Raw genomic sequence first — 57671 nt, 5'->3', positions numbered from 1 at the left:
GATGAAGGCAGAAGGTTGGAAGATTGAACCTTGTAGGGAAGCTTCTACTTCTGTCGCGTTTGATGATAACCCCGTGATTGAGACACCTGTATAAGGTGCTTGTTTCGGATAAAATCCTCCGTCAATGAAGTCATCTCCGTTTATTTTGAGCTTCGTAATATTCGTTACCGGTGTGTAATAAGCGTAGGAAGGGCTTGAGGCAACACTGCCACTAGTACCATATTTAATGGTAATTCTATTAAGTCCTTGCGTCAATTGAACGTTCTGAAAAGACGCTTGATTACTGTTGGAAGTGCTCTTCACAGCTTTGTTAGTTGAGTTTGTGTTCGTTTGAGATGTGTTAAGATTATAAATTTCATAGAAAATGTTCGATATTTGGTCATCTGGAATACCATTGATGAGGAAATCAACGTTAATTGGATTCAATGTAAATCGATCTATCAAACCATCATTGGTGCTCGTCAGTTCAACACCAGGACCTGGTGTGTATAGATTTGTAACGTTAATTGTCCCAGCCGCACTTGCGGTCATAGCAGGCAGCATACTTAGTACCATCGCTAAAATGATGGTTAAGCTCGCCCATTTCTTTTTAAAATTTCTCAAGTGATAGCTCCTCCTTATGTTATCTAAATATGGTTAGTATTCAATAAGTAATACTTAATCTCTATGTAATACTAGCTTTCGACAATCCCTCCTATATTCTTCCATCATTCTACATGATTAGACGCAGCTGAACGCCAAAAGTTGTTGTACATTACTTATCGGTAGATCACCTTGAAATGTTTAGAGAAAGAACACTTTTTCCTTATAAATACAAAAAATCCAGCCTCAAGGGCTGGATTTCATATTTCCTTAGAAATTGCTTTAAAGTTATTTCCCTACGCGATCACTCTGTACCTGCTTACCTACTAGTCTTTGTAGGAAGTTGATTACAGGCTTGCGGCTTTTACTAATAATACCGATAGCCTCTGCCCCAACAAGCATAATGAGGAACAACGCTACTATAATCATAATGAGTCCCCAAGTAGAATCTTGGGATATAAATACTGAGCAGACTACCGCGCTACCACCGAAAATAGCAGCAATTCCATAGATAATCAGGACGCTTGTACGATGGCTGAAGCCCATTTGCAATAAACAGTGATGCAAGTGGCTTTTGTCCGGTGCCGAGATTGGCAGTTTATTCACATAACGGCGAAGCATGGCGAAGAACGTATCAGATAAGGGCACGCCTAGAATCATAATCGGAATTAAAAGTGAAACAACAGCAGCTTGCTTAAAGCCGAGAATCGAAAGTGTCGCAAGGGCGAAGCCCAGGAACAAGGCGCCGGAATCGCCCATGAAGATTTTGGCCGGATGGAAGTTAAAGAACATAAAGCCTGAAATACTTCCTAGCAAAATCACGCAAAGCAATATAACAGTGACATTGTTCATCATTAAAGCAAGAATGAGAATCGTTGTTGTTGCAATACCTGACACACCTGCTGACAAGCCATCCAGACCGTCAATCAAGTTAATTGCATTGGATACACCAACAATCCATACAATCGTAATTGGGATACTCAACCAACCAATCGGCAAGTTCGTTTCACCAAACGGAATATTGACCAAGTCTATTTTGAGTCCAAAGGAAACAACGATACAGGCAGCGATAAGCTGTCCTAAAAGTTTCCATTTGGGAGATAATTGAAAGCGATCATCCAGAGCACCTGTGACAACAATCACAAAGCCTCCGAGCAGAAGTCCAAAAGCAGCATTTGAGTTCACGGCATCAAGTGCTGGAGAGACGACGAAATAAGCTCCGACGAACGCGAGGAAAATCGCTAATCCTCCTAAACGCGGCATAATTCGCGTATGTACCTTCCGATGGTTCGGGGCATCAACAGCTCCTACCCAGAAGGCAAATTTTTTGACCAGGGGTGTCAGCAACAACGCCATAACGCACGCAGCAATAAACCCTATCGCATATAATCCATACATGTCTTCTTCACAGCTCCTCTTGTCATGGGTGGCGAGGCACCCGCCGAAATGAATTATACTCCCATTCCGTCACAAATACTACTGCTAAATTCATCTGAAATGACCGTTTTCAGCCAATTTTCAAAGATATTTTCATGATTTTGTGACGTTCTCTTTGTCGCGCATCACTTTCACTGCGAATTTCGGTAGAAGAAGCATTCTCTTATAGCGCCACGGCTCCTGAAGAAGCCGATAAAACCATTCCAGACGTAATTTTTGAAAAAATAGTGGTGCTCTTTTTAGCTTGCCCGAAAGCACATCGAAACTTCCGCCGACTCCCATCATCACCGGCACACCTAGTTGTTCTTTGTATTTCCCGATCCAAGGCTCTTGGTTCGCTGCCGCTCTACCGACTAGAAGCAGATCTGGTTCAGTATCTTTGATCGCTTGAATCACTTGAGCGTCCTCGGCATCTCCGAAATAGCCATCCCTCACCCCGACAAGGTTTACCTTCGGGTAAGTCGTGCGAATTTTATCAGCCGCGGCTTGAATAACTTCATTAGAAGCACCTAGAAGATAAACCTTCCATTCCTTCTGCTCCCCGACCTTCATAAGTTCATGGATTAAATCGTAGCCAGGCACCCTTTCTGCAACAGGTTGACCGACGTGATTAGCTGCCCACACAACTCCCGTTCCATCTGGAACGATCAACTCTGCGTGCTGCATCATTTTCAGATATGAAGGGTCATCCTGTGCTGCCATAACCATTATGGGATTAGCCGTAATAACCTGATGCGGCTGCTTTAACTCAATGACCTTTGTTAAGTAGTCGACGGTTTGTTTCATGCTCATTTTGGAGATTGGCACACCGTAAATTCGCACTTTCGGTATGGCTTGCAATGACGCCAGTGCTGCTGGCTGATTGGTTACAGAAGTCGAGCTCATCATATCTCTTCCTTATTATTGACGTTGTAAGTTGCTATTTGGTTGCCATTTGGTGGAATGTGGTTGAAAATCTATCTACTATTTCCTTTTGTAAAAGGAAATGATTCGCTGCGCGGGCAGCTGCGCTTGCGCCTTCAGCTGCTCAATCGCGGCGCGGCTCGACGCCGCCCACTGCTCGCGAGCATCGAGGAGGCCAAGCGCCTCCTCCGCAAATGCCGAAGCATCGAAGCGAGCTGTCGATGCGGCCGCTTGCATACCAAGCCTATGGAGGAACTGGTCGATCTTCGGATCGTACGAGATCCCTACCATAGGCACGTACTGCGAGGCTGCATAAATCAAAGAATGCAGCCTCATCCCGATCAGCAGGTCGCACGACGCGACCTGCGCGAGCATATCCTGCGGATGCGTGATGCCACGCACCATCTCCGCCCTGTTCTTGTGATCGCCCAAGCGATCGATCACGAACTGCGAAGCCACCTCATCCGAGGGGAGGTGGAAGGGCAAGAACCGCAGCTGCACATCCGTGCGTGCTGCGAGCAGCTCTTGCAGAGACCGCGCGAGAGCTTCCAGCTCGGAGCGGTCCTCGTTCCAGAAGCGGACGGACACGCCGATCGTCCGCACCGCACTAGCGCTGCCATCCAGCACGGCAGCAACCCCAGCACGGAGGGGCAAGCCCATCACCGGGTCAGGCACGACCGTGATGCGCTCCCGCGGGAGGCGCATCTTGCCCAACAAGTCCGCGGACTCCGTATCGCGGACCGACACGAACGCGCAGCGCTTGAATACGCTGCGGATCCAGCCATAGAACATCGGCCGGCTCACAGGCCCGATGCCTTGCGAATAAATAAACGTTGGCTTCCCGAGCCATTGGGCAATTTTCAACACAGCCAAGTAATACGGGATCGTCTTCGAGCTAGTAGCATCTTGCAGTAAGCTGCCGCCGCCGCTGATCAGACCATCGGATTCGCGCAAAGCTCGCAATAGTGAACCTGGCTTCATTCTATGATAAGATTTCACCCCGTACATCTCGGTCGTTTTCGCTGGATTAGCTGAAAGCACGATAGGTTCAATCTGAATGCCCTGCGCCTGACCTTGCTCCTGCAAAGCAAACAAAATCGACTGCAGCACAGCCTCATCCCCGCTATTATCGAAACCGTAGTAGCCGGATAACGCTATTTTGACAATTGGGGCTGTACCCATCGTTTCCAACTCCTTGTGAGGATTTCCCAAGCTGCAATGAGAACTAACCCGATGATTGCGCCTAGCACCAGTCCGTAGAAAATACGGATTAAGGAAATGTGCAGCGGTGTGTGTAGATGAGCGAACGTATCCACTAAAGACAGCTGACCCACGACACCAATGAACAGCAAGTACACCGCATGGCGATATCGAACAGACAAGTACGCACCCAGTACGAAGATCGGATGAGCGACTAGGAATTCTTTCGTCCGCGGGCGTACGCCCAACGTATTTTCCAAGAAAGAACGGAATAACTTCTCTATGGAAGAAGCTTGTCCTTCATTCCCTGTACGTGACAAGTAATAGAAGACTGCCGCAAGTCCTACGCCTGCGATCACGATCCACAACACACTTATATAGGAAGAAAGCAATTGGCGAATATTCGCGATCTTTTCCTTATACGTATTATTCTCACTAAAGAATAAGAGATACACACCAACTATGGCAATTGGAAGCAAATGCAGCATCCCAACACCTCTAAACTGCTGCAGGACCAAGGAGTACGTGACATGATTCAATAGTGCTACGACATAAACAATACCTAAACATGACACGAGCGACGTTCGTAGCAACTGCCACAGCCCATAAGCCAGTCCTGATTTCCACTTCGCTGCAACACCGGATCGCACAGATCGAATGGCCAGCATGACCGCAACGCTAGGTGCACTAATGGCTGTCGCCAACGCTAGCCCTTGCGCGTACAAATTCGCCGAAAGCGTATGTAAAGCCACTAAACCAAGCAATCCAAGTACGAAGAATACAATCGTTAATTCAGGCAAGAAGAAGGAAATCATCCATACAATCAAGCTTAATCCACCTAACAGCAAGAAGAAGCGAGCAATCTTCTGCCAACCTGTTGTCTGTACTTCGAATGCCTCAGCTTGTCCTAACGTAAAGCCTACGTCTTGGATACGAGGAATCGCACCGTCTTTACCCTGCAAGGATGCATAATAGGACGAAAGCGGATCAACAAGTTTGCCTTTATCTAAGCTTTTCACTGGTTTGGCATTTAGAAACACCATGCGGATATTGCGATCCTTCACAGCCAATACAAGCCGATCTGATACACCTTGTACACGATCAGCAAGCTCAGCTTTCTTCAGCGGCTCTGTCAGTTTCTCGCCATCTTTCTCTGTAAAAGAGTGCAATCGCACAACATTGTAATTCGTTTGTTTCGCTAACGTACTGAATCCTTTTTGCGGCTCCTTCAATAACTCAATCGCTGCGAGTCCGATGCCGTTTTTATTAAGAAGATCAGCCATTTTATTCAAATTAACTTCTGTATCTTCTTCGGTATACCCAGGGACTTCATTCCCGTCCACGATGATACGTTTGACGCCAAGATCATGGAACTGCTTAAGCAATGCATCCATCTCATTCGTATGGAACGGTCTGCGATTCGCTAACCGCGCGACGATTTGGAAGCCTTGCTCCTTCAACATTTGCAGCGTGATCGGGTCTGGATCCATCGCCTTAATAGAAGCATCATCCATGCTCATCTCAATGATGAGACCATTCCGGTTTTTGAAGCTCCAAGGCTTCACGCCTACTTTCAGATCCGCAAATGTTTTCTGGATAAGCGGCTCTATCTTCTGTTGTGTTTGGTTATCTGCGAACAGAACATAGGTATAGTTCTCACTAGGATTACCAAGTGTTTGGGTCAGCATAGCTGCGTCGCGGGAGTTATACATCTCAATGCGACGGCTCTCCTTGAACTCACCTAATGTACTTTCGTAAACAGCCATAGAGCTTATGCCCGCGGCTTTCATATTCTTCAACTCTGTGGCCACAAAGTTCTGTGGATTGGTCTGCACATCGGCAATATCCAATAAATCACGATAGTCGAATACGAATTCAACTTGATTCGCTGACGTTTCAGTTTGGTGACGTGTATAAGTGAGCGGCAAGGAGCACAGCATCCCCAAAATCACAATCCACCACAGTATGTTTCTTAACGGGTTGTTCCAGGTTTGATACACATTCACCAGTTTGTCCACTCCTTAGAGCATTTTACTTTCTGATCCCATATACATTCGAAAACCTCTCCGCCCCCAAACACGGGGAATATGCCCAATACATGGTAGATTTCATATCCAGCCATGAATTAGACGAGCTATCCCTCGCTTAGGTTCTGAAGAGGTTTTGTACACCTATTGCACTATCCGTCTACACGACTAAGTACGTATTGAATGATACCATCTAGCTGCTGAGCAGCCTTAGGTCCTGTTGCTCCTTGGACTGCAAAATAAAATTTAATTTTTGGCTCTGTGCCGGATGGACGTAAGCAGAACCAAGAACCGTCCTCTAGTTTGAACTTTAGAACGTTCTCCCGAGGTAAGCCATTAATCCCTTGTGCGTAGTCCTCTACCGAAATTACACGTGTACCGCTAATCTCGGTTGGTGGATTCGTTCTCCAAGCTTCCACCATGCGGCCAATTTGTTCCACGCCGTCTTTCCCTTTAAGGGTTCTTGATTCCAGTTTTTCCAAAAAGTAACCAAAGGATTCGTACAGCTCTTGCAGCACCTCATACAGGGTCTTGCCTTGCTTCTTATAGTAAGCCGCAGCTTCCGCGATTAACATGGCTGCGATAACCGCATCCTTATCTCTCGCATAATCGCCAGCCAAGTAACCATAGCTCTCTTCGTAGCCAAACAGATAGGTGTGTTCACCTGTTTTCTCGAATTGCGACATTTTTTCACCGATATACTTAAAGCCCGTTAAGGTATTCAGTGTTGGAATGCCATAGTGGTTAGCAATAACTGCGCCCATCTCACTCGTTACGATCGTTTTGATTACAACGCCGTTCGCAGGGAGTGTTCCACGCTCTTTCATACTCGACAATAAATAGTTCACAATAATCGCACCGGATTGATTACCCGATAGCACGACATATTCACCATTCGGATTTTTCACAACGGCACCCATGCGGTCAGCATCCGGATCGGTTCCGATGATAATATCGGCATTCCATTCTTTCGCTTGTGCAATTGCTAGCGTGAATGCTTCGCGCTCTTCCGGGTTGGGCGATTTGACGGTAGAGAATTGTGCATCCGGCAGTTCTTGCTCAGCAACAACACGCACTTGTTCGAAGCCAACGGCCTTCAGAACCTCGCGTACCGGTATATTACCTGCGCCATGCAGCGGCGTGAAAATCACACGGAAATCATCGCTTATTTCCTTAATGACGTCTGGATTTTGACTAACGGCCGTAACCGCCTGTATGTAAGCCTGATCGACGTCTTCACCTAACCAAGCGAGAAGTCCTTGCGCTTCTGCTTCTTGCTGAGACAGTTTTTTTACTTTATCAAAAGTATTGATACTCTGTACGTGTTCAATAACTTGTTCGGCAAACTCAGGCACTAACTGTCCGCCGTCTGCCCCGTACACTTTATATCCATTATATTCTGGTGGGTTATGGCTCGCAGTGACAACAACACCTGCTGTCGCACCTAGGTACCTGACGGCAAAAGAAAGCTGTGGTGTCGCATGCAGCGTCTTGAACAGATACGCTTTAATTCCATTACCCGCAAATACTAGCGCGGATTCCAATGCGAACTCAGGTGACATATGGCGGGAATCATACGCTAGAACGATAGCCGGATTAGCCACGCCTGTTCCATTGACATATTGTGCTAAGCCTTGGCTAGCGCGACCCACGGTGTATACATTGATACGATTCGTACCTGCACCAATGACCCCACGGAGACCGCCTGTCCCAAATTCAAGATCTTTATAAAAGCGATCCTCGATTTCTCTCTCATCTTCCCGAATAGCTTGAAGTTCTTGCTTCGTTTGCTCATCGACAGCTGGATCTTGGAGCCATAATTGATACTCATTCTGCACACGCGTCATCGTCGTAGGTTCATCTCCTTTATATGTATGGGCTATTTATTAGCAAGGGCGAACATAAGCTCACCTTCGACTACCACTTTGTCGCCAACTTTAGCCACAGCTTGACCTTTAACAATGGTGCCCTTTACCCGTGTGATGGTCATTTCTAAGGTAAGTGTATCTCCTGGTACAACTTGCTGACGCCAGCGAATGCCATCTGCACCTGCGAATAGGCCTATTTTGCCTTTATACTCAGGCATGGACAATACAGCTACAGCACCAACTTGTGCTAAAGCTTCAACTATCAGCACCCCCGGCATAACCGGATAGCCAGGAAAATGCCCTGCGAAGAAAGGTTCATTGATTGTAACATTTTTAATTCCTACAGCTCTAACCCCTTCTTCTACCTCCAAAATACGGTCAACCAGAAGGAAAGGCGGGCGGTGAGGAATGATCTCTTGAATTTGATTAATATCTAACATCGTGCGTTCGTGCTCCTTTCGAATACTTGTATAAAATACAAGGGAATTACTTACAATAGGAAGGTCCCTTCATATCCTGCAGAAGTGAAGGTTCATATAAGGGGAGCTTATGTAACGGTCTGTAAGACAGACCCTTACATAGGCTCTTTTTCATGGTGTGCCAGTAGCCGTTATTTCGCTCGAGCCCCACGATTTAATAAAAGAAACTGGAAAATATAAATGAATGATGTTAAGAAAGAGACCCCGATTACGTACCACAAATAGGTGATGGCAAAAGTGAATTCAAACACAATAAAGAGGATGGCGAAATAGTAGAGCACCGTCGTTAGCTTCCCCATAACGTTCGCTGGAACCGTCAGTTTGCCTCTGAAATGAAAGAAGGCGGAGCCCATAATCATGCCTGCGTCACGGATGAACATGGCCACTGCTGCCTGCCAAGGAATCATCTCAGATATGAGGAGAGAGAGGATGACCGCAATCATCATGCACTTATCTGCAAGCGGGTCTAGCATGACACCCATCGGAGTGATCAGCTTGCGCGTTCTAGCGATATAGCCATCTAGAATATCCGTCAATCCAGCTACAAGTAGTATAATGAAGGAGGTTCGGATGTGGTCATTGAAAAAAAGCACGAGATACACGGGGATTAGTACAAACCTGCTGATCGTGAGCATGTTCGGTATATTCAAAGTAATCCTCCTGCGCCTAAGTATCCGATCCGAAATTTCAATATTTGGTAGATAAATTCTTTATTCATTATACCGCTGCTCGCATAAAAATAAAACTCCCAAGCGGGAGTTCGAATTAATTCGCAAAAACGAGATCGTATAAATGCCGCCATGTGCTGATATGTAAAATTTCTGATGAAGGTTGATTGCCGAACTTCGTGTAGCCCACCCATAAACCAATATAGATCGCTGCAACGGCCAGCACTGGTATTCGTACAATTTTGAAAATAAGCCAAAGAATCTTCTGCCATCTCGGCCTTGGCTTCTTCTTGACTGGAGCAGGCTTATCTGCCACCATTGCCTATCCCTACCTTTCTACGAATATAAGAACGTATAAGTTTCACCTTATACGATGCTTATATTTCTCCATAAAACGCTCCCGTCCTTAAAGGACGGAGTATCCGTTTATTTTGGATCAAGCACGTAAATTGTTAGCCATGTTCATCATCTGATCAGAGGATGTGATGGCCCGGGAATTCAGCTGCAATGCACGTTGTACAATAACCAGGTCCGTCATTTCATCCGAGAGTGTAACATTGGATTGTTCCAGAAAACCCTGCATTAAGCTAACGCGAGTGGCCTCTGTTGCAGCCACGCCGTTCACATCTTGCAGGATATTCGCTTTCTCACCTTCAGTAATCCCCGTTGGAAGTGTGTATAAATTATCCCCCACATCTTGAAGAAGCTGCGGTCGCACGACACGAACCAGCTTGATTTGACCTAATGTTACGGGTGCAGCAGCTGGATCCTGTTCATTGTACCCTTTGATCGTACCATCTTTCTCAACGGCTGGTCGAATGCCTGACGGTACGTTAATCGGGCTTCCATCGATGTCTGCGACATAATGGCCCTCTTTCGTCGTAAGAACCGTTCCGCCCTGCCCATCCGGCGTTAAGCTGAATGCCCCGTTACGTGTCCAAGCGGGTTGAAACACTTGATTACCGTTCTCGTCCACCTTACTCACAGCAACTTCAAACAAGCCGTCACCTTGAATGGCGAAGTCCGTTGTATTACCTGTCGGCTGAATCGGGCCTTGTGCCAAATTCGTCTGAATTTGCACAAGCCTCGATCCCCAGCCTTGATTAAAACCGAGCGGCGAGAAGCGCCCTTGCTGACGGAACCCTTCAGGCTGTGCTTGCACATTCGTCAACACATCCTCGAAAGAGGCCTCTTTCTTCTTAAAACCGTTTGTATTCACATTTGCTATATTATTGGAGAGAATATCCAGCTTTTGCTGTAAGCTGTGCATGGATACCGATGAGTTGATCATGGAATTGTTCATGGCTGGCTCCTTCGCAAGCTAGATTTAGACGCGTCCTACTTCATTGGCTGCTTTGTCCATACTTTTATCATACGATTGGATCACTTTCTGATTCGCCTCATAGGCGCGCAGTGCCGACATCATATCTACCATGGACTGCGCGGAATCCACGTTCGAGCGCTCGATAAAGCCTTGGCGCACTTCGACTTGGTCGCCTGGTGCTACTTGCGTGATCGTCGCTTCATCTCCGGGATTAATACGCAATAGCCCATTACCCTCGCGAAGCAATAGATTCGGGTTCTCTGCACGTGAAAGCATCAACCCGATCGGTGCGCCTGCCGCACCCAGAATCGGGCGTCCGTCACTGTCCATAAACTCGCCTTTAGCCGTTACTTTGAAATTGGCGATCGGTTGCCCGGCTCCATCCAACAAGACCAAGGGTTGTCCATCTCGGCCCAATACTTGTTCGCCATTGGCATTAACAAGCTGACCTGCTGCATCGACAGTGAACTTCCCGTTTAAGGAGTAACGCTGCTCGCCATTCGGATTCAAAACGGTAAATAGCGCCTGCGGTTGGAACGTTCGTTCTCCTTCTCCATTTACATATTTACCTGTTGCATCAAATGCAATCCCCGGTAGTTGAATGTTGGAGACCAATGCAAAATCGAAAGGATTCTGCGTTTCTTGCAAATCACCTTGGGTGTGAACGGAGATACTCTCCTCCGAGAACACACCTAAGCTCATCCGCCCAAGCGGTGCTGGAGAGGCACCTTGTCCACCGCGAATCGTAGAAATCAGCATTTCTGGGAACGAACGCGACAAGGCATTACCCTGTTTAAAACCCGGAGAATTCAAGTTAGCAATATTATTTGTTATGGTATCGTGTCTGCGTTGCTCAGAAATCATCCCTGCCGCCGCGGTATACAGTCCTCTTAACATCTAGTCACCTCTTAGATCGGATATCTAATTAAAATTTACGTTTAGTTACTTTATCTAAATTATCCAACATAATCCCCGTGCCCTTAACAACACAAGACATTGGATCTTCAGCAATCAATACTGGCACCTTCAACTCATCGGCAAGCAATTGATCAAGCCCATGCAACAATGCACCGCCGCCTGTCAGAATAACGCCACGGTCAATAATGTCCGCAGATAACTCAGGTGGTGTCCGCTCGAGTACGCTCTTCGCCGCTGTGACGATGGAATAAACTGGATCCCATAGTGCTTCCTGCACTTCACTAGAGTGAATAGTAATCGTCAATGGAAGTCCAGAAACCATATCTCTTCCGCGAATATCCATTTCTTGATCACGCCCATGTGGATATACCGTTCCAATTTTCAACTTAATGTCTTCGCTTGTCCGTTCACCGATCAACAGCTTGTACTTATTTTTGATATACTTCATGATCGCTGTATCGAACTTGTCGCCAGCGATCTTGATGGAAGAGGAGGTGACGATGTCGCCCATGGATAACACGGCAACATCCGTCGTCCCTCCGCCAATATCAACAACCATGTTACCGCTAGGCTGGAAGATGTCCATACCAGCGCCAATTGCCGCCGCCTTCGGTTCTTCTTCCATGAATACCTCTCGGGCACCGCTGCGCTCAGCTGCTTCGCGAATGGCTTTCTGCTCAACTGAGGTAATGTTGGTAGGGGCGCAGATCAGTATTCTCGGATGAGAATACCAATTCTTGCCCCCAATTTTGGCAATGAAATGCTTCAACATCATTTCGGTAATATCAAAATCCGCGATAACACCGTCCTTAAGTGGACGAATCGCAATAATGTTACCAGGTGTTCTACCTACCATGCGGAAGGCTTCTTCCCCAACAGCCAACACGCGTTTCGTATCGCTTTCAATAGCAACTACGGAAGGCTCATCAAGCACAACCCCGCGACCTTTAACATGAATAAGCACATTTGCCGTGCCCAGATCTATTCCAATATCCTTGCTGAACATTTCTAATTAATCCTCCCTAAACCTACCGTCCATCCCGTGAAGAATCGGCGCTCTGATATACAGTTCTAATTATAAGCTAAATTCGCTATAAATGCATGTTTTCCTCTTTTTCCGTGAAATTTCGACACGCCCAGTTTAAGGAAACATAGGAAACATCTCGGGATGAAGGGTATCTTAGGACTTAACCGTAACCAGAACTTCGGAAAGCTTAGGATTACGGGTCTTACGATACTTAATTTTCGTCGCTTCTCCTCCCCTAAGGTGCCGAATTGACTTGTGATACTCCAAAATGTGCTTCACCTGATTGGCCAGGTCTGGGTTGATTTCCGGTAGTCTTTCCGTCAAATCCTTATGCACTGTGCTTTTAGAAACGCCGAATTCCTTAGCAATGGTGCGAACCGTATTCTTGGTCTCGACGATACAGGTACCAATCTTAATGGTTCGCTCTTTGATGTAATCGTGCACTCCCCTCGCCTCCCTACTCGAGATAGTTTGGTAAAGTATATGAGGGGCATGACTAGATATTCTACGTAACCAAGCCTGACAAGCTCATTTCCCATATTTATTTTCAAAATAATCATAAGAAATCAGCTTTAAGCGCCTAAACGGGTCAAATGTTCAAGAAAAATGTGAAAAAGCAGCAGGATATCCCCGCTGCCGTTCACTATATGTAGGCTGTAGCCTCTTGTATGGAAATGCTGCTTATTGCTTCACGTTCAAGAGGTTTTCTGGGTTAACGGCTGCATTGTCGCTAACTTGACGTATTTCAAAGTGTAAATGCACGCCATCTTCCTTCTCGAAATCGTTGGTGCCTGCTTTGGCGATGATATCGCCCTTCTTCACTTCGGCACCTTTCGTTACCTTCACATCAGATAAACTTTGGTAAATACTGATCAAACCGTTGCTGTGTGTAATCTCAACAAGCTTACCAACAACAGGGCTTTGTTCAACCGCTGTAACTTTACCACCGAGTGCCGCTAGAACATCAAATGCTGCGCCATCTTTGGCCTTCAAGTCGATTGCCGTGTGCGGTGTCAATTGATCGAGGTATTCGATCATGGCCGCTGCCTTCACATCATTGGATGCGTTCGTGTCATAGTAAGGAATTGCCACTTCAACAGCAGCTCTGTCTTTCACAGGCCATTGCATCGCTTCCGTGGTTCCGTTAACCGCGAGAGCCCCATCTGTTGGTGCTTTCGGATTATCGGTTTGTTCGCTGCTGCTAACCTTAAGACCTGGTTCTTCTAGGCTGACTGTATTCGTTCCTGCTCCCTGGTACACCCACATTAAGGTTAAGATAATTGCTGCTGCTGCCACATACGTCGCTGGGAATACCCATTTCTTAGCAAGCAACCTCTTCCATGCAGATGTTGGACCTTGTGCTCCTTGAACAGTTTTAGGAGCTTCTTCTTTCTGAAAACCTTTGTTATTATCACTCATGGTTATCACCTCATCAACCATTCTTGACACATTCCAAGGTTTTATACTTACAGAAAGATATTTTTATAGACATGGAACGAGTTTCACAATTTAGTGAGAAAAGAGGCTGCATTTTCAATAGAGATGCCTGTGTAATAATAGGTTACGATCTCCTCCGCGGTTTTCCCTTCCTTCGCCATCCCGTTGGCTCCCCATTGACTGAGACCTACACCGTGGCCGTATCCAAACGTGGTGATCGTGATTTGAGCTCCCGTCCATTTCCAAGCAAATTGAGAGGATGCTAGGCCTAGCTTCTCTCTTACTTCGCGTCCTGTGAACACCTTGCCGCCTATGGTCATACTTTTTATACGATGTCCGGTAGACCAAGAGAGTACTTTCATACCTTTGACACTTGTATCTGTCGTCGCAATACTCGCCACACCTAACTTCTGAAGCATCGTCTTATAGGGGATCGTGACACTCTCTTGATAGCGGGAGGATAGCTTAATATCCCATGGACTAGGCACGCTGCGTAAATAAGGGCTCGCGAACGGCCAATATTCTTCGGAATTCTCGGTATACCCATTGCTTGTTGAGAAAAAAGTCGCGTTGATCGGTACATGTCCATAAGTAAGTATCTTATCTTTAGTCTCATTGACGGCTCTATCAATCTTAGCCATATTCGTTTCGTACTTAGTCTTGTCCCACTTTGTTCGAAGCTCTTGATCCGTTAGATAGGCTTGATGGGCCGTCGTATCTGTCACAAGTGCATCATTCACTGGCATATTGCTATAGTCCTTCTCTATGACCCTACGCACAACATAGGTTCTCGCCGCCATCGCTTGCGCTTTGAGTGCCTCTAGCTCGAAATCTACGGGCATTTCGGCAGCCAGCACACCTCTTACATACTGTTCTAGTGGAACGGTTTGCACGGTTGCCTGTTTCGTCAAATACACGGGAATCATTAGCCCTTGTTGGGTGCTAGTCTCTTGCAAGACTGAGCTTTCAATGGGGATCGGGTACACCTCGTCGGTCGGAATCTTCTTGACTAGCAAACCAGGTACGATGATAGTGACACACAACATGGAAGATAAGCAAACAGTCATCCACAGGATGACTTCTTTTCTACGCACGCGTTTCTTTTTGAACATATGTCTGAGCAGCCTCCATAAGCGCGTTTACTAGCAGCAATTTTGGTATGTCTTAGCTTATGAGAGGGGTTGCTAGAATAGAACACGAAAGAGGCGGAGTGTATTTGATAGGTAGCTGAGCACCAATGGAAAAACCTTCATCTATTTTCGCCGGAAATGCCCGAAATTGCTGAATAGATGGAAAACTTACAGGTAAAATCGCCGTAATCGGCCATATCAGCGAATCTCATGTCATAGAAGCAAGAAGAGCGGATAAGAGTAACGTAGAATCTAGCTGCATTGTGGGTATAGAGTGAGCGCAATGGCCGGTGTAGATAAAGTGCAGCGAGAGGAGTAGATAGGGCTGTGGGTAGACGTTGTATATAGTGTGAAAGTAGATGTGTAGGTAGTCATAGAGGTAGATTCAAAAAAAGAACCATCAGGTCCGTTCCCTGATGATTCCTCTTGTCTTACGCTAGCGTTGGCTGGATATTGAAAAACCCAAGCTCCGCCACTTCTTGCTCAATCTCTTGTGGGACTGAGCGATAAATATCGGCACCTAGTTCACGCAGAACGTCTGTAATATCAACATAGCCACGATCAATGTGGTGAATACCTGTAATCTCCGTCTCACCCTCAGCCGCTAACGCCGCAAGAATGAGCGCTGCACCCGCACGCAGGTCTGTTGCACAAACCTTGGCACCACGCAACTTGGAGTTACCGCTTATGATCGCTGTGCGACCATCCACTTTAATGTTTGCATTCATATTCGCGAACTCTTCCACATGCATGAAACGGTTCTCGAACACCGTCTCCGTGACAAGGCTCGTTCCGTCCGCAACCATCAACAGTGCCATCATTTGCGACTGCATGTCGGTTGGGAAGCCAGGGTACGGCAACGTTTTCACGTCTACCGCGCGCAGCGGACCTGTAGCTCGAACGCGAATACCGTTCTCATCTTCTTCAATCGTTACACCCATTTCCTGCATTTTGGAAATGACAGGACGAAGGTGGTCTCCAATCGCGCCCTCCATATACAAATCACTGCCAGTAATGGCTGCAGCGATCATGTATGTACCGGCTTCTACGCGATCTGGGATCACCGTATGTACGCAACCACGAAGCTTCTCTACGCCCTCAATACGAATAACACCTGTACCCGCACCGCGGATCACAGCGCCCATCGCATTCAGATAATTGGCCAAATCGACAATTTCCGGTTCTTTGGCCGCATTTTCAATGGTTGTCGTGCCTTCCGCAAGTGTTGCAGCCATCATAATGTTCTCGGTTGCACCTACGCTGGCCACATCCAGATAAATCTTGGCACCCTTCAGGCGCCCTTTCACTTTGGCTTCGATGTAGCCTTGACCCAGTTCAATATCGGCACCCATCGCTTCAAAGCCTTTGAGATGCTGATCAATCGGTCTAGTGCCAATCGCACAACCGCCTGGAAGCGAAATTCTCGCTTGACCCAACCTAGCTAACAAAGGACCCATCACGAGGAAAGAGGCTCTCATTTTACGGACTAGATCATAGGAAGCTTCACAGGTATTAATCTGCCCAGCTCTTACTCGAATCACCTGACGGTTGTATTCGACTTCAATTCCTAAGCTTTGTAACACTTTATTAATGACTAGTACATCGTCTAGGGGAGGCGCATCATGGATGACGCTTTCACCTTCCGACCCCAGAATGGAAGCAGCAATAATCGGCAGTACCGCATTCTTTGCTCCGTTGATTTTTACATTGCCAGCTAGCTTTCGGCCACCGCGGACGATAATTTTGCTCATCATGGTCCCTCCGCGCACTTATTTTAAAAGACAGGTTTTGCACATTTCCTAAGTTTATCATTGGAAGCCACATAGATACAACTGTGTTCTTTTGGCAGTCAGAGATGCCCTACATAGAGTTCGAAGCGTAATGTGATTTTCATTCCGTTCTATTATCCATTGTTGACAACAAACTTCTGCATTATTCGGAAAATCGCACTAAAACATCTTACTGAAGCTCATGGAGAGACCTAAATACTGTATGAAAAAGCCGGCAACCAGCTGCCCGAGTCCGATTGAAAGTAAAATTTGCAGCATAATTGCTTGTGCACCTTTGGGGCTACGAAGCAACACATCAAAGCGGAACGCTTGCAGCGACCACCACGCTAACCCAATGCACAGAATATAGACAGCAATACTAGCCATATTCATCCACGACGCATATTGCGCCACTTCACTCCATTTGTCCGTCTCGCCCATAGGTCACTCCTTTTCGATTTTACCGATTTACGACTCTCGCCAGCAAAGTCACAAATTCCGCCCGGGTTGCCTGATCTTCTGGATGGAAGGTGCCATCAGGAAATCCGCTGATCCAACCATCCGCCGCCATCTGTTTAAGAATACCTATACCCCAGTACGAATCACTTACATCGCTAAAAGGTGTATTCCCTCTCAGCTTCCCTGTCATATTCATACTGCGCGCAAGCATTTGCGTCATTTCCATACGGGTCAGCTTACCGTCAGGTTTAAATGTTCCATCCGGGTAACCATCTACGATGGAGGCTTGAACCGTTTTGGCTATATCAGCGTAAGCCCAGTGTGAAACAGCCAAATCGCTGAATCGTAAATCCTTACGTTTCGATAAACGCAAAGCACGTGAAATCACCGTAGCCGCTTCAGCCCTTGTAATGGACTGATTCGGAGCAAAACGATAATTTCCGTAGCCACTAATCATACCTTGCTCGGTAAGCTGGGTAATGGCATCTTGTGCCCAATGACCAGCAATATCAACATACCCGCTGACCAGCCCATAACTATTCAACTGCAAGCGATACATCTGACTCATAAACCACTGATTCGCCTGGAGTTTAATATAATACGTGCCTTCGGGCAACGGCTTCTCGAAATTAAGCTGACTCGAACCACTTTCACTGTGGTAGGTGCCTTGCTCCTGCAATGAATTATTATACAAAGTAGCGTACAACGTACGTGAGGTAGGAATATTCGTTAATCTGATTTGAGCCAAACTATTGGAAGTCAATCGGAATTCGAACCAATCAACGTCTTCATTTTTATTAAAAACACCTTCATACCCTGCATTCATCGCAGCAAATGTAGCTTGATACGATTTGTCATTCGGTTCGTTCCCGTCTATCAATTTAGGCATGTACTCAATCTCTAACGTGTATTCACCCGTAATCGGTCCAGCATAATCCTTCACATTACTAACCCGAATATAATATTGCCCAGGAAGCACTTCCATCAGTGAGCTCACTTCGATCCCGCCATCGCCAGCTTGATCGATCGTTGTCGACTTCTCCCCTTCTTTCTGGAAAAGAAGCATCGGATCGATTCGTCCCGTATCCGTAGATAACCTGAGGCGTATCGTGCCCGAGTGTTCAAGCGTCAGTGAGAACCAATCGATATCGCCTTTTTCATGAAACGTACCTTGGATGCTCTGACTGCGTGCTGGCAATGTAAAAGCTTTATACTGCTTATCATTATCCTCAAAAGGATCCGTATAAATAACAAAATCCGTTCGCAACGTGTAATTAAGCAAGGTCTTACGTGCCTGATCAACATTCTCCAACTGCACATAGGTAATGCCTTTGGTCACAGGTACAGTGAACGACTGGTTTCCTTGAGTGGGATCAGTCGTCGCGACAAAGCTCTGTCCCGAATCGAACTTCACACGAATACCTGTGCCGTCTTCAGGTTGTACCGTTAGCTGTATATAGCCATCATAAGCAGCATCAATCGCGTACCAGTCCTGATCCTGCCCAGAGCTGAGGTTCGCTTTGACGAACGTATGATTAGGCAGCGAAGCAGCCTGACTCACAAGATCATTCGGCTCGAAGCGATCTTGCTTATAAGGCTCCGTCAGCGCCTTTTCGATATTCAATAAGCCGTAACCCGTCTTAACGTCCCACCCTTTGGACAGTAAGTCGGTGGCCGTTTGCTCGAGCTGTGAGCGCACTTGATACGCCGACATGGCGGGATATTTCCCCCAAACCAGCGCAGCTGCCGCCGCCACTTGAGGCGCTGCCATCGAGCTTCCATCCTGATACTGATAGCCACCGCCAAGAGCCGTCGTGTATACGTCCCAAGGCGCCATAATATCGAGCTCTGGGCCGTAATTCGATCTTGGATCGGCCTGTTTATTGACACTCACACCACCAACAGAAAGCACAGTTGGATACGCCGCGGGGTATTTCACACTCGTACTCTCATTACCAACAGCGGCGACGAGTAAGACATTACGATCCTCTGCGTATTGCACAATTCCTGCCAGATAATCTGAGTATTTATTCAATCCCAAGGAAAGTACAACGATTTTGGCCCCGTGATCCACCGCGTATTTAATGCCTTCACCCAGCTTGGCTTCGCCGCCAGTTCCATCTGCTTCAAGCGCCTTAATTGGCATAATTCTAGCATTAGGGGCAATTCCCGCGATGCCTTTATCGTTATTAATCGCTGCGGCAATCAAGCCGGCTACATTCGTTCCATGTCCATTATCATCAAAAGGCTTCTTAGAAGCCTGCAGCAAGTTCACGCCATCTACTAAATTTCCAGTCAAATCTGGATGTCCGAGATCAACACCTGTATCAACAACGGCGACAACAATAGGCGTACGGGCATCTCCTGCCGCAGCCCATGCTTGATCAACGCGAATCATATCTAGATAAGTTTGCTTCACTCTCATGGGATCGGAAGACACCGCATAAGCCGCATCTACGTTAGGCACGAAACCTGTTAGTCCTAGGACTAGCATTGTCATCAGTATCATGGGGCCTACGTATCGAAAATAAGTCATCACATCAGGTCCTTTATCCCAAATTAATTCTCTTTGTCATTTACTTTAAAATGCGTGTTCAAAAAATCCAGTTTTCAGCACCGAGAAGATTGAAAGAAGATAGGAAATGAGGAGCGGAGCGTAGTGGAAGCTACGTGAGCACCGGAATTTCCGGCTAAATTCGATATTCGATGTCGAATACGCTTCATGGACTACTTCGTGATCAAAAGTGGAGTTTTGAACAACTCCTATATATCTATACCATATTAAACATCTTCTCGATACCTATAACGGTTCATCTTCGCAAAAAGTTCAGATCTTGCGAAAAATTTTTCTAAGTATTTTCTGGAAGTTGTCCAGGCACATTGGGAGGGCATGGAAAAGTGGGGGCTATCAGGGGCTAAGGACCTATATGTTTTTATTTCCGGGGAAATGAGGTTAATTAAAAAGCTAACGCCTTTCGGCTCAACAAGTTCAAATCTTGGAGCAAGCTGAATGCTCGGTATGGACACACGGGGTGAGGAGATGGGATCACTACGCTGGGCGCTCGAACGGTGGTGGCGTTGGTGTTGGTGGTGGTGGTCGTGGTCTTGGTGGTGGTGGTGTTTGTAAGGTTTGGAGAAGCCTCGTGCACCACGCATTTATAATAACAGGAAAATGTACAGCTATTTCCGGGAAATTTCATCAAAAACTCGATTTAACTGTAAAACATGTAGGTAAAACTGTCTCTTTTGTTCAGATTGAGTAAATTGGCCAAAATTAACAGCAGGTTTTCCATTTAATCTACGTGTGATCGGTAAACGCCACTATTTAACTGGATAAAATCCAACTCTTCGCCCTTAAGCACAGTAGATTTATGAAACTTCCATCCAACTCGCTCATTATTCTTAACGAGCAATCCATACGCCTACTTATATTTCTATAACTACTCCCACTCCACCCACCACAACTCTACTCACAGGTCAAAAAAAGCCCTCCCTACATGTACGTAGGAAGAGCTTCTAAGGGTACAGATTATCGGATAATAAAATCCATTGTCAAAGTAAAGACGCTCTCGATGCCTTTCAGCACCAAGTGCGGAACCACACCAAGCGCTACACTTATTAGCGCACATAACCAAACGGTTATGCCTAATGGCGCAGACACTTTGATTGCAGCTGGCTCGTAATCGCTGCGCATGAACATTTGACGCACGATGCTGAAGTAGTAGTAGAACGAAACAACGCTCGTTGCAATCATTAAAGCACCAAGCCAGTATTGCTGCGTCTGCATCGTTCCTAAGATAATGTAGAGCTTACCGAAGAATCCGCCTGATAAAGGAATACCAGCTAAGGATAAGATCAGCAATACCATGGCTACAGCCGTCAAAGGTGCACGATAGTACAGACCCGCGTAGCCTTTGCCTTCGGTGTGACCCTCAGCCTGTTCGATGATCATCAATACGGCAAAAGCACCGATGTTCATGAACATATACGCAATTAAGTAGAAAATGAACTCCGAGAAGTTGGCATAATGCGTGGCAGAAAAGTAAGTTCCAATCGGAACGAGCAAGTAACCAGCATTCGCAATTCCCGAATAGGCGAGTAGCCTTTTCATATTCGTCTGCTTCAGCGCAATGAAATTCCCCACTACCATCGCGATAGCCGCCATTACGGAAATGGCTAGGAACACATCGGATTGCAACTTACTCTCGCCAAAGTCGCTAAATCCGAATAAGACATAGAAGACTCGGAACAATATGGCGAAGCCTGCCGCTTTGGACACGACAGCCAAAAATGCCGTAACAGGAGTTGGCGCACCTTCATAAACATCCGGTGCCCAGCTGTGGAAAGGTGCGGCGGCAATTTTGAAACCGAATCCTGCAAGCAGCAAGAAGAATGCAACATAGAGCAACGGCTCATACGAGGTTACCAACGTCGGAAGGGCTGCTCCAATCTCTTGCAGATTTGCAGAACCAACCATCCCGTACAGGAAGGACATGCCATACAGGATAATCGCGGATGAAATACCACCCATCACCAAGTATTTGAATGCTCCTTCATTGGATTTCTTGTCTTTCTTCTTCATCGCAACCATGAGGTACGAAGTAATACTCAGCAATTCCAACCCAACGTAGAGTGTAATCAAATCACCTGAGGATGACATGATCATGGCCCCTAGCGCTGCTGGCAGATAGAAGTAATAATACTCCCCGACATGCGGGATGCTATCCTCTTTCACGAAGCCTAGGCTCATGAAGACGATGAGTCCCGTTCCAACAAGAGTACATAATTTAAGTAAGTTCGAGAAGTCGTCGACCCGATAGCTTTGATTCAAGAGTTGAATCGCTTCTTCCGGATTCAGTTGCAGGACAACGAACACGGCAGAAATCGCGATGCCGACTAGGGTCAACCATCCGATAATCGAACGATTGAATCGGTTCGGCAGAACCAAATCCAAGAGAGATAGGATGATCGCGGTAGCAACCAGTGCAAGCTCAGGGAGCAGATGCAATAAATCACTAGCATGGAGTCTAATCTGTTCCACTGGACTAACCTCCTATCTTCCCGGCTACGCTATGGATCAATTGATCCAAGCTGCCAATAGTTTGTTGAAGCGGCTGACTCAGCACGCTTGGGTACACGCCCAGCAAGAGAATGAACGCGACCAAGGTAATCATCGGCACAGCCTCGATGAGACGCGCGTCGCGCATCCCTTGCTGTAGTAAGCTCGGCTGCTGAGGGCCGAACGTGATGTTCAGTACCCCGCGCAGCACGTAAACCGCTGCGAAGATGATACCCAGTGTACCGACTATCGCGTACACGCGGTGTGTTTCAAAGAGTCCGACGAACGCGAGGAACTCACTGATGAAGCCGGATAAGCCTGGCAATCCGAGCGAGGCCATGCCCCCAATCAGCAGAATACCGCTGATGAAAGGGATATTGCGAGCAAGACCGCCCAAGCGATCGAGTTGCGTGGTTTCGGTTCGCTCGTAGATGCTGCCAACGAGCAAGAACATCAGGGCTGAGATCAGACCGTGTGAGATCAGTTGGAACACGGCTCCTTGCAGACCTGCAATGTTGAACGCAGCAAGTCCTAACAGGACGATGCCCATGTGGCTGATACTCGAGTAGGCGAGCACGAGTTTGAAGTCCTTTTGGACCATCGCGAGAAGGGCACCATACACGATGTTAATGACGCCGAGGAGCGCGAGCACCCATGCCCATTGCTGGGCTTCCGCCGGGAAGAACAGAATTCCGAAACGGATGAGGCCGTAGGCCCCCATTTTGAGCAAAATCCCGGAGTGAATCATTACAACAGCAGGCGGAGCCTCTGTATGTACCTTCAGCATCCACGTATGGAACGGGAAGATCGGCAGCTTGATCCCGAACGCGACCAACAACATGATGAACACGGTCCATTTCATTGTTTGGCTCATAAAGAATGGCATACCGCTTTGATTCACATACGCTTCGGGAGCCTGTAATAAATTATGCGCAATCGTATGAATGTCACCGCTGTAGTAAAAGATCACTTCTGTCTGCGAAGGAACTTGGTTAAAACCAGCTGTCGTCACCAGAATTAGGAACGCAATCAGCATAATGGCTGAGCCCAAACCGTTATACAGCAAGAAGCGATTAGCGGCTTGCTCACGGTTCATATACCCCCAAATTCCGATCAAGAAGAACATCGGCACGAGTGTTATTTCGAAGAACAGGAAGAATAAGAAGAGATCCTGTGCCATGAATACACCGAACATCCCCATTTCTAGCAAAAGAAATAAAATGAAATACGTTTTCCAACGTTTCTTGATATAAACGGAAGCCAATGCGGCCATTGACGAGATTAGCGCCGTTAGAAAGACGAGTGGCAATGAAATGCCGTCGACAGCCAACGAATACTTAAACTCGAAGAAAAATTGTGTAATTTCCTGCTGAATTCCCTCGTGGTTTAATGGGACTTTGATCCAATCTAGTTGTTCTTTGTACTGAAGCGGATCCCCTTGATAGTTATAGTCCACATACAGCCAGGCCGCCAAAACAAGCGGAATCAGCGTGGTAACGATACCCACTGTTTTGATTAGACGTCCACGGTCTCCTCTAAGGAAGAGCAGGACAAGCACACCAAGCAGAGGTGAGAAGGCAATCATACTGAGAATGGGTAAATTAGCCGGCATGTATGAACCTCCTTCCTGCAATGGCAAGTGCTAGAATCAGCATCCCAAGTAGCATGATGACCCCGTAGGACTGCAGTTGACCATTTTGGAGTCGGGAGCCTAATCGTCCAAGACTAACCACCGTGAAAGCAACTAAACGAACAATCCCATCAATGATGTAAATATCAATCAATTCCAGGATGAAACCTAGACCGCGGAGCGGTTTGACCACAATGACATCATAGATTTCATCGATGAAATATTTGCGATTAAGCAAGGTATATAACCAAGGCATCTTACCCGAAACAATGTCCCGAGGAATCGTGCGTTTGAGGTAAATCAGATAGCCCAGTCCAATTCCTAGCACGCCAGCTAATGTGGACAAAATAATAACCGTCCAATTGGCCGTCTCTTCATGTTCTTGCCCTGTCAGCCAGTGACCCAGCCATTCGTTGAATGGTGTATTCACAAAGCCTGCCACGATTGCAAGTACAGCAAGCACGATTAGCGGTGTGGTCATTGAAGCTGGAGATTCATGTGGCTCATGTGCATGGTCATGCCCATGGTCATCGTGATCCTCCGAAGCCACTGCTTTCGCTCTAGGCGAGCCCATAAACACAAGGAAGAACAGGCGTGACATATAGAAAGCGGTGAAGAATGCCGCAATCACACCTACCCAGAACAGAAGCTGATTATGCTCGTACGCTTCAGTAAGAATCATATCCTTCGACCAGAAGCCTGCGAATGGAAAGATACCAGCTAAAGCCAGCGTTCCGATCGCGAAGGTCCAAGTTGTGATTTTCATTTTGCGGGATAAACCGCCCATTTCGTTGATGTTCTGCGTATGAACTGCATGAATCACACTACCTGCGCCCAAGAAGAGCAGCGCTTTGAAGAAGGCGTGTGTAAACAAGTGGAACATACCTGATGTAAACGAAACGCCAATCCCCAGCGCCATCATCATGTAGCCGAGTTGACTCACAGTCGAGTATGCGAGAATCCGCTTAATATCGTTCTGCGCGATACCGATTGTCGCTGCAAATATGGCGGTAAAGCCACCCACATAAGCAACAACCATTAAGGCATCCGGCGATGCGTGGAAAATATCAAACGTCCGTGCCACAAGGTACACCCCAGCAGCAACCATCGTTGCTGCGTGGATCAGCGCCGAGATCGGCGTTGGCCCCTCCATGGCATCAGGTAACCACGTGTGCAGCGGGAATTGCCCAGATTTTCCCATCGCCCCGATGAAAATCAAAACTGCGATCCACGTGACGATCGTTGGGTCGATTTTGCCTGTGGTGAAGGCATTATGTATCGATGTGAAATCTAGCGCGTGCCCTGGCATGTAGACATACAACAGCAAGATCGCGATGAATAAGCCCACATCCCCGATACGGGTGACGATGAATGCCTTTTTGGCAGCAGCCTTCGCCTCTGGCTTGAAGTACCAGAATCCGACGAGCAAGAAGGAACATACCCCTACCAGCTCCCAGAAGATGTAGAGCTCCAACATATTTTCAGAAATAACAAGACCTAGCATGGAGAAGGAGAACAGCGCAATATAACCGAAAAACACGTGAATACGCTCGTCGCCTTTCATGTAGCCCTTGGAATAAACGTTAACCAGCAACGAAACGAGCGTGACAATTACGAGCATCAAAGAGTTTAGATTCGTGACCTCAAACCCCATTTTCAGCGTAAAATCGCCCACTTGCAGCCAGTTCATTTTATCCCATGTGTAATCCTCAACATGGCCGCCAATCCGCTCCACAAATATGAGCAAAGCCACAATAAACGAAAGCAGCATCGCCAAAATGCTAATGTAAATCCCTAAATCTTTCAGTTGACGCCCCATTGCCGTAAGCGCTAGAAAAGCAAGCAACGGAAACAATGGAATGAGCCAGGCGTACTGTGAATAGTCCGATACCATAGCCTTGTTAGCCTCCTAGCGCTTCATAGAATCTAAATCTGTCACTTCGACGGTACCTTTATTCCGGTAAATCGTGATCAATATCGCAATCCCCACAGCCGCCTCAGCAGCTGCTATCGTAATGTTAAAGAGTGAGAAGATATGCCCCGTCAATGCGGGGTGATCTCCCAGCTTCGAGAAGGCAATCAAGTTCAAGTTCACCGCATTGAGCATAAGCTCGATGGAGAGCAAGACGATAACCCCGTTTTTCTTCGTTAATGCACCATATAGACCGATGCAGAATAGGATTGCCGCTAATGTAAGATAAGGAGTAATTAAGTTACCCAACGCTAATCCTCCTCTCTCTTGGCAACTACGATGGCACCGATGAAGGCTACCGTCAGCAGCACGGACATAATTTCGAAAGGAATGACATGCACGTTATACAGCAGTTTTCCGATTTCGAGCGTATTATCCTTGCCAGCATCCAATGTTCCCGTAGACACGAAGGTCGATTTCTGAATCGCATAGAACAAGACGCCGAACAATCCCACAGCGCCGAGAATGGCCAAGCCTTCATGCCATGGACGCTTAGGACCCTCGTCTTCACCCTGTCTATGCTTCGTCATCATAATGCCAAAAATCATCAGAATGGAGATGGCACCGGCATAAATCAAGACCTGTACGAATGCGACAAACTCTGCTTCAAGGATGACATACAGACCTGCCAAACTAATAAACGTAAGGGCAACTGCAACAACCATATGCACGACTTTCGTAAAAGAAATCATAAAGATTGCCCCGCCAATAGCGAGCAATGCGAAAATGAAAAACGCCCAACTCGTACCGCTGGATAAGAAATCGCCGAGTCCACTAAACATCTTTCTTCGCGCCCCCTTTAGGCATCGCAGAATTGTTCTCTTGACGAATGTTTTGTGTGTTGTTGCTCAGCCACTCCATGTTCTTAAACAAATCATCCCGACTATAGCTGCTCAGCTCAAAATTGTTCGTCATCACAATCGCTTCTGTCGGACACACTTCTGTGCACAGGTCGCACAGGATACAAATTTCGAAGTTGATGTCATACGTATCAATGACCTTCCCCTTTTTCTCAGGGTCTGGGTTCGCTTTTCCAGTTAACGTTATACACTCCGTCGGGCACACACGCGCACATTGATTGCACACAATGCATTTCTCGGGATCAAAATATTGAATACCACGAAAACGATCCGGCATTTTTATCGGAACTTCCGGGTATGCGTACGTTACTTTCTTCTCAGTCAAATGCTTGAACGTAAAGCCTAAACCTTTCATAATGCCCTTCATGTGTTTCAACTCCTTCAAGTTTTGCGAGAGCAAAACTAACTTCGAAAGCATGTACTTACGTTTTCCGGAAGAAAGATCCGACCAGATAAGTTATATGGCTTGCTTAAAAGATGGTCATGATAATCGCCGTCACTAGCATGTTGACCAGTGCCAGTGGAAGCAGCACTTTCCAGCCGAACCCCATCAATTGATCAATTCGAACACGTGGCAGTGTCGCCCGCAGCCAGAAGAGGAAGAACACGACCGACGAGAATTTCAACAGGAACCAGATAACGCCTGGGATGAAATCAAGGAATCCGAATGGCGCATGCCATCCACCTAGGAATATCAGTGAAATCAGAGAAGCAATGACGAAGACGTAAACATACTCGGATAGCATGAAGAAAGCGAAGCGGAAACCGCTGTATTCCACATGATAGCCCGCAACGAGCTCAGATTCCGCTTCTGGCAAGTCAAACGGCGTACGATTAAGCTCCGACACACCCGCAATCACGAAAATAACGAAACCCAGGATCTGAGGAATGAAATTCCAGTGCCAGAAGCCGCCTGTTTGATGATCGACAATGGTATGCAGATTCAGGCTGCCCGTCATCATGATCACACCAACGACTGAGATTACGAGCGGTACTTCATAACTGATCATTTGGGCTGCAGAACGCATGCCGCCCAATAATGCATATTTATTGTTGGAAGCCCAACCCCCAAGAATAATTCCGATGGTTGAGATCCCTGTTAAGGCTACGTAATAAAGCAATCCCACATTCAAATTCGCACCAAACATCCGATCCGAGAAAGGAATCGTCGCAATGATCGTAAATGACGGGATAAAGGTAATGATCGGTGCGAGTATGAAAAGCTCACGCTCGGCTTTCCGAGGAATCGTATCTTCCTTAATGAGAAGCTTGAATACGTCAGCGACGCTTTGCAGCAGCCCGAAAGGTCCTGTTCGGTTCGGTCCGATCCGCAATTGCATCCAGCCAATGACCTTCCGCTCGAAGTAGATCGCATAGGTAACGAAACCCAACACGAGCATGAGCATCACAATGCCCCAGAATAGGAAGACGAAGAAGTTCGTCCATGTCAGACTCTCCTCCAATAAATTGACCATTAGGCATCCACCTCCCCAACGACAATATCGATGCCGCCCAAAATCGTAATTAGATTGGTCATCGATTCCCCGACCAGAAGCTTGGGCAATATTTGCAGATTGACGAAGGATGGTCTGCGGAATTTTAAGCGGTACGGCTCTTGTTTACCACGGGAAATAATATGACAGCCAATTTCCCCACGCGGAGACTCAATAGCTGCGTAGATTTCGCCTTCTGGCGGGCGAATGACTCTTGGCACTTTGCCCATCGTTTCGCCACCCTCAGGGAACACGTCTAAGGCTTGTTCCAGAATGCGAAGGGACTGCTTAATTTCTTCCATTCGTATCAAATAACGGTCATAGCAATCCCCGCCACTGCGCACAGGCACATCGAACTGGAAGCGGCTGTACAGGCTGTAGGGCTGCGTTTTGCGAATATCCCAATCTACACCCGTACAACGCAGGTTCGCCCCGCTAAGGCCATACGCAATGGCTGTCTCAGCGTCATATTTACCTACACCCTTAATCCGTGAGAGAAAAATCTCATTTCCGGTGACTAGTGTGTGATACTCTTCTAATTTCCCGTACATATATGGCACGAATTTCCGTACCTTGTCGATCCAACCATCGGGTGCGTCCCATTTCACACCGCCTACACGCATATAGTTGTACGTTAGACGTGCGCCACATAGTTCGTTGAAGAGATCGATAATGATTTCGCGGTCACGGAACGCATACAAGAACGGACTCATCGCCCCGATATCCAGCAAGTACGTTCCCCACCACACCATGTGAGAGGCGATACGCTGCAGCTCCATCACGATCAAGCGAAGAAATTCCGCTCGTTCGGGCACTTCGAGTTGCATCATTTTCTCTACAGCGTTAACTAACGCATAATTGGTTGTCATCGCCGATACATAATCCATACGGTCGGTGTACGGGATGATTTGGGTATAGCTGAGGTTCTCAGCCAATTTCTCTGTTCCTCTATGTAAGTAGCCCATAACGGGTATTGCTTCTCGAATGATTTCACCATCCAACTTTACAATCACGCGAAAAACGCCGTGTGTACTGGGATGCTGAGGACCAACGTTTAACAGGAGCTCTTCTGTCCGTAACACGTGCTACACCTCCGGGTCAAGCGGTTCGTAGTCTTTGCGCAGTGGATGACCCACCCAATCATCAGGCATCATGATCCGTACTAAGTTCGGGTGGCCAGGGAAGTCGATGCCGAAAAGGTCAAAGGCTTCGCGCTCGTTCCAGTTGGCCGTCGGCCAGACATCAGCTACCGAAGGTACGCTTGCTTGCTCGCGGTCTGTCTTCACCTTCACACAAAACTCATGCTTGTGTGTAAGGGAAAGCAGATGATACGCCACCTCCAGGTGCGTTTCTTGATCCACACCGGAGAGATTGCGCAAGTAATCGCAGCGCAGCTCTGCGTGATCGCGAAGCGTCAGCGCGGCCTGAGGCCAGCGCGAGCTGTGAATGATGACGTAAGGGCGATGCGCGTCCCTTTCGTTGATGAAAGCTTCAACGACGGCATCATCGCCTGCGCCCTCTTTCAGGATCGCAACCAGCCGGTCCAGCAGCGGCTGGTTCGGGGACGGCTCCTTCGGCGCGGCTGGATCCGCCGATTCGGGCTTCGCTCCGCGTGCTGCGGCTCGCGCAGCGCGGGCTTCTGCGGCGGCCTGAGCTTTGGCCGCCTTCTCTTCGTCAGAGCCAGCGTCTGCGGACGCTGGCGTTGCTGCCCCGGCGGGCGCAGGCTCGCCCGCCTCTGCGGCCGCGCGCGCTGCGAGGCGCGCGGCTCTTGCCGCAGCGCGCTCCGCCGCCGCGTCCGTGGCCGGTGCTGGCGTGCTTGCGCCAGCCGGCGGCTTGCTAGCTTCCGCTTGGCCCTCGGCGCTTCCTACCGGATTCGTTTCCACAGCATCCGTTTTGTTCTCAACTGGCGGACTCTCCACTCCAGCGGCATCGTTACTTACCTCTTTCCCATCCTCATCAACAGGAGGAGTCGGAACCTTGGGTTCTTCCGGCTTGTTCTCCTCGCTCATCGATTGATCACCTGCTTCCCAGTCTTAGCCTCATAACGAATCTTTTCCTGAAGCTTGTTGATGCCATAGATCAGCGCAGCTGGATTCGGCGGACAACCTGGGATATACACGTCCACAGGAACGATTTGGTCGACACCCTTCACGACCGAATACGATTTCACATACGGTCCGCCTGCTGTTGCACAGGAGCCCATCGCGATAACCCACTTCGGTTCAGGCATTTGTTCATAAAGTCGGCGCAACAAAGGAGCCATTTTCTTCGTAACTGTCCCTGCAACAATCATGACATCTGATTGCCTTGGTGACGTACGGAAGATGACTCCGAATCGGTCTAAATCATAGTGAGAACCACCTGTTCCCATCATTTCGATCGCACAACAAGCCAAGCCAAAGGTTAATGGCCAAAGCGAATTACTGCGAGCCCAAGCTTTTACCTGCTCCAGTGTTGTCATAAATACATTACGGTTTATTTCTTCCCGTTCCTCGGGAGAGATTGACTCTAGACTGAAGTCCATCGCAGCACCTTCTTCTTCCAAGCGTATATTAATCCTATGGCAAGCAAGGCAACAAAAATACACATTTCAATTAATGCAAATAACCCAAGTTGATTAAAGGCAACTGCCCACGGATAGAGGAACACGGTCTCCACATCAAAGATGACAAACATCAAAGCGTACAAATAATATCGAATGTTAAACCGGATTTGCCCCTCACCTACAGGTTCGTTCCCGCTCTCATACGTCGTATACTTCTCATCAATGGGTTTACTCGGTCTTAACCATTTGCCAATCGTCAGCGCTGCTATGGGAAGGAATATGCCTAACCCTAGAAAAACCGCTACGATTACATAGTTATTTGTATACATCATGTGAATGTAACCGCCTCCATTTCTTATTTGCGTTTCTTACGATTCCAATAGTTTTGGTAATAATCACCTTTATCAGTATAACAAAAAGGGGTTTAGGCGTCGACATTAATTCTTCCCATGTATGAGTAGCATTACACATATGTGGGTAATACTATTCACTGGGACATCCTAGTCTTAGCCAATTTCCCTATTATAAGATGTGAAAGGACTGATTTTACATGGCAAATGCATCAAACGCTAATCACCAACATAGAACCAATGACAAAGTTACTGAAACCGGCCGCTATCGCGATGCCGACGGACAGAGCATCCAACTAACAGCTGGCGAAACCTTCCCTCCTTGCCCAAAAACAGGCGAATCCACCATTTGGCATCACGCTTAAAAGGAATGCCGTGACGAGCTGTCCCTCTCAACCGAGAGGGGCAGCTTTTTTCTTACCGCTTAAACGCAAAAAAAGCGGAAGAACCGAAGTTCCCCCGCCTTATTATGCATCTATTTCCCGGACACACCGATACGATTCAATGCTCTTTGTAAAGAAGCTTCAGCACGTTTGAAATCCACGTTATCTTGCTTCGTTTCTGCAAGACGTTTCTCCGCACGCTCTTTCGCTGCTCTCGCACGATCGATATCAATTTGTTCAGGCAGCTCGGCGCTTTCCGCCAAAATAACCACCTTATCCTTGCGCACTTCCATGAAACCGCCGTTCACTGCGATGACTGCGTCTTTGGAGCCCGCTTTCTTCACGGTAATCGGAGCAATTTTCAAAGGTGTGACAAGTGGAATGTGATTCGGCAGAATTCCAAGCTCACCTTGGACACCCTTTACGCTAACCATACTTACTTGTTCAGCGTACACTTTGCGTTCCGGTGTTACAATTTCCAATAGGAATGTACTCACTTGGATTCTCCTTCCTAAGCTAACTTAGCGAATATGCAAATGCAATTTACAGCGTTTTAGCTTTAGCAATCGCATCTTCAATTGTTCCCACGTTATGGAAAGCAACTTCAGGAAGATTGTCGTGCTTACCTTCAAGAACTTCTTTGAAGCTGCGCACAGTATCCTTCATTGGTACATACAAGCCTGGGAATCCGTTGAACGGCTCAGCAACGTGAAGCGGCTGAGACAAGAACAAACGAAGACGACGCGCACGAGTAACGACCAATTTGTCCTCATCAGACAACTCATCCATACCCAAGATTGCGATGATATCCAGAAGCTCTTTGTAACGTTGAAGAATTTGTTTAACGCCTTGTGCTACTTTATAGTGCTCTTCACCAACGATTTCTGGTGTCAAAACACGGGAAGATGATGCTAGTGGATCTACCGCAGGGAAAATACCTGCAGCCGCGATGCTACGCTCCAAGTTCGTTGTTGCGTCCAAGTGAGCGAAAGCCGTTGCAGGAGCCGGATCCGTATAGTCATCGGCAGGAACGTAAATCGCTTGAATGGAAGTAACGGAACCTTTTTTCGTGGAGGTAATACGCTCTTGCAATTGACCCATTTCAGTAGCTAGAGTTGGTTGGTAACCTACCGCGGAAGGCATACGGCCTAACAAAGCGGAAACCTCGGAACCTGCTTGTGTGAAACGGAAGATGTTGTCGATGAAAAGAAGAACGTCTCTTCCTTCTTCGTCACGGAAATACTCAGCCATTGTCAAACCGGACAATGCAACACGAAGACGTGCGCCTGGAGGCTCATTCATTTGACCGAATACCATCGCTGTTTTCGCGATAACGCCGGAGTCTTTCATCTCGTGGTAAAGGTCATTACCTTCACGAGTACGCTCACCAACGCCTGCGAATACGGAGATACCACCGTGTTCTTGTGCAATGTTGTGAATTAGTTCTTGCATCGTTACCGTTTTACCTACACCGGCACCACCGAAGAGACCAATTTTACCACCTTTTGCATAAGGAGCCATCAAGTCAATAACTTTAATACCTGTCTCAAGAATCTCTGATTTTGTCGACAAGTTGTCGAAAGCAGGAGCTTCTTTGTGGATTGGGCTACTTAAAGTACGGTCAACATTCTCGTCGCCATCGATTGGATCGCCCAATACGTTAAATACACGACCAAGTGTTGCTGCACCTACAGGTACAGTAATCGCTGCGCCAGTATCTGTTGCTACGGCACCACGTACAAGTCCGTCTGTTGAGGACATTGCTACGCAACGTACGAGGTTGTCACCAAGGTGAACAGCCGCTTCAACCGTCATAGTGGAGGATTGTCCACCTTCGGTTCTTTCAATTTTGATTGCATTCAGAATTTCAGGGAGTTGTCCGCGTTCGAACTCAATGTCGACGACGGGCCCTGTAATATTCACAACGCGCCCTTTGCTCATGGTTTCCCTCCTAAGTAAAGCTTGTGTCTCCATTGAGACCGTTTATTCATTATGCGTTCGCGTTAGCTCCAGCGACGATTTCGGAAATTTCTTGCGTAATCGAAGCTTGGCGCGCACGGTTGTAAGCCAATGTGTAGCTGCTGATCATCTTCGTTGCATTTTTCGTTGCGGAGTTCATCGCTGTCATTCTCGCGCCAAACTCACTCGCTTTACCTTCCAGAACAGCACTGTAAATAAGCGTCTCAGCATATTTAGGAAGCAGTACTTCCAGAACGCCTTCCGGTGATGGCTCATACTCATAGCTAGCCGTATTTGCGACCTTCACTTCTTCCATTGGAAGCAGACGAATCATGGTTGGAATTTGGGTAATTGCGTTTTGGAACTTGTTGTAAATCAAGAACAGTTGGTCATACGTACCGTTAACGAAATTAGCAACCGCTGCTGTTGCAACAGGCTTAATATCCGAGAACTTCGGCGTATCCGGAACTCCGGTAACTTCTTCAACAATCGGAATATTGCGTTTCGAGAAGAAATTGCTTCCCTTACGTCCGATGACGAAGATAGAGTACTCCGCTGTTGATTTATGATTTTCACGAATTTCAGTCATTGCTTTACGCAACACGTTCGCATTGTAACCACCAGCTAGACCACGGTCGGAAGTAATGACCAAATAGGCCGTTTTCTTCACTTCACGTGATTGTAGCATCGGGTGCTTCACGCCTTTGGTGCCAGCTGCAATGCTTGCAACCACTTCCTTCAACTTCTCGGAGTACGGACGTGCCGCTTCCGCTGATTGCTGTGCTCTACGTAAGTTAGCTGCTGCAACCATTTCCATTGCTCTTGTGATTTGCTTCGTGCTTTGTGTGGATTTAATTTGGCGCTTAATCTCGCGCATTCCTTTTGCCATACCTGCTCACCTCTCTTTTGAGGCTTAGAAAAGCCTTCATTCGAAGACCTGAATTCAGGCGTCCGCCTGCCCAGGATTCACATGGTAGCGAGAGCTTCACTTGACATGAAGCTCTGCCTTCATGATTTATTCAGAAACTGCAAAGCTCTTTTTAAATGTATTGATTGCATCAACCAATGCTTTATCGTTATCCGCAGTAATATCTTTCGTGTCACGAATGCTATGCAGAACTTCAGGACGGTTGGATTCCAAGAAAGCCAAGAATTGAGCTTCGAAGCGAGTTACGTCTTGAACTGGAATATCATCCACATGACCTTTTACAACCGTGTAAAGAGAAGCAACTTGCTTTTCCAAAGACATCGGTTGGTGAACGCCTTGTTTCAAGATTTCTAGTGTACGAACCCCACGATCCAAACGAGCTTTAGTCGCTCTATCCAAATCGGATCCGAATGCGGCAAACGCAGCAAGCTCACGATATTGTGCCAAGTCAACACGAAGTGTACCGGCAACTTTTTTCATCGCTTTCGTTTGTGCGGAGCCTCCTACACGGGATACAGAGTTACCAACGTTAACCGCTGGACGCTGACCGGAGTAGAACAAATCGGATTCCAAGAAGATTTGACCATCCGTGATGGAAATTACGTTCGTAGGGATATATGCAGAGATATCGCCTGCTTGCGTCTCGATGAATGGAAGCGCCGTAATGGAACCGCCACCTAGCTCATCGTTCAATTTCGCAGCACGCTCTAGCAAACGGGAATGCAAGTAGAATACGTCCCCTGGATAAGCTTCACGACCTGGTGGACGACGAAGCAAGAGAGACAACTCACGGTATGCGGCAGCTTGTTTGGACAAGTCATCGTATACGATAAGAACGTGCTCGCCTTTGTACATGAAGTACTCAGCCATAGCACAACCGGAGTATGGAGCTAACCATAGCATCGGTGAAGGCTCGGAAGCGGAAGCTGTTACTACGATTGTGTAGTCAAGCGCACCAGCAGCACGAAGGGTTTCAACAACACCTACAACTGTGGATTGTTTTTGACCGATAGCAACGTAGATACATTTCACGCCATTGCCTTTTTGGTTGATGATTGCGTCAATCGCAATCGCTGTTTTACCTGTTTGACGGTCACCAATGATCAACTCACGTTGACCACGCCCAACTGGTACCATCGCGTCAATCGCTTTAATACCTGTTTGCATTGGTTCATGTACGGATTTACGAGCCATTACGCCTGGAGCCATGTTCTCTACAGGGCGGAACGCTGTTGTATTGATTGGACCTCTGCCATCGACAGGTTGACCCAAGGAGTTAACTACACGACCTAGAAGTTCTTCACCAACTGGAACCTCCATGATACGGCCAGTACGTTTAACTTGGTCGCCTTCACGAATATCTTTGTAAGGTCCGAGAATAACGATACCTACGTTGCTTTCCTCAAGGTTAAAAGCATAGCCTAGTACGCCGCTCGGGAATTCAAGCAGCTCGCCTGCCATAACGTTTTCCAAGCCGTGAGCACGGGCAATACCGTCACCTACTTGAATGACTGTACCTACATCAACTACTTGGATATCGGAACTATAGTTTTCGATCTGTTGTTTAATCAATGAGCTGATTTCTTCAGGTTTGATACTCAACGAACTTCACCCCTATTCTTACAGTGGTTATATTAAACTAACGCTTTGGCCAAACGATCAAGTTTGCCTGCCAAGCTTCCATCATATAAACGATCACCGATACGCACTTGAATGCCGCCGAGCAACTTAGGCTCAACTACAGACGAAACACGGATCGTTTTACCTGTTACTTTACTGAAATGTGCAGCAATTTCAGCTTGTTGTGCATCCGAAAGTACGTATGCGGAGTAAACGGTCGCACTCGCTTGTCCAAGCGCCTCATTCGCAACCTTGGCATAATCAAGTGCCAAAGCGGAAAGAATCGACTGTCTACCTTTATCAATCAAGACAAGCAGCGTGTTCCACACCGGTTCGGAAACTTTGCCTTCGAAAATCTGCTTCAGCAGGTCCGTTTTCGCGGTATTCCCGATGTTCGGATGGTTCAGGAACTTCTGCAAGTCTGCATTATCCCTAATCGCACTAGCTACAGATTTAAGCTCATCTTCAACTAGGGAAATAATATTCTTTTCCTTCGCTACTTCGAATAAAGCTTTGGCATAACGCTTCGCTACGACGATGTCACTCATACGTTGCCTCCTACCTCTTTGAGGTAATGCTCAACAAGTTCTTCTTGTGACTTTTCGTCGATTTGCTTTTCAATAATTTTGGATGCGATCAGAACGGACATCGCGCCAACTTGGCTGCGAAGAGCGGCAACCGCTTTGTTCTTTTCGTTTTCGATATCTTTCAACGCTTCGTCTTTCAGACGTGAAGCTTCTGCGCTAGCAGCATGAATAATATCATCCGCTTGCTTGGAACCTGTATGCTTCGCTTGCTCAATAATATCGTAAGCTTCCTTACGAGTTTGTTGCAGCGCTTGCTTTTGTTCCTCTAACAATTGATCAGCTTGTTTACGGCTTGCTTCAGCTGTTTGAATTTGTTCTTTAACCAATTGTCTGCGTTTTTCCATCATGCCAAACAGAGGACCGAACGCAAATTTAGAAAGCAACAGATATAGAATCAAAAACGCAACTAGTTGTATGAAAAATGTGGACCATTCAATATGCAAGTAACGTCACTCCCTTCTGATAACGTGGGCAAAACGAAGGCGTGGTGGCGACTGTGGCCATCAACGCCAAACGGTTTCTTAAGCTTTTCCCATAAAGATAAACGCAAGTACCAATGCAACGACTGGCATAGCCTCAACTAGACCTACCCCGATAAACATTGTTGTTTGAAGCGTACCACGAAGTTCTGGTTGACGGGAAATACCTTCCAAAGCGCGACCTACGATCAAACCGTTACCAATACCTGCACCTAGTGCTCCCAAACCGAATACGATACCTGCTGCTACTAATGCTATTGCTCCCATTGATAAAATCCTCCTCTAAACTCTTAGGTTTTGTTTGTTTTTTATAAGTGACTCGAGACTAACCCGAGGTAAGTCTAATGCTTAGTGCTCTTCTTCGTGAATTAATGTTTGCGAGATATAAACCATTGTCAACATCGTGAATACGAAGGCTTGAATCGCACCAACGAACACACTGAAGCCCTGCCATACGAAGAGAGGCGCTACGCCAAACCAACCTGCTCCAACAATGACAGATATCATGATTTCACCTGCATAAATGTTACCGTAAAGACGGAACGCAAGCGTAAGTGGCTTGGATACAACTTCAATTAAATGAAGGATCAACATTGCCCCTTTGAACTCAAAGTAATGCGCGAAGTAATGCTTCGTGTTACGCGTTATCCCTAAGTAGTGACTTATGAAGATAACAATAATCGTTAAGGCTCCTGTAACTGCGATATCAGCTGTTGGTGATTTCCACCAGGATACGTGATCTTCCGTTACGATTGAGAAAGGAAGGCCGAGCATGTTGCCGATAAAGATATACATGATGAGCGTAAGACCAAGTGCGATAAAGCCCTTGCCATGTTTGGAACCAATCGTGCTTCCGATGATGCCTTCTACAAACTCAATTGTCCATTCCATGAAGTTTTGCATTTTCGAAGGATTCGATACAGAAAGCTTGCGGGTACCTGCAAATGCAAGAATTAATACGATAACCGTGGTTATGCTGATCATCATCAGTGCTGATGCATCGAAGTGAAAACCTAACCACTCAAACTCTGGTACGTGATGTTCCATATTTTCCATTTTCACCCCTTTCATCCGTTGAAGTTACATCGTGGAATTACTTCTTCGACTTCTTAATAGAAAGAATACCCAATACGAGTGTTACCAATTGAGCAAAAAAGTATCCAACAATCGTCGTAGTTAATGCGACATGTTCGGGATACCTGACGGCAACCAAACCGACAAACCCAGCGACTGCTGCCCTTGTCAGAAAGCCAAGGGTTACCTTGCGCCCTGACTGCTCTATCGCAGCTGCTGCCAGCTTGTTAATTTTCCAGGCAAGAAACCTTGCATTGACCATACTCGCACAAGCTCCGAGCATAATGCCTGCAAAGTAAATCCGGTAATCGACAAGAAGCGCCCATGCAGCCAAACAAAAGGATAAAAAGAATAGAAATACATTTTGAACCGTTTTCAGAGTGGCTGAAAAGTCGTCCATCATAGCCCTCCGTACCGCTTAATCATGAAGTAAATGCTCATGATGCCGGTTACAAGCCCAAGTAAAAACCCGACTAACAACCAGATCTGTCCGCCTAGTGTGCCACTTAACCAATCTCCGAAGAAATATCCAGCTGCCAAACATACGACAAGGTCTATGCCAATTGCACTAGTTAACGCCACTGCCCGCCAAGGATTATCATTGGAATTTGGCCGTTTCATTGCACCCTCCTGGGTGTTTTCCACATGGGAAAACGCGTCTCGCAGCTTAGTTGCTACGAATCCTCATTCATTGTATCGAAGCCATGCTAACTTTGTCAATTGACGGAACTTCATTTGTCACTTCCTACAAAACTCCTTAGAGCCTTGCGGCTCTAGGGTTTGCGCTTTTTCAAACCGAACAGTTCAACTGTACGCTGTAGCGTTTGTCATGATTTTGTCACGGTTAGAAAGCTTCTGGGCGCTCCGTAGTCCTGCCGAAGTGATGGAGAATCGCTTGAACGATGCGTTCAGAGGCTTTCCCGTCTCCGTAAGGGTTCGCAGCTTGACTCATTTTATTGTATAAATCTGGATCTGTCAGTAGGGCACGAGCACGCGAATAGACCACTTCTTCATCCGTTCCAACAAGCTCTAATGTTCCCGCCTGAATGCCTTCTGGGCGCTCTGTTGTATCGCGAAGAACAAGGACCGGCACACCGAAGGATGGCGCTTCTTCTTGCAGACCACCTGAATCGGTTAGAATCATGTGCGCATGCGGGTAGAAGTTATGGAATTCGAACACGTCGAATGGCTCTACCAGTTTAATGCGAGGGTGATTACCAAGAATCTCGTGCGCAGGCTCTTTGACCGCTGGGCTCAAATGCACTGGATACACGATAGCAATATCCTCGAACTCGTCCGCAATTCGCTTCACTGCACGGAAAATTTGACGATGCGGCTCACCTTGCGATTCACGACGGTGGGCTGTCATCAAGATTAGTTTGCGGCCAGCGGCCCATTCCAACACTGGATGGTTGAACTCTTGCTGTACGGTGTATTTAAACACATCCGTAACCGTATTCCCCGTCACATAAATTTGTGACTCCGATTTATTCTCTTTACGCAGATTATCAGCCGATTGCTGTGTTGGCGCAAAATGAAGATCAGCAAGAACGCCTGTTAGTTGGCGGTTCATCTCTTCTGGGTACGGGGACAGCTTGTTCCAGGTGCGAAGTCCCGCTTCTACATGTCCTACTTGAATTTGTTGCATAAATGCCGCATAACTAGCCAGGAAAGTTGTTAGTGTATCCCCATGAACAAGAATCAGATCTGGCTTCGCCTCTTGAAATACGGGCTCCAAGCCTTGCAGCACGCGCATGGTAATCTCATTTAATGTTTGGCGATCCTTCATAACGTTAAGATCAAAGTTCGGTGTGATTTTGAAAATATCAAGCACTTGATCCAACATCTGACGATGCTGTGCGGTAACGCAAACTAGTGACTCAATGTGTTCAGGATGCTTCTCCAATTCGAGAATGAGCGGAGCCATTTTGATAGCTTCAGGTCTTGTTCCGAAGATCGTAATCACTTTTAAACGTTTCATCGGTTTCTTCTCCCCTTAAGTTCCTTCAAGTTTTCTTTCAGGAAAACTGACTTCGTAAGCGTAACTTTTGTTCAAAAATTAATCTGTGCCGTACAGACGATCCCCAGCATCCCCGAGACCTGGCACAATGTAGCCATGATCGTTCAAATGATCATCAACCGCTGCGACATAGATGTCGACGTCCGGATGTTCCTTTTGCACGGAAGCTACGCCTTCTGGTGCAGCAATGAGACACATCAGCTTAATACGGATACAGCCTCTGCGTTTCAGCACCTCAATCGCTGCATTCGCAGATCCACCTGTTGCAAGCATAGGATCAATAACGAGTAAATCCCGCTCCAACACGTCGGTAGGCAGCTTCACATAATACTCAACTGGTTGAAGCGTCTCCGGATCGCGATAGAGACCAACATGTCCTACTTTTGCAGCTGGCATTAGCTTTAACACGCCGTCAACCATACCTAAACCTGCTCGCAAAATCGGAATCAGCCCTAGCATTCTACCCGAGATGACTTGGCAATCTGCTGTTGTAACCGGGGTTTTCACTTGCACTTGCTGCAGTGGCAAATCTCTTGTAATTTCATAAACCATTAATGTAGCAACTTCATCTACAAGGGCTCTGAAATCCTTCGTTGTTGTGTTCTCATCCCGTATATAAGTAAGCTTATGCTGGATAAGCGGATGATCGCAAATATGTACTTTACCCATGTGTTCCTCCTAATTAAGCTTATAGGTCAGGCAAACCTCGTCCATTATATCATATGTTATCCAACTTATCTTCTGTAGAACCGCCATTTCTCTTGATGACCAATACAACGAAGCAGCGTGGTTTTCCTACGGATATAAAATCATGACAAAAAACCCTCGTGAACCGTACTCTCCAAACGGAGAATGGGCCCAGACAAGGGTATGAATAGAGGGTTTAACTGTGCTTAACCAGCAACAATTGAAAGTTCTGCCAACCGACCCATGGGCTTTCCCAGAGTCCTTGCAGGATATTGTAGTTCTTGAATGCAGCGGCGTTGCACACCATCGGCACATATTTGAATACCGCAAAGGTTGGTGGGCGAACAAAAAAAAGACCAGCTCCAAAGAGCCGGCCCTCCATAATAGCTATTAGTAAGTCAAACCTGGGTAAAGCGGGAATTGTGCCGTTAGATCGGACACCATGCCGCGAGCCTTCTCAAGTGTAGCTTCGTCTTTCGGGTTTTTCAATGTAAGACCGATGACTTTCGCGATCGTTTTCATTGCTTCTTCGTCCATACCACGGGAAGTCACAGCTGGTGTACCCAAGCGGATACCGCTTGTTACGAACGGGCTAGTTGGGTCGAAAGGAATCGCGTTTTTGTTCGCTGTAATACCGATTTCATCAAGTACGTGCTCTGCGTCTTTACCAGAGATGTTCAGGTTGCGCAAGTCAACCAACATCAAGTGGTTGTCTGTACCGCCGGAAACAAGGTTGATCCCTTCAGCTGTAAGAGCTGTTGCCAAAGCTTGTGCATTGTTGATGACTTTTTGACCGTACACTTTGAAATCCGGTTGTAGAGCTTCACCGAAGGAAACAGCTTTCGCTGCGATTGTGTGCATCAAAGGTCCGCCTTGGGAACCAGGGAATACCGCTTTATCAATTGCTGCAGCCCAAGCTTTCTTCGTAAGAATCATACCGCCGCGAGGACCACGAAGCGTTTTGTGCGTTGTTGTTGTTACGAAATGTGCGTGTGGCACTGGGTTCGGGTGTAGGCCAGCTGCAACTAGACCAGCAATATGCGCCATATCAACGAAGAACAATGCGCCTACATCATTAGCGATGGAAGCCAATGCTTCGAAATCAATCGTACGCGGGTACGCACTTGCACCAGCAACTAACATGCGAGGCTTATGTTTGAAAGCTGCTTTACGAACATCATCATAGTCGATACGGAAATCTTTTTCGCTTACGCCGTAAGCTACGAAGTTGTAAAGGATACCGGAAGCATTAACCGGGCTACCGTGTGTTAAGTGACCGCCGTGAGCAAGGTTCATACCAAGAACTGTGTCACCAGGGTTTAGCGCAGCCAAGTAAACAGCCATGTTCGCTTGAGCACCGGAGTGCGGTTGAACGTTCGCGTGCTCAGCACCGAAAAGCTCCTTCGCGCGGTCACGAGCAATGTCTTCCACGATGTCTACGTACTCACAGCCACCATAGTATCTTTTGCCTGGGTAACCTTCTGCGTATTTGTTCGTCAATACAGTGCCCATAGCCTCAAGAACTGCTTGGCTTACGATGTTCTCGGAAGCGATCAATTCAATTTTGTCGCGTTGACGGCCTAGCTCAAGGTTCATCGCTTCTACGATTTTCGGATCTTGTTTGTTCAAAAAGTTTGTCATCTCATATTCCTCCTAAGGATAGTCGTTACAAATAAATTAGCAATCTGCATCAGGTGCAGCTTGTTGATAACGTTGATCCGCTATTTCTGCGGAATATACAGCTCTAGTCCCACCGATCAGCTTCGGCCGTGCGAAGGCCATCGTGACATAAGCCTGGCCAATATGCCGAACTGGTGGCCTTACGGGAACAGCGACTCTGCGCAGATGCATCCCAATCAGCGTTGAGCCAATATCGATGCCTGCATGCGCCTGAATCGTTTCAACAACCACCGGCTTCACGAAGTGTCTGTACGCATATGAAGCCATCGCCCCCCCGGCCTTCGGCACGGGAATGACAGATACAGGTTCAAGCTGCGGCGCCAACGCCAGCAACTCTTCTTCCACAACCAGCGCACGATTCAAATGTTCACAGCATTGATAGGCTGCGAACAACCCGAACTCGCTGCAAATGCGCGCAACCGTCTCGAAAATCGGCTTCGCTGCGTTCAGCGTACCCGATGTTCCAATGCGATGCCCGAGAATTTCACTCGTGCTCGTACCGATCACCAAGATATGGCCAGGACGCAGACTGCCGACAGTAACTAGCTCACGCAGATTCGCTTCCAAAGCTTCTGCGATTGGTTCATACATAGAATCTGTCATCGCGCAACCTCATTTCTAGGGGTGAACCGTGAAACGATCTTCGATGCTTTGCACTTTGTTGATTCGATTCTTATGGCGGACACCTTCTGAAAACTCGGTTTCCAACCAAATTTTAACGATTTCTTCCGCTACACCTGGTCCAACAACTCGCTCACCCATCGCTAGCACGTTCGTATCATTATGTTCACGTGTCGCTTTCGCGGAGAAAAGGTCGTGCACAAGTGCACAGCGGATTCCCGGAACTTTATTAGCAGCAATGGACATCCCAATGCCAGTTCCACAAAGCAGAATTCCTTTATCTGCTTCTCCTGAAACAACTTTTTCGCAAACTTGAAGTGCATAATCTGGATAATCAACGGAGTCTCCACAGCTGCAACCGAAATCAATCACTTGGTGACCTAATGATTCAATAAAAGGAATGATAACATCTTTCAAACGATAGCCTGCATGATCAGCACCTAAAGCAATTTTCATAACGTAAACGCTCCTTTTGACTTGTTCGAATTCGACCATCCTATTATATCCCAAAGCTCACCAAAAACGAAAAAAAGAGCGCACACGCTAGAAAACGCGCGTTGCTCTTGTGCCCAGGCGACCGGCCGTATAGCTCAATGCTCCATTGTGGTTACCCCCACTCGTCGCCAGTTACATTGAGTCTTGCTTGTTACATGTATTTTATCGCATTCTCAGCGATGTGTAAATGAGATTAGCGTATTTTTTTCACCAATTTATCTAGGCTCCGACTAATTTCCTCGGCTGTATACCGATAATCGGCTAGTGACCCACCATAGGGATCCGAAATATCATAATCCGGAATCGTGTTTTCTAGCTCATACATGCGGCTTCTTTCTTCCACAGACACGCTCTGAGATAGCGCTTGTTTGAGCTGAAGCTCAGTCGCAAGCTGCTCTCGCTCTTCAATCGCCTTAAGAATGCGAGCATCGTCCTCAACATACTCTTTGAGCGTATACGTCTTCTCGACCGCATAAGGAAACCGCCCGATTACTGAGCGTTTGTGCCCCGTCGTCATCGTTAAAATCACATCTGCCCACTCGACATCCGCAGCGCCTATCGCTAGCGAACTAATCGCTTCCTTGAAACCCGCTTCATGAAGAAGTGACTGGCTGTTTCTCGAGATCGGACCACCCGTCATCGCAGATACACCTGCCGAACGAACCTCCGCCGCAAGCCCCTCTTGATGCACCCTCATACGCAGCAAACCTTCAGCTAACGGACTGCGGCACGTATTTCCTGTACAGACAAATAGAATTCGCAACATGAAATCCTCCCGAAATAAACATTTTGAAACGAACTTCCCTTATTGTATCATAGTAAAAACTTGATCCCAAACCCTAATAGGATAAGTCCACCGAATGCCTCTCCATATTCCCCAACCCAACCACTAACTCGTCTGCCAAGCAGTAAGCCTGCTATCGAAAGCAAGCCGCCAAATAGCCCGAAAATAAGCACAGTAAGCACAATGTCCGTGGCAAACATCCCTAGAGAAACGCCCACTGAGAACGAATCTATACTAACACTGAGGGCAAAAATAACAAGCCCCCAGAACGTTCGATGATCGAATGCCGTAGCCTCTTCCCCGCGTATCGAGCTATAGACCATGTGTGCGCCAAGCAAAATAAGTAAACATCCCCCTGCGGCCGTCGCAACGTTACCCAGAAGAAGGGACACATATTGCCCCATAAACATCCCCATTAATGGCATGAGCACGTGAAAGAGACCGATGACAATGCTGATTTTCAAAATATCAATCAGACGAATGCCCTTCATCCCTATGCCAATTCCTAACGAAAAAGCATCTAGGCCCAAAGCAATCGCCATTATTCCAATTGTCATGAGTTGCCCAACTTGTACCCCAGATGCGAGCATAGCACGATCCCCCTTGTCCACGATTCTTTCTCAAGATATGCGGACAAACTGGGAATCATGCTAATGGGAAAAACTTCTATCGAAGTCCTTCAAGGATGAGGGACCGCGTTTTAGCGGAGAGACTTTGGTCTCCGACCAAAGATCCCTATATATGGTGGTTTTTATCGCCAATAAGAATTCGTTTTTCCGAATCTCGGAAACTTATAAAATCTTATATTTTAGAGGCGGACCCGCTCATGACCCGCTGCTTTGAGCAGTCGATTCATTATGGCGCTGCCAATCCCTGCATCTGGAACGCCTTCTGCGACAATATAACTAATGCCTTTGTAATCAAAAGTCCGCAGAGCGGCATAAAGCTCCCGAGCTATCGTTTCTGGTTGTGCTAAGGAGCCGCATGCAACAACGAGATCTGCTCGGTATCCGCCTGCTCTTTCTTCAAACGTGAGAATCCCCGTCGACTCTCCACGTGACTTTGCGGCATCAATATCGCGTTGAATCCATGCTGAGACTTCCTGCTCGTCATCCCCTTGAACGATGTGCATATAACCCTTCGGCGCATAATGCGTGTACTTCATACCTGGCGCACGAGGTGTATCCGCAGCTTCAACTTCTGTCGGCTCAGCCACATGAATACGCATGTCTGGCACAACCGCGTGCAACTGCTCTGCTGTCACACCACCTGGCCGCAACACATATAACTCGCCGTCTACAAGTTGAATAACCGTTGATTCTACACCGACACCCGTTGGACCACCGTCTACAGTGCCGCCAATCTTCCCATGCAAATCATCCCGTACATGAGACGCCAACGTCGGGCTTGGTCTACCCGAACTATTCGCACTTGGCGCTGCGATCGGAAGCCCCGCTACTCGCAGCAGTTGTAAGGCAACAGGATGATCTGGGATACGGATACCTACCGTTTGCAGTCCTGCTGTAACCAACGGCGAAAGGCTACCTGCAAGTACAGGTAGCACAATGGTTAAAGGTCCGGGCCAGAAAGCCTTCATAAGCGCATGATGATGAGCTGTGAGACTATCTGGCTGAACAAGGCTTGAGAGCTGTGTCGCATCAGCTATATGTACGATCAGAGGATTGTCGGAGGGCCTTCCCTTCGCGGCGAAAATCTGTAGAACTGCTTCGGTATTCGTCGCATCCGCACCAAGTCCATACACCGTTTCAGTCGGAAAGGCGACTGTATCGCCTTGCTGTAAGAGACTCGCTGCCTCTGCTATATACTGCGCTGTCGCGCTCTGTTCACCTTGATCCACGTTCCAATAGGTTGTCACAATCACTCTCATCCTTACTTGTATGTAATAAAATTTATATGCCCGATCATCTAACAGCCATTAGCTAAACCACGAAAAGATCGCTTTAAACATTTCCCAAATGAAGAACTTCACTTTCGGTTGTTCTGGCTCTTCGGTCGTGGAAGTTGAAGCCGAAGCTGCTACTACCTCAACTTTTGCGTCTTTCTTTGCAACTTTCTCTGTAGATTTAACCGGTTGCTTTTCCTTGCCATTCTCATCTGTCGTTTTGGCCACCACAACGGCAGCCGAAGCAACCGCTTCACCCGATACGGAATCTACAAAGCATAATGGTGGAAATAAGACGCACCACCAATTTTGTCCTTCACCAGAACCGATCACAACACGCAAAGCTTCATAATCCCCGGCTGGATACACGTCATTTCCGTACATTTTGGTTGGAAAAGGGACAACACCTAGCTCTACCGTATGTGAATAGTTGTAGCCGCGGGATGCAATCATCTCACCAACGAGTTGATCGAATTCTGGCAAATGTGCATTCACGACCGCTCTAGCCTCGTCCAAGGAATGCGGTCCAACAACCCATTCCGCCATACGCGCAATAATCGCATCGCGAATTTCGCGTTTCAAAGCTTGGTCCTGTGCAGAATCCGAGTTTGCTAGAATACGCAAACGAATCGATTCTTCTGGTATCGTAGGCGAAATAACCGCCGCGTTCGTACGATTGGATTCCCAACACATAATCATAACTATAAGTGCAAAAACAATGAATAATAGGCTTTTAACTGAGTGGCGCTCTGTTCTCTTAACCATGGTAGTAGCCCCTTTCCCGTTCTCTACTAGCCAGTATGGACAATAGTGGGTGGGGCTAAACCTATGAATCTATTATTTTTTGCAAAATGATAGAGTTGGTCCGTTGAGGGAAAAAGGCCGAAAGTGAGTAAGAAACGCGAAACGGCAAAAGAAAGCAGCCGATCCAAGAATCGGCTACTCGGGAGAGCGGATCGCGATCACGTGGCGATCGATCCCCTGGAGATCCTGCACGAAGCGGATCTCCGTCCAGCTAGCGGCGGCGCGCAGCAACGCCGCTACAGCCTCCGCCTGCCCGATGCCCACCTCGAACCCGACCACGGTCGGGATTCGCGGCAGCCGGTGCAGCTGGGAGATCATACGGCGGTACAGGTCGAGTCCCTCGACACCGCCGAATAGCGCTGTGTGCGGCTCATATAGCCGCACCTCGGGCATCAGCGCCGGCAGGTCGCCGTCCGGAATATATGGTGGATTCGACACCACCATATCCGGCGCGAGCCCGCGCTCAATATAAGGCTCGAGGAGGTCGCCCTCGAGCCACTCCACGCACGCAGCCACGTCGTGGCGCTGCGCATTCTTGCGGGCCATCTCCAGCGCTGCCGCGGAGATGTCGCTGGCCGCCACGCGCCACCCAGGGCGCGCGTGCGCGATCGTCACCGGGATGATACCGCTCCCGGTGCCCACATCCGCAAGGAGCGGAGCGCCTTGCGGGAACAGACGTGAGCCCTCGAGGAGCATCGCCTCCACGAGCAGCTCGGTCTCCGGCCGCGGGATTAGCACGGCCGGGCCAACTTCAAACGGAAGGCCGAAGAAATCCTGCTCACCGGTGATGTACTGCACCGGCTCGCCCGCGGCCTTCCTGGCAACCAGCTGGTCCCACGTAGCGACCAGCTCAAAGGGCATCTGTTCCTGCCACCAACGGAACAGCAGCTCAGTCCGACTGCAGCCGCCTAAGAGGTGCTGCAGCAACAATTCCGTGCAAGACGAGGCCTCTGCGACGCCTTGCTCCGCTAAAAAAGAAGAAGCCTTCACAAAGGCTTCTCTCACACTCATGTTAGCAGTCGTCATTACATCGCCTCTAAGGCATCGGATTGTGCAGCAATCGTTAACGCTGACACAATTTCCGCCATATCGCCGTTAAGAACTGTTTCTAAACGGTGAAGCGTCAAGCCGATACGGTGGTCGGTAATGCGGCTTTGCGGGAAGTTGTAAGTACGAATACGCTCTGAACGGTCGCCCGTTCCGACTTTGCTTTTACGCTCGCCGGCATATTTCGCTTCTTCTTCTTCACGCAATTTATCTGAAATCCGCGTACGAAGTACGCGAAGCGCTGACTCTTTATTAGAGTTTTGCGATTTACCATCCTGACATGTTGCGACGATACCCGTTGGTACGTGGGTTACACGCACAGCGGATTTCGTTGTATTAACAGACTGACCGCCTGCCCCACTGGAACAGAACGTATCAACGCGAATATCCGCATCATGAATTACAACTTCCACATCTTCTGCCTCCGGCATAACGACAACCGTCGAAGTAGAGGTGTGGATCCGTCCACCAGATTCTGTTACTGGAATACGTTGAACACGGTGTGCTCCGCTCTCAAACTTGAGTTTGCTGTAAGCACCTTTACCCGTAATCATGAAAATAATTTCTTTAAATCCGCCCAAATCGTTCACAGATGCATCGAGAATCTCCGTTCTCCATCCTTGACCATCTGCATAACGCGTATACATGCGGTAGAGGTCGCCTGCGAACAGCGCAGCTTCATCGCCGCCTGCCGCTCCGCGAATTTCTACGATGACGTTCTTGTCATCGTTAGGGTCCTTCGGCATCATTAGAATGCGAAGATGTTCTTCAAGTTTAGCAGATTGCTCGCTAAGCTCTTCAATCTCCATTTTGACCATTTCGCGCATCTCATCGTCCAGCTTCTCATTCTGCATCACTTTCGCATCAGCCAGCTGTTCACTCACGATCTTATACTCATTATAAGCATCGTAAGACTCCTGAAGATCCGATTGCTCTTTGGAATACTCTCTTAGTTTCTTCGTATCACTCGTTACATCCGGGTCACACAATAACTCGCTTAGTTTGTCATAGCGGTCCACAATGGACTGAAGTCGATCCAACATAGGGGATCACTCCTTTCTTGTTTTTATGGGTAATTACACGTTGAAACGGAAATGCATAACGTCGCCGTCATTCACTACGTACTCTTTACCTTCAAGGCGTACTTGCCCTTTTTCTTTCGCACCCGCCATCGATCCAGCAGCAGCCAAATCGTTATAAGAAACAACCTCTGCACGGATAAATCCACGTTCAAAATCCGTATGAATGACGCCAGCTGCTTGCGGAGCTTTGGTTCCTTTACGAATCGTCCAAGCTCTAACTTCTTGAACTCCAGCTGTGAAATACGTGTACAAGCCGAGCTTGCGGTAAGCTGCTTTAATCAATCTATTCAAGCCGGACTCTTGAAGTCCCAACTCTTCCAGGAACATAGCTTTTTCTTCGTCTTCCAGTTCAGCGATCTCGGACTCAACCTTCGCGCTAATAGAAATAACTTCGTTGTTTTCTTTTTCTGCGAATTCCTTCACTATTTTAACATATGCATTGTTATCCGCAGTTGAAACTTCATCTTCACTCACGTTTGCCGCGTAGAGCACTGGCTTCATCGTTAGCAAATGTAGATCGCGAACTAGCAGACGCTCGTCGTCAGTCAAATCCAAGCTGCGTGCTGGCATATCATTATATAAGGCTTCTTTGATACGTTCCAAACACTCAACCTCAGCTACAACTTTCTTGTCGCCGCCTTTAAGGTTTTTGCGTGAACGCTCGATCTTTTTATCAACCGACTCAATGTCTGCCAAAATCAATTCAAGATTAATCGTCTCGATGTCGCCAATCGGATCGACTTTCCCAGAAACGTGAGTAATATTATCATCCTCAAAACAACGGACAACATGCACAATCGCATCGACTTCACGGATGTGTGCTAGAAATTTATTTCCAAGGCCCTCGCCTTTGCTCGCACCCTTAACCAAACCCGCAATGTCAACGAACTCGAAGGCCGTCGGCACGATGCTCTTAGGCACAACGATTTCCACCAGCTTCTGCAATCTCTCGTCTGGTACTTCTACTACCCCAACATTCGGATCGATCGTACAGAAAGGATAATTCGCAGATTCTGCCCCCGCCTGTGTAATTGCATTAAACAATGTCGATTTTCCTACGTTCGGTAGACCGACGATACCTGCTTTCAAAGCCATTGTCGTTACAACTCCTTAATTTTCGAAAATCATCCTTCTTATTATATAGTACTTAGCGGGCAAAAAAAAGCCTGCAAGCTATTGATTGGCTGCAGACTTTTTTTCCATTGCTTTTTTGAACTCTTCATCCCGCTTCTGTTCGAAGTAGGTTTGAACCTGATTTCGCAGAATAAAACCGCGCAGCGCATTACTTTGCTCTGCAGGAACGCTCTTGAAGCTGGCTCCGTAATAGTAACCGTCATCTTTCTTTTCTTTCCTTATAATTTCCAACATACACGGCATTTCAAAGCCTAAATCCAGATCAGCTTGCAGCCGGCATTTTTTGTGAAGAATACCATCGATCATCGAATTATCATTGATAGTAAAGCCAATTCCGCTCATGGATATGTTTTTTATCCTAATTTCAATAGGTTTTTCCAAGTGATGCTGCTCTTTTTGGGTTACATTTTGGAAACCTGCAAGGTGACCTATATTCTTCACATCTACCCGCGGGAACTCCCGCTTCTCTGAAAACTTCTTCCGATTCTCAGGCGGATTGATCACGATGAGTGAACCAGGCTCTCTAGCTACGACGGTCGAATCAAAAACGAATAGACCTGATTTGGTGTATAACGTCATTTTGGCCTTATCCCCAAGCTGAAAGACTTCATATTCTGGCAACTCGATCTCCATGATATCGCCTTGTGCGTAGGTAAGAATACCTGTTGCCACGAAGTCATCTTTCGCCACAACCGCTCGACAATCAATCAAGACCTCCGCATCATATCCTTCTTTGCTCCCATATCGCTTCAAAGCATCCTGCTTCATCACCATGCTCATCTTCACCCTCCTTTAATAATGGATTTCATAGTTCTCTTCCGCACAAAATAGACTGCCCCCTCTTAGGGACAGCCTATCACCGCAATCAAAAGCATCGATTTTCGGTAACCAGGCTGCCATAGTTCACTAGAACCGTAGACCCTCAGCTTTGCGTCCTTGCCTTTCAGCAAGTTTGCCTTGTCGAACCCTGCTATTCATTTATGTAACTATCCTGATCTTAATGATCTATTTGTGATTCAAACTGGTCTAAAAGACCCACTATTATCACCATTATACGTAGCCTGGATATTTCTTTCAACTAAATTCCTTGCATGAGCCATGTTTTTATTGTATGAATGTGTAGTGGAATGAATATCCACAGGTTTATAAGTTATCCACATCGTTATCCACAGCTTGTTAACAACGAATATTTGTTCGGATATTTATACACATGTGGATAAACTATTATTGCGAGGTGTCCCCCTGTGGATCAACATATCTCTTGGATGAAAGAAGCGATTGACGAGGCACTGAAAGCGGAAGCCATCCGTGAAGTTCCGATCGGCGCGGTCGTCGTCCATCAAGGTCAAATCATTGGCCGCGGTCACAATTTACGCGAAACAACCCTAGATCCTCTTGCACACGCAGAGTTGATTGCCATTAAACAGGCGAGCGAACATCTGCAAGCGTGGCGCCTTCTGGACTGCCAGCTCTATGTGACGCTGGAACCTTGTCCTATGTGCGCAGGAGCGATCGTGCAAGCACGAATTCCGCAAGTGATTTACGGTACTGTAGATCCGAAGGCTGGCTGTGCGGGCACGTTGATGAACTTGCTGCAGGAAGACCGGTTCAATCATCGTGTCGATGTGGTTAGTGGCATTCTGCAAGAGGAGTGTTCAACGATGCTAACGCAGTTTTTTCGAAAATTACGGGGCAAGGCATGAGGGTTTAGTCGTTCGGAGTTTTGGCTGGCTATAAGCCCTCCGCTAACTCCAATAGTTTGCTCATCGTATTCCAATTACGTGTCGTCGTTTGGTCGCCAAGCTTCTGAATGTTGCTTGCCAGCTTCGAATCCAACACACTTTGCCGAAACAGAAAATATATTGTGCAGCCCCGTATTTGAAATTCGTCGACTTCATTCTGTCCCTTGGATAAGATGTCGGTGAATGTCTGCGGGGCTTCTTCCGTTAGCATAGAAATTTGAATGCTCTCCCCTTCGGACAAAGCCTCTGCGTCATAGGGGCAATTCCTTACAAGTTCAACTAGCTCCGCCGCGGTACGCAAAATAACAGTAGGTGCTACACCTGTCGCATCGCTGATGGCTTTTTCAATACGCGGTCGCAGGGTTTCTCCTGGCTCCTCGGATTGGAATAGCACATTGCCGCTTTGCAAATAAGTCTGTACTTGTGCTAATTCTAAGGCTACTAGCGTCTTTTTCAGATCAGCCATCTTCATCTTGTTTTTGCCTCCAACATTTATCCCACGCAGAAAACCTACATATACCGTCATTCCGGCTTGCCTCCCTTACTTTAATTGTATAGAACGAACGATGAAGAAGATGATCGTACCGAACAGCAACAACAGGATGAAGCCTAACACCCACCAATTGAGATCGGCATTGCCTTCCTTTGCACTTTGGATAATAGACCATTCAATGAAGCCGAACAGAATGACAATCACCGTTTTTAAACTGTTTATCAATAAACGAGCATTCTGGTATTGTCCACGGGCATTCTGCGGCGTAATTGGGGATGGATAATTATACACGTGTGGGACCTTGCTTAGGAACGTCAGGCCAATATAGATGATAACGCCTATTAGTGGTAAAGCAATTAGGCTCATTTTGTTCCCCCAGCCATCGATCTCCCCTTTACCGTTAAAATGCATTGGCATTCGCTCTGGCAACTCGCGCCACTGGTATGCGACATATGCAATCATAGTTATGATTGCGAGCAGGGAAATAACATCAAGTATGGTTTCAGCTTTGGATCTTGCGAGTTGAATCACGGGACGTTGCTCCATACGACACCTACTTTCTCTTGGTTTACCAACAGATTACGATAAATATATTTATTTCTTTAACCACTATCCACTATGTACATTCCTTACTCAAACGAAACCTCCTGCATACACATGGGTTAAAATGGGTTGCACCTCGAAAACATCTCGTGTTAGAATGACGATACTATGCGCCCGTAGCTCAGCAGGATAGAGCAACAGTTTCCTAAACTGTAGGTCGTACGTTCGAATCGTATCGGGCGCGTATACGAATTTAATTCGCGTTAAAAAGACGATAGCTGATCGGATGATACCCGACTGCGATCGTCTTTGTTTTATGTTGATATAAGTGTGGATTTGGCGCGGTTGGTGCAGCTTGATTTGCCCTTGTCTACTAATACCAAGGATAGTAAGGATAAAATGGGCGGTAGTACGGGTAAGGTCTAAAGAATGGAAATGCGAAAAGATAAAACGGAAAATGCTGCCGACGAAATCGGCGATATCCGTAACCAAACGGTTGTCTGTTTGGATCCGTTTCCCTTCCCTCGCCACCAACCTCTTCTGGAACTAACATGGTGACGCCATCATTATCCATATCATCAATGATTCCCTCAATTTGTGACCCGTCTTTCAATTGTGCGAAAACATGGTACTTCATATATTTGTTACAATGTGCCTTTACATCGCCGCTTATATGACCAGCTTGAATAGGATTTATTGCGGACACGCCTATCCCTCCTTCTTTAACTAAAGATAGGATATTCGCCCACTAAAAAACTGTTACAGTTTTTTATAGCCGTAGCATAATCCTTTTGACGTTGAGTTAGCAAAAGGAGGATAATAGAGTTATCACTGAATAGAAAGGAGTCCTCACTCCGATGACAACTCGCGCAATTTCATCTTATCGCATTCCGCTCTTCTGTGCGGTCACGATGCTGTTCTGGATGTCGATGTACACCAGCGTTCCGATCATGGCGCCTTACGTGGAATTCCTCGGGGGAAGCCACCAGCTAGCCGGCTGGATTGTCGGCATGTACGGTATCTCGCAGATGCTGCTCCGCATACCCGTAGGCATTATGTCGGATCGTTTTCATAAAAGGAGGCTGTTCATCACCTTCGGCCTCCTCTTCACCGCTATTACGGGACTTGGGCTGTGGTTCACGCATGATTTTACCTGGATCTTGATCCTTCGAGCACTCGCAGGGGCAGCCGCAGCGACTTGGGTTGATTTTACAGTGCTATTCACAAGCTATTACAAACATGAAGAGTCTACGAAGGCGATCGGTACGATCTCCTTTTTCAACTCACTCGGTCAGGTGTTAGGCATACTTAGTGCAGGCTGGGCAGCAGACAAGCTAGGTTGGGAATCGGTGTTCATTCTCGGTGCAGTGCTTGGCCTACTAGGCATGATCGGTTCTTTCTTCCTCATCGAAAAAGTAGAGAAAGATGCACCCAAAATCACCATGCGCGGCATCGGAAACGTGGCGACGGATCGCACACTCCTCTTTGTTTCGCTGCTCGCAATCTTATCGCAGGTGCTGATATTTGCTACGGTGTTCGGCTTCACGCCGGTATATGCGATGCAGCTTGGCGCAGATAAATTCTCGCTTTCCTTGCTTTCTTTATTCGCTAACGTACCTGTTGCGCTAGCCTCTTTATTCGGCGGAAGGCGTTGGGCGATGAAATATGGGGAGAAACGCATGGTTGTAGCTGGCTTCCTGCTCATGGGGATCTTCACTTTTACGGTGCCATTCACCCACCATCTCTGGCTGCTCATGATTACACAGGCATTTGCCGGCTTTGGTCGCGGACTTTCGTTTACCTTGCTCATGGGGATGAGCATTAAGCATATGCCCGCGGATAAGCGAGCGACAGCGATGGGCTTTTTCCAAGCGATTTATGGACTCGGCATGTTCGTAGGGCCTGTCCTTATGGGCATCATTGGCGACTATTTCTCTCTAAATGAAGGCTTTATTGTACTCGGCATACTCGGTGCCTTGAGTGCACTACTCGCGTATCTGTTCGTTCAAAGGTCAGCTAAGAAACAGCCTCTGGGGACAAACAAATCTACAATGGCGCAATAATAGAAAGAGTGAATCTCGCGATTCGCTCTCTTTTTTTTCTCACAAGTGCAGGGGTAAAGTGGACGAGCTTCGTCTATTCATAGGGAGAGGAGGAGAAGCATATTGAGGAGCACATACTAATTGAGCACATATTACAAGGCGATGAAGCGGCATTCCGTGAGCTGATTGCAAGGTACCGTCCGTATATTTTGCAGACGATCTTTGCGATTGTTCGCCATCAGAAGGATGCCGAAGACTTGTCCCAAGAGGTTTGGACCCGCATTTACTTCTCCCTCCCTCGGTATGAAAAGAAAGGCCTGAAAACTTGGATGACACGCATCGCGGTGAATCGAGCGATTGATTTCAAACGCGCATCCAGTCGGCGTAAGGAAGACATTGTCGCCGAGTTCGAGGAGGCTGTCTCAGGGGCAGGACCTCCTCATCCGGAGCAGAGCGTGGAACATGAGATTTTAATCAAAGAAACAACTGAATTTGTGCGGCAGAAGCTCGACCAGATCCCAACCAACTATCAGGATGTTTTACTGGCCTATTATATTCATCATCAGTCTTATCAAGATATTGCGAATGCGCAAGGGGTTACGATTAAAACGGTGGAATCCAAGCTGTACAGGGCAAAGCAATGGGTGAGAAATCACTGGAAGGAGGAGGAGTTTCGATGAAGGTTACCCATTATAGTGAACAGGAATGGATGCAATATGCGGAGGATCATCTGTCGTCAGAAGTACGGGACGAAATGGAAGATCATATATACCGCTGCGAGGCTTGCTTAACGAGTTACATGATATGTATAGATAAGCTAGCAGCACAGCCGATCCTAGAGGTCGAAGATCCAGCAGCCTATACGAATCGTATTCTAAGCAGGACGGTTGGGACGAAACCGGCTTGGTATCGCTCAACGATGTTCCACTATGGGATTGCGGCTGCCGCGACGCTGGTGCTCGTAGCCACTGGATTTTTCCATGGCATATCACAGGAGATAGGAACGTATGGTGCCTTCAAGCCCGCTCCTCCTCTAGAAGCGCCTGCCTCTCTTGAAACACCAATTTCGATATCCGATCATCTCGTTAATCGCACACTTACCTGGTTGGACACGTTACAGAATGAACATAAAAAAGGAGGTCTAACGCCTTAATGCCTACTAAAAGCAATCTTGTTGCCTTCCTACTTTCCTTCATACCCGGAGTGGGTCATCTTTATATCAATCGTACTATCCGCGGTTTATTATACGGCTTCCTATTCTTCGGACTTTCTTTCATACTTTTCTTAGGTATTGTGTCCCATGATGCCGACCAATTCGCCTTTCTGCTTATTCCTATCGGGCTCACGTGGATCGTCAATATGGTCGATATGCTTATCTATGTATTGAACGCTCCAGCTCCAATGCCAATGCCAATCCCACCAACCTATCATCAACCGATGCAACCGTATTATGGCCCTTATCCGCCTGAGCAAGAAGTGCCATCTTGGAATGCTGACGCTTACTATGCTCAACTAGCAGGAAAACAAGAAAGATCTAAAGTACTCATGCTCTCCTTCATTCCAGGTGTTGGCCATTTCTGGCTTGGGTTAATGCAGAGAGGCCTTACAGCGATGATCTCCTTCTTCGGAATTGCCATACTCGTGTTCTTCATCACCATTCTGACGCATAATGAAGGTTTTATCGTTTTCCTGTTGGCGTTGCCCGTGCTCTGGTTCTATACGATGTTCGATGCACTGAAGCAGTTAGATCGCAAGCAAGCCGGTTATGAGCTCGTGGATCGTAGTATGTTTGAAGATTTTCAGCGTGATGAACATGGCCGCAAAAATCGGACCCTTGCCACAATTATCGCCATTTTCCCTGGTGCGGCGCACCTGTACTTATCGATGACCAAACGCGGTATCCAACTGATGGCTGTGTTTCTTTTCTCCATTTACGTGTTGGATGTGCTGCGGTTGTCCCTTTTCTTCTTTTTGATCCCTATTCTCTGGTTCTTCAGCTTTTTTGATGCCCTGCAGAACATTTCGAAGTATGAAAATGGCACGCTAACTGACAAGCCTCTTGTTGAAAATTGGACAGCCTATCAACGCCTGATTGGTGTCGTTTTAATCGTTTTAGGCGGCTACTATATCTTTAGTGAGTTCTTTGTCCAATTCCTCTATCAATTTCTACCGGCTTCGCGGAATTACATGTATCTGCTTAACAACTTCAGTCAAACGCTGATCGTTGCCCTTCTCCTGATTGGCGGCGGCATTCGCTTACTCATGAATCGAAAGCAGAAGTTACCGTCACCATTTTCTGAAAAAGATACTGAAGACGGAGCTTTATAGACAGTAGGGTAAGACGAGGGATTACTCCCTCGGACTCCCCGTCAAACCGTGCATGCGGATTTCCCGCACACGGCTTTCCTTCGTCAGTTCCCCATCTTC

General features: G+C 47.3%; 62 protein-coding genes, 1 tRNA gene and 2 riboswitches (1 of these 65 running past the window's edge). Of the genes, 8 read left to right on the top strand and 55 right to left on the bottom strand.

All coding sequences use genetic code 11. The annotated features are described in order from the left end of the window. The 18 genes from ASG89_RS23215 to ASG89_RS23130 all read right to left on the bottom strand — a co-directional run. Positions 1–603, bottom strand: partial view of an S-layer homology domain-containing protein gene (locus tag ASG89_RS23215; protein ID WP_057313432.1) — the 5' end (the start) only. Its footprint begins 3291 nt before the window's first position; only the first 603 of its 3894 coding nucleotides appear in the window; it begins with the start codon at positions 601–603; its stop codon lies off the left edge, out of view. Positions 604–870: 267 nt separating this feature from the next. After that, entirely contained in the window at positions 871–1980 is a 1110-nt protein-coding gene (locus tag ASG89_RS23210) for a glycosyltransferase family 4 protein (RefSeq protein ID WP_057313431.1), read from the bottom strand. 132 nt (positions 1981–2112) lie between these two features. Further along, on the bottom strand, positions 2113–2904 hold the full coding sequence (locus ASG89_RS23205; protein WP_057313430.1) for a WecB/TagA/CpsF family glycosyltransferase: 792 nt from the start codon (positions 2902–2904) through the stop codon (positions 2113–2115). A 78-nt stretch (positions 2905–2982) separates the two neighbouring features. Continuing rightward, entirely contained in the window at positions 2983–4104 is a 1122-nt protein-coding gene (csaB, locus tag ASG89_RS23200) for a polysaccharide pyruvyl transferase CsaB (RefSeq protein WP_057313429.1), read from the bottom strand. Next, positions 4077–6128 (bottom strand): DUF5693 family protein, encoded by a 2052-nt coding sequence (locus ASG89_RS23195; RefSeq protein WP_321166531.1) that lies wholly within the window; start codon positions 6126–6128, stop codon positions 4077–4079. Before ASG89_RS23195 ends, csaB begins: the two co-directional genes overlap by 28 nt. Before the next feature lie 173 nt (positions 6129–6301). Further along, the gene (locus ASG89_RS23190; RefSeq protein ID WP_057313428.1) at positions 6302–7996 is read right to left on the bottom strand and encodes a phospho-sugar mutase; all 1695 of its coding nucleotides are present in this window, start codon (positions 7994–7996) and stop codon (positions 6302–6304) included. 32 nt (positions 7997–8028) lie between these two features. Then, positions 8029–8457: a 3-hydroxyacyl-ACP dehydratase FabZ gene (gene fabZ / locus ASG89_RS23185; protein WP_029195635.1), complete on the bottom strand. Its 429-nt coding sequence runs from the start codon at positions 8455–8457 to the stop codon at positions 8029–8031. A 170-nt stretch (positions 8458–8627) separates the two neighbouring features. Then, complete coding sequence (locus ASG89_RS23180) at positions 8628–9146, bottom strand: CDP-alcohol phosphatidyltransferase family protein (protein WP_057313427.1); 519 nt, start codon at positions 9144–9146, stop codon at positions 8628–8630. A gap of 115 nt (positions 9147–9261) precedes the next feature. Further along, positions 9262–9483, bottom strand: coding sequence for a DNA-directed RNA polymerase subunit beta (locus tag ASG89_RS23175; protein ID WP_057313426.1), 222 nt, complete (start codon positions 9481–9483; stop codon positions 9262–9264). A gap of 117 nt (positions 9484–9600) precedes the next feature. After that, positions 9601–10467, bottom strand: a complete 867-nt coding sequence (locus ASG89_RS23170; protein ID WP_057313425.1) for a flagellar hook-basal body protein — start codon at positions 10465–10467, stop codon at positions 9601–9603. 24 nt (positions 10468–10491) lie between these two features. After that, positions 10492–11385: a flagellar hook-basal body protein gene (locus ASG89_RS23165; RefSeq protein WP_057313424.1), complete on the bottom strand. Its 894-nt coding sequence runs from the start codon at positions 11383–11385 to the stop codon at positions 10492–10494. Between the two features lie 28 nt (positions 11386–11413). After that, the gene (locus tag ASG89_RS23160; RefSeq protein WP_057313423.1) at positions 11414–12412 is read right to left on the bottom strand and encodes a rod shape-determining protein; all 999 of its coding nucleotides are present in this window, start codon (positions 12410–12412) and stop codon (positions 11414–11416) included. A 174-nt stretch (positions 12413–12586) separates the two neighbouring features. Then, entirely contained in the window at positions 12587–12877 is a 291-nt protein-coding gene (spoIIID, locus tag ASG89_RS23155; RefSeq protein WP_057313422.1) for a sporulation transcriptional regulator SpoIIID, read from the bottom strand. Between the two features lie 237 nt (positions 12878–13114). After that, the gene (locus ASG89_RS23150) at positions 13115–13852 is read right to left on the bottom strand and encodes a M23 family metallopeptidase (RefSeq protein WP_057313421.1); all 738 of its coding nucleotides are present in this window, start codon (positions 13850–13852) and stop codon (positions 13115–13117) included. A gap of 83 nt (positions 13853–13935) precedes the next feature. Beyond that, on the bottom strand, positions 13936–14982 hold the full coding sequence (spoIID, locus tag ASG89_RS23145) for a stage II sporulation protein D (protein WP_057313420.1): 1047 nt from the start codon (positions 14980–14982) through the stop codon (positions 13936–13938). 449 nt (positions 14983–15431) lie between these two features. Beyond that, the gene (gene murA, locus ASG89_RS23140; protein WP_057313419.1) at positions 15432–16751 is read right to left on the bottom strand and encodes a UDP-N-acetylglucosamine 1-carboxyvinyltransferase; all 1320 of its coding nucleotides are present in this window, start codon (positions 16749–16751) and stop codon (positions 15432–15434) included. Between the two features lie 198 nt (positions 16752–16949). Further along, positions 16950–17210, bottom strand: a complete 261-nt coding sequence (locus ASG89_RS23135) for a DUF1146 family protein (RefSeq protein WP_235549894.1) — start codon at positions 17208–17210, stop codon at positions 16950–16952. 19 nt (positions 17211–17229) lie between these two features. Next, complete coding sequence (locus ASG89_RS23130) at positions 17230–19737, bottom strand: S8 family peptidase (protein ID WP_235549893.1); 2508 nt, start codon at positions 19735–19737, stop codon at positions 17230–17232. Between the two features lie 523 nt (positions 19738–20260). Here ASG89_RS23130 and ASG89_RS37855 point away from each other — a divergent pair. Then, a complete protein-coding gene (locus ASG89_RS37855) occupies positions 20261–20491 on the top strand; it encodes a hypothetical protein (protein ID WP_235549892.1) in 231 nt (76 codons plus the stop codon). Between the two features lie 266 nt (positions 20492–20757). Here the strand turns inward: ASG89_RS37855 and ASG89_RS23125 are convergent, their stop codons facing one another. The 23 genes from ASG89_RS23125 to upp form a co-directional block, all read right to left on the bottom strand. After that, positions 20758–22269, bottom strand: coding sequence for an NADH-quinone oxidoreductase subunit N (locus tag ASG89_RS23125; RefSeq protein WP_057313417.1), 1512 nt, complete (start codon positions 22267–22269; stop codon positions 20758–20760). Positions 22270–22273: 4 nt separating this feature from the next. Then, a complete protein-coding gene (locus tag ASG89_RS23120) occupies positions 22274–23899 on the bottom strand; it encodes a complex I subunit 4 family protein (RefSeq protein ID WP_057313416.1) in 1626 nt (541 codons plus the stop codon). Then, entirely contained in the window at positions 23889–25811 is a 1923-nt protein-coding gene (gene nuoL / locus ASG89_RS23115) for an NADH-quinone oxidoreductase subunit L (protein WP_057313415.1), read from the bottom strand. Before nuoL ends, ASG89_RS23120 begins: the two co-directional genes overlap by 11 nt. A 15-nt stretch (positions 25812–25826) precedes the next feature. Next, the gene (nuoK, locus tag ASG89_RS23110; protein ID WP_056611652.1) at positions 25827–26138 is read right to left on the bottom strand and encodes an NADH-quinone oxidoreductase subunit NuoK; all 312 of its coding nucleotides are present in this window, start codon (positions 26136–26138) and stop codon (positions 25827–25829) included. Between the two features lie 2 nt (positions 26139–26140). Beyond that, positions 26141–26671 carry an NADH-quinone oxidoreductase subunit J gene (locus tag ASG89_RS23105; RefSeq protein WP_057313414.1) on the bottom strand — a complete coding sequence of 177 codons (531 nt, stop codon included), beginning with the start codon at positions 26669–26671 and terminating at the stop codon, positions 26141–26143. Next, entirely contained in the window at positions 26664–27116 is a 453-nt protein-coding gene (gene nuoI, locus ASG89_RS23100; protein ID WP_056611658.1) for an NADH-quinone oxidoreductase subunit NuoI, read from the bottom strand. The genes ASG89_RS23105 and nuoI overlap by 8 nt, the downstream gene beginning before the upstream one ends. Positions 27117–27219: 103 nt before the next feature. Beyond that, positions 27220–28224: an NADH-quinone oxidoreductase subunit NuoH gene (gene nuoH / locus ASG89_RS23095; RefSeq protein ID WP_057313413.1), complete on the bottom strand. Its 1005-nt coding sequence runs from the start codon at positions 28222–28224 to the stop codon at positions 27220–27222. Further along, positions 28224–29324: an NADH-quinone oxidoreductase subunit D gene (locus ASG89_RS23090; protein ID WP_057313412.1), complete on the bottom strand. Its 1101-nt coding sequence runs from the start codon at positions 29322–29324 to the stop codon at positions 28224–28226. Before ASG89_RS23090 ends, nuoH begins: the two co-directional genes overlap by 1 nt. Before the next feature lie 3 nt (positions 29325–29327). Next, positions 29328–30251, bottom strand: coding sequence for an NADH-quinone oxidoreductase subunit C (locus ASG89_RS23085; protein WP_057313411.1), 924 nt, complete (start codon positions 30249–30251; stop codon positions 29328–29330). Further along, positions 30248–30766: a NuoB/complex I 20 kDa subunit family protein gene (locus tag ASG89_RS23080; RefSeq protein WP_056611667.1), complete on the bottom strand. Its 519-nt coding sequence runs from the start codon at positions 30764–30766 to the stop codon at positions 30248–30250. The genes ASG89_RS23085 and ASG89_RS23080 overlap by 4 nt, the downstream gene beginning before the upstream one ends. Then, positions 30751–31116 carry an NADH-quinone oxidoreductase subunit A gene (locus ASG89_RS23075; RefSeq protein ID WP_057313434.1) on the bottom strand — a complete coding sequence of 122 codons (366 nt, stop codon included), beginning with the start codon at positions 31114–31116 and terminating at the stop codon, positions 30751–30753. Before ASG89_RS23075 ends, ASG89_RS23080 begins: the two co-directional genes overlap by 16 nt. A gap of 496 nt (positions 31117–31612) precedes the next feature. Beyond that, positions 31613–32017, bottom strand: a complete 405-nt coding sequence (locus ASG89_RS23070) for a F0F1 ATP synthase subunit epsilon (RefSeq protein ID WP_057313410.1) — start codon at positions 32015–32017, stop codon at positions 31613–31615. Positions 32018–32063: 46 nt separating this feature from the next. After that, complete coding sequence (atpD, locus tag ASG89_RS23065; RefSeq protein WP_057313409.1) at positions 32064–33461, bottom strand: F0F1 ATP synthase subunit beta; 1398 nt, start codon at positions 33459–33461, stop codon at positions 32064–32066. Between the two features lie 49 nt (positions 33462–33510). After that, on the bottom strand, positions 33511–34368 hold the full coding sequence (gene atpG / locus ASG89_RS23060; protein ID WP_057313408.1) for an ATP synthase F1 subunit gamma: 858 nt from the start codon (positions 34366–34368) through the stop codon (positions 33511–33513). A gap of 126 nt (positions 34369–34494) precedes the next feature. After that, positions 34495–36009, bottom strand: coding sequence for a F0F1 ATP synthase subunit alpha (atpA, locus tag ASG89_RS23055; protein WP_057313407.1), 1515 nt, complete (start codon positions 36007–36009; stop codon positions 34495–34497). 32 nt (positions 36010–36041) lie between these two features. Beyond that, complete coding sequence (locus ASG89_RS23050; RefSeq protein ID WP_057313406.1) at positions 36042–36575, bottom strand: F0F1 ATP synthase subunit delta; 534 nt, start codon at positions 36573–36575, stop codon at positions 36042–36044. Beyond that, positions 36572–37057, bottom strand: coding sequence for a F0F1 ATP synthase subunit B (gene atpF, locus ASG89_RS23045; protein ID WP_057313405.1), 486 nt, complete (start codon positions 37055–37057; stop codon positions 36572–36574). Before atpF ends, ASG89_RS23050 begins: the two co-directional genes overlap by 4 nt. A gap of 78 nt (positions 37058–37135) precedes the next feature. Next, positions 37136–37360, bottom strand: a complete 225-nt coding sequence (gene atpE, locus ASG89_RS23040) for a F0F1 ATP synthase subunit C (RefSeq protein ID WP_028556930.1) — start codon at positions 37358–37360, stop codon at positions 37136–37138. Between the two features lie 81 nt (positions 37361–37441). Then, positions 37442–38140 (bottom strand): F0F1 ATP synthase subunit A, encoded by a 699-nt coding sequence (gene atpB / locus ASG89_RS23035; RefSeq protein ID WP_057313433.1) that lies wholly within the window; start codon positions 38138–38140, stop codon positions 37442–37444. Positions 38141–38186: 46 nt separating this feature from the next. Beyond that, positions 38187–38570 carry an ATP synthase subunit I gene (locus tag ASG89_RS23030; RefSeq protein ID WP_235549891.1) on the bottom strand — a complete coding sequence of 128 codons (384 nt, stop codon included), beginning with the start codon at positions 38568–38570 and terminating at the stop codon, positions 38187–38189. After that, complete coding sequence (locus tag ASG89_RS23025; protein WP_028556927.1) at positions 38567–38788, bottom strand: AtpZ/AtpI family protein; 222 nt, start codon at positions 38786–38788, stop codon at positions 38567–38569. Before ASG89_RS23025 ends, ASG89_RS23030 begins: the two co-directional genes overlap by 4 nt. Positions 38789–39011: 223 nt before the next feature. Next, a complete protein-coding gene (wecB, locus tag ASG89_RS23020; RefSeq protein WP_057313403.1) occupies positions 39012–40148 on the bottom strand; it encodes a non-hydrolyzing UDP-N-acetylglucosamine 2-epimerase in 1137 nt (378 codons plus the stop codon). Between the two features lie 78 nt (positions 40149–40226). After that, entirely contained in the window at positions 40227–40856 is a 630-nt protein-coding gene (upp, locus tag ASG89_RS23015; protein WP_057313402.1) for a uracil phosphoribosyltransferase, read from the bottom strand. 220 nt (positions 40857–41076) lie between these two features. On the opposite strand from upp, the gene ASG89_RS23010 reads away from it, so the two are divergent. Then, positions 41077–41268 carry a hypothetical protein gene (locus ASG89_RS23010; protein WP_057313401.1) on the top strand — a complete coding sequence of 64 codons (192 nt, stop codon included), beginning with the start codon at positions 41077–41079 and terminating at the stop codon, positions 41266–41268. Here the strand turns inward: ASG89_RS23010 and glyA are convergent. The 11 genes from glyA to ASG89_RS22955 all read right to left on the bottom strand — a co-directional run bounded on the left by glyA (position 41265) and on the right by ASG89_RS22955 (position 51204). After that, positions 41265–42515, bottom strand: coding sequence for a serine hydroxymethyltransferase (gene glyA, locus ASG89_RS23005; RefSeq protein WP_057313400.1), 1251 nt, complete (start codon positions 42513–42515; stop codon positions 41265–41267). The genes ASG89_RS23010 and glyA overlap by 4 nt on opposite strands. Before the next feature lie 36 nt (positions 42516–42551). Then, positions 42552–43157: a TIGR01440 family protein gene (locus tag ASG89_RS23000; RefSeq protein ID WP_057313399.1), complete on the bottom strand. Its 606-nt coding sequence runs from the start codon at positions 43155–43157 to the stop codon at positions 42552–42554. Between the two features lie 15 nt (positions 43158–43172). Continuing rightward, positions 43173–43631, bottom strand: a complete 459-nt coding sequence (gene rpiB, locus ASG89_RS22995; RefSeq protein ID WP_056611733.1) for a ribose 5-phosphate isomerase B — start codon at positions 43629–43631, stop codon at positions 43173–43175. A 104-nt stretch (positions 43632–43735) separates the two neighbouring features. After that, positions 43736–43816, bottom strand: a riboswitch (ZMP/ZTP riboswitch). Positions 43817–43863: 47 nt separating this feature from the next. Next, entirely contained in the window at positions 43864–44436 is a 573-nt protein-coding gene (locus ASG89_RS22990; RefSeq protein ID WP_057313398.1) for a low molecular weight protein arginine phosphatase, read from the bottom strand. A 47-nt stretch (positions 44437–44483) separates the two neighbouring features. Beyond that, positions 44484–45044, bottom strand: coding sequence for a manganese efflux pump MntP family protein (locus tag ASG89_RS22985; protein ID WP_057313397.1), 561 nt, complete (start codon positions 45042–45044; stop codon positions 44484–44486). 218 nt (positions 45045–45262) lie between these two features. Continuing rightward, complete coding sequence (locus ASG89_RS22980) at positions 45263–46342, bottom strand: L-threonylcarbamoyladenylate synthase (RefSeq protein WP_057313396.1); 1080 nt, start codon at positions 46340–46342, stop codon at positions 45263–45265. A 48-nt stretch (positions 46343–46390) separates the two neighbouring features. Then, a complete protein-coding gene (gene spoIIR / locus ASG89_RS22975) occupies positions 46391–47122 on the bottom strand; it encodes a stage II sporulation protein R (protein WP_057313395.1) in 732 nt (243 codons plus the stop codon). A 174-nt stretch (positions 47123–47296) separates the two neighbouring features. Further along, positions 47297–48172, bottom strand: coding sequence for a peptide chain release factor N(5)-glutamine methyltransferase (gene prmC / locus ASG89_RS22970; protein WP_235549889.1), 876 nt, complete (start codon positions 48170–48172; stop codon positions 47297–47299). 14 nt (positions 48173–48186) lie between these two features. Then, on the bottom strand, positions 48187–49251 hold the full coding sequence (gene prfA / locus ASG89_RS22965) for a peptide chain release factor 1 (RefSeq protein ID WP_057313393.1): 1065 nt from the start codon (positions 49249–49251) through the stop codon (positions 48187–48189). A 33-nt stretch (positions 49252–49284) separates the two neighbouring features. Continuing rightward, on the bottom strand, positions 49285–50385 hold the full coding sequence (gene ychF, locus ASG89_RS22960) for a redox-regulated ATPase YchF (protein ID WP_057313392.1): 1101 nt from the start codon (positions 50383–50385) through the stop codon (positions 49285–49287). 78 nt (positions 50386–50463) lie between these two features. Beyond that, positions 50464–51204, bottom strand: coding sequence for a PilZ domain-containing protein (locus ASG89_RS22955; protein ID WP_057313391.1), 741 nt, complete (start codon positions 51202–51204; stop codon positions 50464–50466). A 100-nt stretch (positions 51205–51304) separates the two neighbouring features. Beyond that, a riboswitch (cyclic di-GMP riboswitch) is annotated at positions 51305–51391 on the bottom strand. 277 nt (positions 51392–51668) lie between these two features. Here ASG89_RS22955 and tadA point away from each other — a divergent pair. Further along, positions 51669–52127: a tRNA adenosine(34) deaminase TadA gene (gene tadA, locus ASG89_RS22950; RefSeq protein WP_268795652.1), complete on the top strand. Its 459-nt coding sequence runs from the start codon at positions 51669–51671 to the stop codon at positions 52125–52127. A gap of 28 nt (positions 52128–52155) precedes the next feature. Here the strand turns inward: tadA and ASG89_RS22945 are convergent, their stop codons facing one another. Together ASG89_RS22945 and ASG89_RS22940 are read right to left on the bottom strand one after the other, a co-directional pair. Next, positions 52156–52692 carry a DUF1697 domain-containing protein gene (locus ASG89_RS22945; protein ID WP_057313389.1) on the bottom strand — a complete coding sequence of 179 codons (537 nt, stop codon included), beginning with the start codon at positions 52690–52692 and terminating at the stop codon, positions 52156–52158. Between the two features lie 15 nt (positions 52693–52707). After that, on the bottom strand, positions 52708–53205 hold the full coding sequence (locus tag ASG89_RS22940; protein ID WP_057313388.1) for a DUF1648 domain-containing protein: 498 nt from the start codon (positions 53203–53205) through the stop codon (positions 52708–52710). Positions 53206–53372: 167 nt separating this feature from the next. Here ASG89_RS22940 and ASG89_RS22935 point away from each other — a divergent pair. Next, positions 53373–53446: transfer RNA gene (locus tag ASG89_RS22935), tRNA-Arg, on the top strand. Between the two features lie 129 nt (positions 53447–53575). Here ASG89_RS22935 and ASG89_RS22930 read toward each other — a convergent pair. Beyond that, positions 53576–53908, bottom strand: coding sequence for a hypothetical protein (locus tag ASG89_RS22930; RefSeq protein WP_057313387.1), 333 nt, complete (start codon positions 53906–53908; stop codon positions 53576–53578). 151 nt (positions 53909–54059) lie between these two features. Here ASG89_RS22930 and ASG89_RS22925 point away from each other — a divergent pair, with 151 nt between their 5' ends. The 4 genes from ASG89_RS22925 (at position 54060) to ASG89_RS22910 (ending at position 57572) form a co-directional block, all read left to right on the top strand. Next, positions 54060–55265, top strand: coding sequence for an MFS transporter (locus ASG89_RS22925; RefSeq protein ID WP_057313386.1), 1206 nt, complete (start codon positions 54060–54062; stop codon positions 55263–55265). A 188-nt stretch (positions 55266–55453) separates the two neighbouring features. Next, positions 55454–55924 carry a sigma-70 family RNA polymerase sigma factor gene (locus tag ASG89_RS22920; RefSeq protein ID WP_235549888.1) on the top strand — a complete coding sequence of 157 codons (471 nt, stop codon included), beginning with the start codon at positions 55454–55456 and terminating at the stop codon, positions 55922–55924. After that, positions 55921–56397 carry a hypothetical protein gene (locus ASG89_RS22915; protein WP_057313384.1) on the top strand — a complete coding sequence of 159 codons (477 nt, stop codon included), beginning with the start codon at positions 55921–55923 and terminating at the stop codon, positions 56395–56397. The genes ASG89_RS22920 and ASG89_RS22915 overlap by 4 nt, the downstream gene beginning before the upstream one ends. Further along, a complete protein-coding gene (locus ASG89_RS22910) occupies positions 56397–57572 on the top strand; it encodes a hypothetical protein (RefSeq protein ID WP_057313383.1) in 1176 nt (391 codons plus the stop codon). Before ASG89_RS22915 ends, ASG89_RS22910 begins: the two co-directional genes overlap by 1 nt. The last annotated feature ends 99 nt before the right edge of the window (positions 57573–57671 follow it).

Source organism: Paenibacillus sp. Soil766 (assembly GCF_001428105.1).
In the GTDB taxonomy this organism is placed as follows: Bacteria; Bacillota; Bacilli; order Paenibacillales; family NBRC-103111; genus Paenibacillus_E.
Note: the sequence above shows the minus strand (reverse complement) of the source record. Positions and strands in the feature narration are given on the sequence as shown.

What these genes read in the sequence shown, in the direction of transcription:
- ASG89_RS23210 (WP_057313431.1), bottom strand. Translation starts at nt 1,980, where the DNA reads ATGTATGGATTATATGCGATAGGGTTTATTGCTGCGTGCGTTATGGCG.
- ASG89_RS23205 (WP_057313430.1), bottom strand. Translation starts at nt 2,904, where the DNA reads ATGAGCTCGACTTCTGTAACCAATCAGCCAGCAGCACTGGCGTCATTG.
- csaB (WP_057313429.1), bottom strand. Translation starts at nt 4,104, where the DNA reads ATGGGTACAGCCCCAATTGTCAAAATAGCGTTATCCGGCTACTACGGT.
- ASG89_RS23190 (WP_057313428.1), bottom strand. Translation starts at nt 7,996, where the DNA reads ATGACGCGTGTGCAGAATGAGTATCAATTATGGCTCCAAGATCCAGCT.
- fabZ (WP_029195635.1), bottom strand. Translation starts at nt 8,457, where the DNA reads ATGTTAGATATTAATCAAATTCAAGAGATCATTCCTCACCGCCCGCCT.
- ASG89_RS23175 (WP_057313426.1), bottom strand. Translation starts at nt 9,483, where the DNA reads ATGGTGGCAGATAAGCCTGCTCCAGTCAAGAAGAAGCCAAGGCCGAGA.
- ASG89_RS23170 (WP_057313425.1), bottom strand. Translation starts at nt 10,467, where the DNA reads ATGAACAATTCCATGATCAACTCATCGGTATCCATGCACAGCTTACAG.
- ASG89_RS23165 (WP_057313424.1), bottom strand. Translation starts at nt 11,385, where the DNA reads ATGTTAAGAGGACTGTATACCGCGGCGGCAGGGATGATTTCTGAGCAA.
- ASG89_RS23160 (WP_057313423.1), bottom strand. Translation starts at nt 12,412, where the DNA reads ATGTTCAGCAAGGATATTGGAATAGATCTGGGCACGGCAAATGTGCTT.
- ASG89_RS23150 (WP_057313421.1), bottom strand. Translation starts at nt 13,852, where the DNA reads ATGAGTGATAATAACAAAGGTTTTCAGAAAGAAGAAGCTCCTAAAACT.
- spoIID (WP_057313420.1), bottom strand. Translation starts at nt 14,982, where the DNA reads ATGTTCAAAAAGAAACGCGTGCGTAGAAAAGAAGTCATCCTGTGGATG.
- murA (WP_057313419.1), bottom strand. Translation starts at nt 16,751, where the DNA reads ATGAGCAAAATTATCGTCCGCGGTGGCCGAAAGCTAGCTGGCAATGTA.
- ASG89_RS23135 (WP_235549894.1), bottom strand. Translation starts at nt 17,210, where the DNA reads ATGGGCGAGACGGACAAATGGAGTGAAGTGGCGCAATATGCGTCGTGG.
- ASG89_RS23130 (WP_235549893.1), bottom strand. Translation starts at nt 19,737, where the DNA reads ATGATACTGATGACAATGCTAGTCCTAGGACTAACAGGTTTCGTGCCT.
- ASG89_RS23120 (WP_057313416.1), bottom strand. Translation starts at nt 23,899, where the DNA reads ATGCCGGCTAATTTACCCATTCTCAGTATGATTGCCTTCTCACCTCTG.
- nuoL (WP_057313415.1), bottom strand. Translation starts at nt 25,811, where the DNA reads ATGGTATCGGACTATTCACAGTACGCCTGGCTCATTCCATTGTTTCCG.
- ASG89_RS23105 (WP_057313414.1), bottom strand. Translation starts at nt 26,671, where the DNA reads ATGTTTAGTGGACTCGGCGATTTCTTATCCAGCGGTACGAGTTGGGCG.
- nuoI (WP_056611658.1), bottom strand. Translation starts at nt 27,116, where the DNA reads ATGAAGGGCATTATGAAAGGTTTAGGCTTTACGTTCAAGCATTTGACT.
- nuoH (WP_057313413.1), bottom strand. Translation starts at nt 28,224, where the DNA reads ATGGTCAATTTATTGGAGGAGAGTCTGACATGGACGAACTTCTTCGTC.
- ASG89_RS23085 (WP_057313411.1), bottom strand. Translation starts at nt 30,251, where the DNA reads ATGAGCGAGGAGAACAAGCCGGAAGAACCCAAGGTTCCGACTCCTCCT.
- ASG89_RS23080 (WP_056611667.1), bottom strand. Translation starts at nt 30,766, where the DNA reads ATGGACTTCAGTCTAGAGTCAATCTCTCCCGAGGAACGGGAAGAAATA.
- ASG89_RS23075 (WP_057313434.1), bottom strand. Translation starts at nt 31,116, where the DNA reads ATGTATACAAATAACTATGTAATCGTAGCGGTTTTTCTAGGGTTAGGC.
- atpD (WP_057313409.1), bottom strand. Translation starts at nt 33,461, where the DNA reads ATGAGCAAAGGGCGCGTTGTGAATATTACAGGGCCCGTCGTCGACATT.
- atpG (WP_057313408.1), bottom strand. Translation starts at nt 34,368, where the DNA reads ATGGCAAAAGGAATGCGCGAGATTAAGCGCCAAATTAAATCCACACAA.
- ASG89_RS23050 (WP_057313406.1), bottom strand. Translation starts at nt 36,575, where the DNA reads ATGAGTGACATCGTCGTAGCGAAGCGTTATGCCAAAGCTTTATTCGAA.
- atpE (WP_028556930.1), bottom strand. Translation starts at nt 37,360, where the DNA reads ATGGGAGCAATAGCATTAGTAGCAGCAGGTATCGTATTCGGTTTGGGA.
- atpB (WP_057313433.1), bottom strand. Translation starts at nt 38,140, where the DNA reads ATGGAACATCACGTACCAGAGTTTGAGTGGTTAGGTTTTCACTTCGAT.
- ASG89_RS23030 (WP_235549891.1), bottom strand. Translation starts at nt 38,570, where the DNA reads ATGATGGACGACTTTTCAGCCACTCTGAAAACGGTTCAAAATGTATTT.
- ASG89_RS23025 (WP_028556927.1), bottom strand. Translation starts at nt 38,788, where the DNA reads ATGAAACGGCCAAATTCCAATGATAATCCTTGGCGGGCAGTGGCGTTA.
- wecB (WP_057313403.1), bottom strand. Translation starts at nt 40,148, where the DNA reads ATGAAACGTTTAAAAGTGATTACGATCTTCGGAACAAGACCTGAAGCT.
- upp (WP_057313402.1), bottom strand. Translation starts at nt 40,856, where the DNA reads ATGGGTAAAGTACATATTTGCGATCATCCGCTTATCCAGCATAAGCTT.
- glyA (WP_057313400.1), bottom strand. Translation starts at nt 42,515, where the DNA reads ATGACAAACTTTTTGAACAAACAAGATCCGAAAATCGTAGAAGCGATG.
- ASG89_RS23000 (WP_057313399.1), bottom strand. Translation starts at nt 43,157, where the DNA reads ATGACAGATTCTATGTATGAACCAATCGCAGAAGCTTTGGAAGCGAAT.
- rpiB (WP_056611733.1), bottom strand. Translation starts at nt 43,631, where the DNA reads ATGAAAATTGCTTTAGGTGCTGATCATGCAGGCTATCGTTTGAAAGAT.
- ASG89_RS22990 (WP_057313398.1), bottom strand. Translation starts at nt 44,436, where the DNA reads ATGTTGCGAATTCTATTTGTCTGTACAGGAAATACGTGCCGCAGTCCG.
- ASG89_RS22985 (WP_057313397.1), bottom strand. Translation starts at nt 45,044, where the DNA reads ATGCTCGCATCTGGGGTACAAGTTGGGCAACTCATGACAATTGGAATA.
- ASG89_RS22980 (WP_057313396.1), bottom strand. Translation starts at nt 46,342, where the DNA reads ATGAGAGTGATTGTGACAACCTATTGGAACGTGGATCAAGGTGAACAG.
- spoIIR (WP_057313395.1), bottom strand. Translation starts at nt 47,122, where the DNA reads ATGGTTAAGAGAACAGAGCGCCACTCAGTTAAAAGCCTATTATTCATT.
- prmC (WP_235549889.1), bottom strand. Translation starts at nt 48,172, where the DNA reads ATGAGTGTGAGAGAAGCCTTTGTGAAGGCTTCTTCTTTTTTAGCGGAG.
- prfA (WP_057313393.1), bottom strand. Translation starts at nt 49,251, where the DNA reads ATGTTGGATCGACTTCAGTCCATTGTGGACCGCTATGACAAACTAAGC.
- ychF (WP_057313392.1), bottom strand. Translation starts at nt 50,385, where the DNA reads ATGGCTTTGAAAGCAGGTATCGTCGGTCTACCGAACGTAGGAAAATCG.
- ASG89_RS22955 (WP_057313391.1), bottom strand. Translation starts at nt 51,204, where the DNA reads ATGAGCATGGTGATGAAGCAGGATGCTTTGAAGCGATATGGGAGCAAA.
- ASG89_RS22945 (WP_057313389.1), bottom strand. Translation starts at nt 52,692, where the DNA reads ATGACGGTATATGTAGGTTTTCTGCGTGGGATAAATGTTGGAGGCAAA.
- ASG89_RS22940 (WP_057313388.1), bottom strand. Translation starts at nt 53,205, where the DNA reads ATGGAGCAACGTCCCGTGATTCAACTCGCAAGATCCAAAGCTGAAACC.
- ASG89_RS22925 (WP_057313386.1), top strand. Translation starts at nt 54,060, where the DNA reads ATGACAACTCGCGCAATTTCATCTTATCGCATTCCGCTCTTCTGTGCG.
- ASG89_RS22915 (WP_057313384.1), top strand. Translation starts at nt 55,921, where the DNA reads ATGAAGGTTACCCATTATAGTGAACAGGAATGGATGCAATATGCGGAG.
- ASG89_RS22910 (WP_057313383.1), top strand. Translation starts at nt 56,397, where the DNA reads ATGCCTACTAAAAGCAATCTTGTTGCCTTCCTACTTTCCTTCATACCC.